This window comes from Paenibacillus caseinilyticus (assembly GCF_027533645.1).
GTDB classification, from domain to species: Bacteria; Bacillota; Bacilli; order Paenibacillales; family NBRC-103111; genus Paenibacillus_G; species Paenibacillus_G caseinilyticus.
The window spans coordinates 1-56,428 of the sequence record NZ_JAQAGY010000014.1 but is presented as its reverse complement, the minus strand read 5'-3'; the positions used below and the strand labels follow the sequence as shown (position 1 = coordinate 56,428).

Genomic DNA, 56,428 nt, shown 5'->3' with positions numbered 1-56,428 from the left:
TTCCTGTTCTAGGCGCCGCGCTCAGATGGATTCGCGGCCTTGGTCTTGAGCCGGGAGCAGGTGCTCTACCGCCTCAAGCACAAGCCGGTAGTAGGCGGGGGGATGAGGCACCAGCATCTCCGGGGTTACCGTCAGGACAGCCGGCACGAGCTTGCCCTCGCCGGACAGCACCGCCCCCTCTAGTGCCGCAGAGGTGAACGTTCCCCCGGCCAGCCTGCGGAAGAGCGGGAGCGGCATCCGGTACAATCCGGTGACCTCCTCCTCCTGGAGACGGTAAGAGCTGAGCTCCCGGCTTAGGGGCAGCAGGAACACGTGGCAGAACTCCCGGTCCATCCTTCCGCCGGGAAGCTCGTCTTCTTCCGCGAATATTCCGCAGGAAATAAGTGCATCGAAGGAGACGTCCACTCCGAGCTCCTCTTGAAGCTCGCGCACGCCGTCCTCTACCCGTTCACCGGCTGCCAGATGTCCAGCGCAGGAGATATCGAGCAGCCCGGGGAACGTATCCTTCCCGGGATGACGTTCTTGAAAGAGAATGCTCCCCTCCCCTGCCGGCACCGCCTCATCCCATATCCAGCATTGAAAGGTGCTGTGCCACAGACCCTTGGCATGAACCTCCGACCGGGAAGCCGTACCCGCCGGCTTCATATCCTTATCATAGATGTCGAATCGCTCTTCCTGTACGGTCATATCCGTATTCCTCCTGTTATGCGCTGCAGCGAACGGCCTCCTGTGCCGTTGTCAGCCCTGCAGACGTGTAGTATGATGGTGTGTAAAGTTTTCGCGCTGCGGGAGCCCCGCAGGTTCTGCGCAGCGATCTCAAAGGAGTCTGACGAACATGAGTGTCCATGAAGCCATTACAAAGCATACCCGCAAACAGAACGCCCACCTGGAGCAGTTCCTGAAGCTTGAAGAGCTGCGCGAGCAGGCCATTGCCGAGGCCGTCCGTCTCTGCTCCGAAGGCAAGCCGTTCGGGGTCGAAGGGATCAACGCCTGCACCGGCCGGATCAATGCCCATGCGACCCAAGGCATTTCGCCGACCCGCGCTTATGTTACGGCCGCGATGATCGAGGAGTTTGTCCGCCGCTCCAGGTAAGCGACTTTTCCTTGGCGGAGCCTGCCGCAGGAAGAGTCCCCGTACTCCCCTCCGTCCTTGACCGGCATGACAGCATGCCGCAGGACGCCGGGGGACTTCCTCCGGAGCTGCTGCTGCGCCTCACTCCCGCGTTATGGCCGTAGGGCCGGTCCATCGGATTCCGTCGGTGGAACCCTATGCCCGGCTTCTTTCGCATGCCTTTTGACCGGACTGCGGCTTCCATTCACTCGGGTGGAGAAATCGCAGTGCTAAGCAGCTATTTGTTTACATAATATTTACTATGTAACTTATAATCTCTTCATACGCTTAAGAACTTCGTGATATACAGGGCCTTATCCTTTAAGGAGCGGTCGCGGCGGCCCTCTCTTCCCGCAGGTATTTTTTTGCGAATCGCGAAGCTCGGATGTTATGATGAACATACCATCCCATCTCTTTCCAGGAGGTTGTTCACATGATGTATTCTAGATTCAAACCGCTATTTCAAGGGATTGTGTTCGTCCTTACCCTCCTGGGTCTATACACGATTGGCGCATCCCTCTATGATATTTTCTTTTAATTCGGCCAACGCTTCCTGTTCGCTCCTTTACAAGGAACTGCTTTTTAACCCTGTCCCCTCCGCATAGTCCAGTACCACATCTTCCCGTTCGGATATCCGAGCTTATTCACCCGGTCATGAACATGTTCGCCCTCCGCCGCATTTTCCCCTTCTTGAAGGACCGCCCGACTTACGATCTGTATAATCGGGCTTGTCCCTCCCACCCAAATGTTCATTGGTCCCAGTCACATGGCAGGATTTATGCTTACTCTGTAGAATAAAAGGGGTGAGGTGAGATGGAAATGTCCGAATCAAGGGCACTGCATACGGATACCGAACTGTTCGCCGCCTCCCTCTTCCAGCTGTGCGTTACGGTCTGGGAACGGACGGCCGATGATATTCCCGTGCGCATCGAGGATGGGGGCGTCATCGAACGGTTTACGCCGAACAGCGTCAAAATTAACGGCGCTTACTATATGCGAAGCGAATGCGAATTCCGGGTCGGTGTGGGGGATGCTCCCTCGCTGGAAGACCACTGAACGCATGATGTCTGCCTGCTGCGGGGGACGCAGATAAAAAGCAGAAGAAAGCCTGGTACGGCATCTCTTCTGCTCTTTGGCGTTCCTCTATTTAAGGGCCTTGATCAAAAAACGGGAGGCGTTGGTCCGGATGCCTTGGGCTGTCCCGTACTCCTCTACGAAGGCGTCCAGCCGGGCAAGGTCGTGCCCGCACTCGCCGAAGCCGGGAATAATCGGCGTATGCGTCAGGAGAAAGAGCAGGTCCTCGTACCGCTCGTAAGTTTCGGTCACATCGGATTCCGTACACTCGACACGAGAGAAGCCGGCCTCCTGCAGCTCTTGCACATAACGCCGCATCAGCGTGCCCTCTTCAGCCCCTTCGTGCTGGCCCCGCCCGAAGAAGGCCTTCAGATTGCTCTTATCCCGCTCGCCCACCTGCTGTGTGAGGAATACGCCTCCCGGAGCGAGCACTCTTTGGGCCTCGGAGGCCGAGAAAGGCGAATGCCGGCAGGTAATCATATCAAAGAATCCGTCCGGAAAGTGCAAAGAGCCGGCATCCATCTGCAGGAAGCGCACAGGCTTTTCCCGACACCGTGCCCCATTGCTTATGGCCGTCTCGATCATGGCCGGGGACTGGTCGATCCCGACCGCGAGCCGCGCTTGGTCCGCGAAGTTCAGCAGGGCTTCGCCTCCGCCCGTCCCGATGTCCAGGACGAGGCTGCGTTGCCCGAGCACCCCCGCGGCCTCCCGGTACAGATCCACCCCTTGCGCATCCGCCGTACACCGCACCCTGCTGAAATCCCAGCCGTTCATCGAGCCTGCTGTGTCATAGAACGATCTATCGTTTGGTTCCTGTACCATCGTCGTGAGCATCCTTTCCGTTGTGCGAAAGTCCGTAAGCCTGAAGGGCCGGTCATGCGCCGATGTGCCGATCCCCCGTACCTACAGGTACGCAGGCATCTAGAACATGCCAGGCGGCCGCCGGCTCCAGCTCCGGCTTCCGGTGAATGTACCTTCCTTCCGTTCCACATACGTCCCGGACGCTCTCAGCCACGTTCATCCTGCTCAAGGGCAGACTTCTCCCTTGATAGCCGGTACGCGTTGCTGCCGGCCCGGGAACTAGCTGCTTCGAACGGTACGGAAGATCATCCGGTTCACCCCATCCTGGAAAAGTTACCCTGATTATACAGCGGGACCTCCGGGTCGTGCAACGGATGCACGGCCCTAGAGGTCCCGCTAGATTGGATATGACGCAGTTACCTATTTGTTTTGATTGCTTATTTACTTACTCGGTTAATTATTTGCTCGCTTACTTACTCATTGAAGTAAAATCCGCTTCTGCGCTCCGGTCCGCTTGGGCAAGCGAACGGTGGTACCCTTTCATGTAATAGATGCCCGCCATGAGAATCAGGAACAGCGGCCCCACTACCAAGGCGATGCGTGTCTCCGGGAAGTAAGCCATGAGGCATACGACGACGAAGAGGAACGCCAGGCACACATACGAAGCGACCGGGAACAGTGGCATCCGGTATGACAGGCCGGCCAGCTCCTGCTGCGGCAGCCTCTTGCGGAAGCGGATCTGCGCGACGAGAATCATCGCCCAAGTCCAGATGGCACCGAAGGTGGAGATGCTCGTAACCCAGACGAATACTTTCTCCGGCACAATATAATTGAGCACGACGCCGATGACCAGGGCCACGGCGGAAGCGAGGATTGCGAAGCCCGGCACGCCGCTCTTGGTCAGCTGCCCGAAGCGGGGTGCCGCTTCCCCTTGGCGAGAGAGGTTGAAGAGCATGCGGCCGGTGCTGAAGATGCCGCTGTTGCAGGAAGACAAGGCCGCGGTCAATACCACGAAGTTAATGATGCCGGCAGCCGCACCGATGCCGAGCTTCTCGAACATGAGCACGAACGGGCTGCCCTGTTGGCCGATCTCGTTCCACGGATAGATCGACATGATGACGAACAAGGCCCCGACGTAGAAGATCAAGATGCGCCAGAAGACGGTGTCGATCGCCCTGGCGAGCGTCTTGCGCGGATTCTGCACCTCGCCGGCCGTCACGCCGATCATCTCGATGCCGAGGTAAGCGAAGAAGACCATCTGCAGCGACATCAGCACCCCTTGGATGCCGTTCGGGAAGAAGCCCCCGTGCTGCCACAGATTGCTGATGCCGATCGCCACGCCTCCGTTGCCGAAGCCGAAGAGGATCAGCGCGAAGCCCATGACGATCATGAACAGAATCGTGACGATCTTGATGAGCGCGAACCAGAATTCGAACTCGCCGTACGCCTTCACTGCGACGAGATTGACCGCTGACATGAGGATAAGGGCGCCCAGTGCCCACAGCCAGCGCGGCGTGCCGGGGAACCAGTATTCCATATAGATCCCTACGGCCGTAATCTCGGCCATGCAGGTGACGATCCACAGGAACCAGTAGTTCCAACCGGTGAGATAACCGAAGACCGGTGAGATGTAGTTCCGCGCGTATCGGGAGAACGACCCGGCAACCGGCTGGTGGATCGCCATCTCCCCGAGCGCCCTCATAATGAAGAACATGACCAGCCCCGCAAGGCCGTAGGCCAAGAGGATACCGGGACCCGCCAGCTTGATGGCCGAGGCGGAGCCAAGGAACAGGCCCACCCCGATGGCCGCTCCGAGGGACATCAGCGTGATGTGCCGCTCCTCGAGGCCGCGGTGCAATTCAGTTGTCGTTTCCTTTTTCATAGAACCTTCCTCCCTGATATCGGTGCGCTATGTACTTTTGTAAGCGGTTACTACCTTGATGTAATGCATATTACCACAGCCGAACGCACTCCACTTTGTTGCTTACCCCAAACTTGGGACAGCCTATTTGTGAATAATCACGAATCCTGCCGAATAAAAGATGTGCATGCGCCCGAAATACTCTATAATACTTAAGTGAATTCCAGACAAATTATACATACAAAGGTGCTTAAATCCGTATGACCCTATCTTCTGACGAACGCTGGTTTCAGCGGAGCTTCGACTCCCTGGAAGAGCTTGCGGATGCGATCAGCGAAGTGCTGCGCTGCCCGGTCACGATCGAAGACCCAGGCTTCCGTCTGCTCGCTTACAGTTCGCATACCCCAAGTACCGATTCCGCCCGCATCGCCACGATCATCTCGCGCAAAGTGCCGGATCACGTCATCGCTTCCCTATGGAAGGAAGGCGTCATTACGCGGCTCATGGAGAGCGACGATCCGGTGCGCATTCCCGCCATCGCCGAAGTGGGCCTCGGCCCCCGCGTGGCCGTCTCGATCCGCAAGAACGGTATCGTACTCGGCCACATCTGGGTGATCGAAGAGAACCGGTCGCTCAGCGAGGACGATCTCCAGCAGCTGCTCAAAGGCGTCGGTGCCGCCCGGACGAAGCTGCTGCAGCACCAGACCCAGCGACGCAAGGAGCAGATGAGCCACCAGGACTTCTTCTGGCAGCTTCTGACGGGACACTTGCGCTCGCATGAAGCCGCCGCGGAGAAGGCTGCCCGGCTGCAGGTTTCGCTGCCCCCGTCGTTCATGACGGCGATCCTGCAGTTCGAGCGCGAGCTGCCCGAGAAGCTCGGCAGCGAGATCCCTTACCTCCTCTCCGCTGCCGGACGGGCCCGCTTCCCCTTGTTCGCTGTGCACAGGCACCAGCTGATTCTCTTAGCGGAGTGCCGGGATGCCCGGTCGCTGCTCGACCTCGAAGAGTCGCTCTCCCAGCTCGGGCGGCTGCTGCAGGAGCGCAGCCCGCTCGGCACGCCGGCCTGCGGCTGCAGCCTGGCCTACGCCGACTATGCCCGGATCGAGCAGAGCTACCGGGAAGCGCAGATGGTGCTCGGCATCAAATCGCGGTTCCCGGAGGAGACCTCGCAGATTCTTTTTTATAGAGAGCTGGGCTTCTACCGGTGGCTCCCGCTTTTCCACGAGCATAACGGGGCCAACCGGTATACGAACCCGTCTCTCGAGAAGCTGCGGGCTTACGACCGGGAGCATCACGGCTCCCTGATCGAGACGCTGGAGGCCTATCTGTCCTGCGACAGTAATATGAAGGAAGCGGCCGAGCGGCTACACATCCATGCGAATTCCCTGGCCTACCGGCTCAAGCGGATTGCCGATATCGGCGGTATTGACCTCGGCAGCATGGACCAGAAGGTGACGCTATACCTGGACCTCAAGACCGAGAAGCTCATGCCGGACAAGCCATGAAAGCGTTTGTGTAAAAAACACAAAGCCGTCCTCCGATTTTCTCCGTTCTTCACAATGCGGCGGCTGCGGTTCCCCTCTATACTGACCTTAGGTCAGAACGAACCCTTAAGGAGGCCGCAAGCCATGATTATCGGAGTACCCAAAGAAATTAAAAATAACGAAAACCGCGTCGCCATTACACCCGCAGGGGTGCTCGCCTTCGTGAAAGCCGGACATGCCGTCCTCGTCGAACAGGGCGCCGGACTCGGCAGCTCCTTCACGGACGCCGATTATACGGCAGCAGGTGCGGAGATCGTCCCCGCCGCCGCCGATGCCTGGAACCGCGCCGACATGGTCATGAAGGTCAAAGAACCGCTGGCCCAGGAGTACGTTCACTTCCGTGAAGGCCTCGTTCTCTTCACCTACCTTCACCTCGCGGCCGAACCGGAGCTGGCCCGTGCGCTGACGGAGAAGAAAGTGACCGCCATCGCCTACGAGACGGTCGAAGTGAACCGCACGCTTCCTCTTCTGACGCCGATGAGCGAAGTGGCGGGCCGCATGTCCGCCCAGATCGGCGCCCAGTTTCTCGAGAAGTCGAAGGGCGGCCAAGGCATTCTGCTCGGCGGCGTGCCTGGCGTGAAGCCAGCTAAGGTCACGATCATCGGCGGCGGAGTCGTCGGCACCAATGCAGCCAAAATCGCCAGCGGCCTCGGCGCCGACGTCACGATCATGGACCTCAGCCCCGAGCGGCTGCGCCAGCTCAGCGATATTTTCGGCTCATCCGTGAAGACGCTCGTATCGAATCCGTACACGATCGCCGAAGAAGTCGCGGCAAGCGACCTGGTCATCGGCGCGGTGCTGATCCCGGGTGCGCGCGCTCCGAAGCTCGTCACCGAAGAGATGGTGAAGACGATGAAGGCGGGCTCGGTCATCGTGGACGTCGCGATCGACCAAGGAGGCATCGTCGAGACAGCCGACCGCATCACGACGCATGACGCTCCGACGTATGTGAAGCACGGCGTGCTCCACTACGCGGTCGCCAACATGCCGGGCGCCGTGCCCCGCACCTCGACGATCGCCCTGACGAACGTAACCGTGCCATATGCTCTCCAGATTGCGAAGCAGGGCGTGTTCGGGGCGATCAAGAACAACCGGACGCTGCTCCTCGGCGTCAACACCGCCGCAGGCAGCGTCACGTACGAAGCTGTAGCGAAGGATCTCGGATACACTTATGTGCCGGTAGAGAAAGCGCTGGAGCGCGAGCTCGCCACCGTTTGACCATTGGATAAATAATAACACGAATCCGTAAGCACCGGTAGGAACCCAAAGTCCCCCAGTCGGCAGGCCTGGGGGACTTTGGGTTCGATGCCGCGAAGGAGGCAGGAACATCATGACGCTAGGGTATCGGGACACTTGGGCCGAGATTTCGCTCGATGCGATCGAACACAACACCCGGATGACGAAGGCGGCGCTAACCCCCTCCTGCCGGTTCATGGCCGTCGTGAAGGCGGACGGGTACGGCCACGGCGCGGCGGAGACGGCACGTGCCGCCCTGCGGGGCGGGGCAGATTATCTGGCCGTCGCCTTCGTCGACGAGGGCCTGCAGCTGCGCCGCGCCGGCATCACCGCGCCCGTGCTCGTGCTGGGTTACACCCCGCCTCACGCCGTTGAAGCAGCCGTCCGGTACGGACTGACGCTGACCGTCTTCACCGATGATGTCCTGGCGGAAGCCATCGCCTGTACCGACAGGCTCGCGATGCCCCTGCCCGTCCACTTCAAAGTGGATACGGGCATGACGCGCATCGGCGTCACATCGGCCGCCGACCTCGTGCGGCTCGTCCGTACGGCCTCGGCTTCCCGCTATGTGCTGGCCGAAGGGCTCTTCACGCACTTCGCCTGTGCGGACGGGCCCGACGACGCCTACACCCGCGAGCAGTTCGCCGCCTTCGACGCCTGCCGGGACGCGCTTCGGGAGAGCGGCCTGCATGTGCCGCTGCACCACTGCTGCAATTCGGCCGCGACGCTTCGCTACCCGGAGCTGCATCTGGACATGGTCCGCTTCGGTATCTCCCTCTACGGGCTGATGCCCTCGGAGGACTGCCGCGAATACGGGCGCTATCTCATTGCAGCCATGTCGCTGCGTACGCGCATCGTCTCTCTGCGCCGCATCCCGGCAGGCCGCACGGTAAGCTATGGCGGCACTTTCACCGCGCAGCGCGAGACGCTGATCGCCACGCTGCCGGCGGGCTACGCCGACGGGCTCTCCCGGCGCCTCTCCGGCCGGGGCTGCGCCCTGCTCCGCGGGCAGCGGGCTCCCATCGCCGGGCGCGTCTGCATGGACCAGACGATGCTCGACGTCACCGATGTGCCGGGCGTGGAGCTAGGGGACGAAGTGACCCTCTTCGGCCTCGCGGGCGGCAGCGTGCTTCCCGTCGACGAAGTGGCGGAGCTCATGGAGACGATCCCATACGAGACCGTGTGCCTCATCGGCAAGCGGGTGCCTCGCGTCTATACCCGCGGCGGGCGGATCACCAGCACGTGGAACGGACTGCTGTAAGGAGCCGGTCCAACACCAGGCGGCGGCACATCTATGCCGCTGCCCTCCTCTTGCGGGGCGCCTTCGCGCCGGCCATTTGCCGAAGCGAAGGCGCCCTTGCTTTATGTGAACAGGCATCGCTTGAATTATCGGAGTGGAGTGTACCCTGCCCCTCAAGGTCCGCCGGGGCGCTATACCTTGGTGGCCGTGATCGAGATCAGGTTCATATACTTCCCGTCATCCGCATGGAGCAGCGGGATATTGCCGCGAGCATGGTCGTTGTCGCACTGAAGCCACTCGTGCCAAGCTTTCGAGAAGCAGTGCATTTCTCTTACCGATTCAACGGTAACATGCGGCGACGGCTCCCATAGTTCCCGCCACCAGCGGCAAGTATGCCAATGAATCTCTTCCGTCTCAGAGGGCAAGAACGGCTGCAGCGCCTCGGGCAGGCCTCCACTATACTCCCGCTTTAGCCCCGGTACCGCAATAGCGAGCAGGCCTCCCTCTTTGACCAGCGGTGATAGATGGCTGTCTAAGTAGTGTTCATTCCCCCCGAAATATTGGTAAGCGTCGATGCTAATGACGGCATCAAAATATGCATTCGCAAAAGGCAGACTGCGGGCATCCGCATGAATAGGCACAATTTGTCCGTCCAGACCGAACTCCCGGAATCGTTGGTAGTTGTCCGTTGCACTGATCCATAAATCAGCGGCAAATACGGTGACGCCAAACCTTTGCGCCAAAAAGATGGAGGTAAGCCCGGTCCCGCAGCCCAAATCCAGCACCCGCATCCCTTTATGCAGAGGCAGATCTGCGGTTAATTCCTCGATGATGACCAGAGAACTCGGCCCCATGAGATGGGCTCTTATGAATTCCGCGCTGCCCAGATCCCGTTGGTTCATCGCTCGTCCTCCCCTCCTTTCGCAGCCGGATAGATCCAATAAGTCAAATCTTGATCTTGCTTATCGATTTGAAATCCCAACTTCAACAAGACATGCTTGGAAGCGGTATTGTCATGTGCGCATCTTGCCGCTATGATCTTGACTTCGTCATGACGCAGAGCCCATTCGAGTAAGGTTCGAGCAGCTTCAAAGCAGTACCCCTTGCGGCGGTGGCTGTCATTCGTGGCAAACCCCATTTCGATCCTGCCGTTCTGATCGGGATTTCCTAGAAACCCGATCCCTCCAACAATTTCACGCGTTTCTTTTTCCAATATAATCCACGAATCAAATCCTCTGGTGCCGTTATGCCGGATCCATTGTTCCCGAAAGTAAGGCAATGCCTCCAAAAAATCCGGGCCCGGCCATTCGCCGTTGGTTTTGTAATCCATGGCCTCCAATGCACCGAGATCTTGCCGAGAAGCTGCGTCGATTAACTCCAGATCAAGAGTCTGTAACAGAAGCCGATTCGTTTGAAGTTTCATGCAGGGTCCGCCTCCCAGAGGTTTTCTTTCAGACTACCACAGCCCCTGCAAAATGTAAGGGAAAGAACCGTTGTAACCAAACTGCGCTGCACGTATTCATGAAATGGATTGTACCGCCCCAGATAAGAACATCATCAAAATTGACCCTCTCTAGTAGCATAAAGCGCTGGAGGTGAACAAAACGACTCTCGTCACGCCCCAAGAAGAAAAACGCCTGTCGGCGTCCTTTAAAATCTCTGCGTGCCGTCCATACGTTGGTGCAAAAAAGCGCACACTGCCAATGCAGCATGCGCTCATTCCCGTACATTTCCGTTATACCTCTGGCACTCCGCGGCCTGTACTCTGGCTTACTTGCCTCCGTCCGGCGCGCAGTATCCGTCGCCGCACGCATCGCCGCCCTCGACCACTTGCAGCAAAGACGCTTCGCCCCATGCCTTGTGCAGCGTATCCAGGAACAGGCTGCTCGGCTGGGCGCCGGAGACCGCATACTTGCGGTCGATGACGAAGAACGGCACGCCCCGGACGCCCAGTCTCGCCGCTTCCTCCTCATCTTCCCGCACATTCTGCGCATACGCTCCTCCCGCCAGCGCGGCAGCAGCTTCCTTCGCATCGAGTCCTGCTTCCGAGGCGAGCGCGACCAGCGTCTCATGATGCCCAAGGTGCTTGGAATCCGTAAAGTAAGCCCGGAACAGCCGCTCCGCCAGCTCGTTCCCCTTGCCGTTCCGCGCCGCGAAGTGCGTCAGACGGTGGGCATCGAAGGTGTTCGTCAGGATCATGTCGTCAAAGTTGAACGAGAGTCCGGCCGCCTTTGCCGTTGCCCCTACACGTTCATTGTTGGCGAGAGCCTGCTCGCGGCTCATGCCGTATTTGGCGGCCAGCATATCGTGGACGTCGAAGTCCACATCACGTTCCGCTTGGGGATCCAGCTCGAAGGAACGGAATATCACTTCGACCGATTCCTTATGGGGGAACTGCACCAGCGCCGCTTCAAAATGCCGTTTGCCGATATAGCAGAACGGGCACATAAAATCCGACCAGATTTCGACTTTCATAGTAAGCACAACCTTTCAGGAGTTCTTCCACGGGTCAGGGGACCGATGAGGTTCTTCAGGTGACCAGAGATTCTTGAGGCTTCCCCTTCGACGGCAGCCTGCGATCTGGGCGACATGCCCGCCGGCAGCAAAATAGACATAGCAGGATAACTTCCTTTCGTGTGGAGAAGTACCCGGATTGCCTCTTTACCTGTATCCATTATAGTTACACCATTATCGCTTGTCAACCTTACTCCGATGGAGGCTGTCGTACGATCTCCCCTATTTGCTTTCCCCATACCCGCCTTCTTGCTCCTCTTTGTGGATACACGGCCTTCCGGAAGTAGGATCGGCTTTTCGCTCGGCTTTGGTTCGGCCCCTTCCTCCCAAGTATTGACAAAGATTTAGACCGCATGCATAATAGTCAATGTATTGACTATTTACTTTATTTTCATCGTTCTTATGATCGACTTTTTTGCAAGGAGCGTCCTATGGATTCCAAAGTCAACTTGATTCTGAACCTGCTTCGCGCGTCGGTCCTTCTGAACCGCACAGGCCTGAAGCTCGTGGAAGGCACCGCCATCGCCAGTGTGCAGCAGTGGCAGCTGCTCGGCATCATTGCAGAGAACGAAGGCATCTGCCTCAGCAAGCTCTGCGAGGACACGCTGGTGACCAAGCAGAACATTACGGGACTGGTGGACAGAATGCGCAGGGCGGGTATGATCGAAGCCTGGAGCGATCCGGAGGACAAGCGGATGACCCGGCTCCGGCTGACACCGGACGGTGCCCGGACCCTCGAGGAGATCCGTCCCCGGGCCGAGGCGAGCAACGAGGCGATGCTGGAGGCCTTCAGCGAGGAGGAGTTAGGGCGGTTCGACGAGATGGTGCAGCGTCTCGTGCGCTCACTCCGTGCCCAGTCCGGCGCGTAGAACAGAATCACAGCCCAGAAGAAGGAGCGGATGAACCATGTCTATGAAAGGCAGAACAGCGATCATTACAGGAGCCAGCCGGGGGATCGGCGCCGCCGCGGCCCGGCTGCTTGCCGAACGCGGAGCGAACGTCATCGTGAATTATGCGAGCAGCGCCGACGCAGCGGAGCGTGTGGTGGCTGCCATCCGCAGCCAAGGCGGCAGCGCGGCTGCCATACGGGCCGATGCCCGGAATGCCGCGGAGATGGAAGCGCTCACCAGCGAAGCCGTACGCACCTTCGGGAGTGTGGACATTCTCGTCCACAATGCCGGCATGAGCTTTGCCAAGAAATCCTTCGAGGACATGGCCTGGGAGGAATTTATCCAGAAGACGGATGACGAGCTCCAGGCCGCTTTCGTCTCGACCAAGGCCGTGCTTCCCTATATGAAGGAGCGGCAGTACGGCAGGCTGGTCTATGTGTCGAGCGGGCTGAGCAACCATGCGGGGCAGAACTTCATCGCCCACGGCACGTCGAAGGGCGCCCTGAACAGCTTCGTCCGGTATATCGCCCAGGAACTGGCCGGAGCGGGCATCACGGCGAACACCGTCTCGCCGGGCCTGGTCGAGACCGATGCGACCGCCTCCATTCCTGAAGCGTTCAAGCAGCAGCAGGCCTCCTGGATTCCGCTCGGCCGCATCGGTCAGCCGGAGGATATCGCGAAGGCGATCGCCTTCTATGCCAGTGACGACAGCGCCTACATCACGGGAGCCTATCTTCCGGTCAGCGGCGGAGGCGAGATGAATTAACGGAACGGGGGAAGAGCCTGCTGCAGGAAATCTCCCGCCGCAGGGGATATCACTTCGGAGCCCGGCCCCTCACCTAGTTGTTGAGGTGCCCTGCCGTTGAAGTCCTCTCCCCCTGGCCTCCACTTCATCCGCCGCCGAGGGGTACTGATATTTCGGAATACCGGTTTTCCGGTATTTTCGCTTTCCGGGATTCCGGCATACTGAATTCCGGTACAGGCCCCATTCCGCTGCCTCGAAGGCCGCCACAGCAAATACCCGCCGGTATACTCTGTCCCGGCGGGTATTTGCTGTAAGCCAAAGCGTGCATCGGAGCTGCCGTTCCGTAGTAAGCGCATCTCCATGCTGCTGACCGGAACCTCGCTTGTACAAGAGCCGGATGCGCGGTTAGCGGCAACCTCCCGGCCAGCAGCCACCCTTGTCACTCCGCAAGCTCCTGCCCCTTCGTTTCCTTGCCAAGGAACAGCACCGCAAGCGCACCGATCACAATCGCCGCGAAGAACAGACTGAAGATCGCGGGAATGCCTACCGAGCGGGCCACGAGCATGCCGACGAGGAACGGGGCGATCACCCCGCCGACCCTGCCGAAGGAGGCGGCCAGTCCAACGCCGGTCGAGCGGACCGAGGTCGGGTAGAGCTCGGGCGTGTAGGCGTACAAGCCTCCCCAGGCGCCGAGATTGAAGAAGGAGAGGCAGAAGCCCGCGGCGAGCAGCATGCCTTCCGTCTGCGCATTGCCGAACCAGATCGCGCTGAGCGCCGTCAGGAACAGATACCCGGCAATCACGAATTTGCGGCCGAATTTCTCAATGAAATACGCGGCGGTAAAGTAGCCCGGCAGCTGCGCGATCGTCATCAGCAGCACATACTGGAAGCTCTTCACCAGGGTGAAGCCCTTCAGCATCATCACGCTCGGCAGCCAGAGGAACATGCCGTAGTAGGAGAAGACCACGGTGAACCACAGGGTCCACAGCATGATCGTCGACCGGCGGTGCTCCGGCGACCAGACCTCGGCGATCCGCTCCCGGAAGGGGGTCCGCTGCGCGCGGTTCAAGAACCGCTTCGGCTCCTCGATTGCCTGCCGCAGATAGAGCGCATACAGCGCCGGCACGGCGCCGACCGCGAAGCCCGCCTGCCAGCCGTACTTCGGAATGACGAAGTACGCGATGAGCGCCGCCGCCAGCCACCCGCCGGCCCAGAAGCTCTCGAGGAGCACGACGGCCCGCCCTCTCTCCCGGGCCGGCACCGACTCCGATACGAGCGTGGAGGCTACAGGCAGCTCACCGCCTAAGCCTACGCCGGCAATGAAGCGCAGGACGCACAGCACCGCGAAGCCGGTGGCCAGGGCCGACAGTCCAGTCGCAGCCGAGAAGAGCAGCAGCGTCCAGAGCAGGATGGCCTTGCGCCCGTACCGGTCGGCCAGAAGCCCGGCTAGGGCGGCCCCGACCACCATCCCGACCGAGTTGATGCTCGTGAACAGGCCGACCTGCTGGGGGGTCAGGTGCCACTGCACGGCAAGCGCCGCAGCGATGAAAGAGATCAGACCGATATCCATTGCGTCGAATAACCAGCTCAGTCCTGCCGAGAACAGCAGCTTGCGCTGTTTGGGATCTTGCCATACCTCCAAGCGGTTCATGGTCTTCACTCCTTCTCTTATTCCTTATGCATAACCAACACGGAGGAAGTTTAACCATGCTTCGCCCCAAGCCATCTCCCCTTATTCACTCCCCTCTCCCAAACCGTTCCATACGCCCTCCGCAATCGGCTGCCAGACCGTACCCTATGTCCTCTGCCTGCTTCACAAGAATCAAGCACCTGTATACGGATGAGGAAGGAGCCGCCCCCATTCTACCACTCTATCTCAAGGGCAGGTAAAGTCAAGTAGAAGGCCGTCCCTTGACCAAGCTCGCTCTCCGCCCAGATCCGCCCGCCGTGCCGGGTGACCAGCTCCCTGCAGATGGACAGGCCCAGACCGCTGCCCGTGGAATCTTCCCCGCGATAAGCGCGTTCGAAGATACGGGCCAAATCCCGCGGCGCAATCCCTACCCCATCGTCACGGACGCTGTAGCAAGCTTCCCGGGTATCCGCCAAATAAACGGCCGACACCTGTATCCGGGTGCCGGGCGGGTTGTGCCGGATCGCGTTCGTAAACAAATTGCCCAGCACCTGCTCCATCCGCCCGGGATCTGCCATCACATAGTAGCCGGGATCCGCGGGCAGCTCCACAGTCAGAAGGCCGCTGAAGCCCGCATGCCGCAGGTCCGTCTCGTACTGCACGTACAGCCGCTTGATCAGAGCATCCGCCGCAATGGGCTCGGGAGAGAAGGAGAGTGCTTCCTCATCCCTTGTACTCAGCTGCACGAGATCGGCCATCAGCCGTCGCAGGCCGGCAACTTTGGCATGGATCACCTGCAGTACCTGCCGCTGCTCGGCCGCTCCTTTCATCGTGCCGTCGAGCAGGGCCGACACGTAGCCCTGGATCGTCGTCATCGGCGTGCCGAGATCATGGGAGATGCCCTGGAGGAGGTGCCTTCGGGCCATTTCCATCCGGGAGAGGTCGCGCGTCCGCTCTTCCACCTGCCGCTCCAGCTCCTCAACCATGCGGGATTGGGCCATCGAGATCGCGGCCTGGGCGGAGAGCATTTCGATCGTATGGAGGCGGCCGGACGTAAAGACATGCGGCGTCTTGCGGTTCTCGAGATAGAGTACGGCCAGCATACGGCCCTGCTGCCGGATCGGCATGCACAGCACCGACCGGGGGCGGACGCCCTGCAGGTACGCATCGCGCCCAAAAGCCGCCTCGAGCGTTCCGCTGTCCCCTGGCACACGCTGCTGCGTGCGGATCGTGTAGCGGAGGAGAGACACCGGAAGGCCAAGCTCGGGATCGCCGGCCGGGACGGCCTCCAAGGGGGTCGAGCCGAGCCGGATGTGCACACGCAGGCTCGGAGCCTCATGTTCGGAGCGTGCTGCCGCTGACCCTGCAGCCGGCTCTCCTGCCCCCCGTCCCACAGGAACACCGCTCCAAGCAGGCAGGACAGCAGCACTCCCGCCTCTCTCCTTGTCCGCTTCCGTATACCCCGGCGCCCTGCTGCCCGCACTTTCCGGACCGGTATCCCTCACGTCATCCTTCCAGCCGGACCGTCCAAGTGCGCTCTTCCCTTGGTCTTGATCTCGATCACGATTCCGATCACGATTTCTATCTCGATTTCTATCACGATCTCTATCACGATTTCGATCACGATCACCATCGCAATCTCCTAATGCCCCGTCCGCCCAGACCTCCCATTGCCCTTCCGTGCCGGACTCTACACCTCCGGCGGCAGGCCCGCCATCACCGGAGCCTCCCACAGTCCCCAGCGCCTCGATACTCCAGCCCTGCACACCAGGCAGCAGGAGGGCCCCCCGGTCCGCTCCCGATACCGTGAGCATCAGTCGCATCAACTGCTCCAGCAGAGGCGGCAGGGAGACCTCGCTCGAGAGCAGGCGGGAGGCATGCAGCACGGCGGACAGATCTAGTGCATCAGCCAGGCCTGCGGTCAAGGGCGCACCTTCCGGCCCAGTGCCGAAGGCGGTAGAGCCTGAATCCTCCTCCGGGCTCTCCAGGAACTCGGCACGGAAGAGCGACTGCAGGTGCACAGCCTTGGCCTCGGCGCCCCACCGCTGGTAGGCCCGGACCGTCCGCCGGGCGAACATGGCCGCCGCCGTGCCAAGCCCCTGCTCCGCCAGATAGAGCGCCGTCCGCTCGAGAATCAGCGCTTCGTGCCGGAGCAGCCCGCTCCCGGCAGCAGCCTCCAAGGAGGCTTGGTACAATCGGAGCGCTTCCCGTACGCGTCCGCCCGCACGCTCACGCTCTGCCTGCAGCAGCAGGCAAGCATGCCCGAAGTTGGCTTCATTCTGCTCTGCATACCGCCGCAGGCGCCCGAGGCAGGAATGCAGCTGGCGCTTCAGCCGGCGGCGTGTGCGTATCCTTGCAGCTCCCGCACGTGTCCATTCCGCCGCCGCAGCCAAACCGCACAGCAGGTAATAATCCGCGGTGGTGTAATGGCCGGAGGCGTAGCGGAGCCACTTGCCGGCCTGTGCACCGTACTTCAGCGCCTCCGCGTAATCATGGAACAAGCAGGCATGCCACATCTGCCTGCTGTAATACTCGTATAGAAGAAGCATCTTGCCCTGCTTCTCCCATGTACGGATAGTCCGTTGTTCCTCATCCGGGCGGATCCCGAGCAGGCAGGAGCCCGGCTCCTTCCCCCGGAGCCGCATGGCGGTGCTCCGCATGAGCCCGAGCATCAGCTCCACATCCCCATTCTGCAGACGCCGCACGGCCTCCAGATCGCACTCTATCCGCCCGAGCAGTTCCGGCAGCGGCAGGCCGGCGTATTCCTCCATCGTATGGAGCGCCAGCAGCGCGTAGGCCGCGAACAGCGCATCGCCTTCTTCCATCGCTTGGCGGTATAGCTGCTGCAGCGGCGCGATCGATGCCGTGAGCGGCTCGTACCATGGACGGACATAGACCTGCTCCGTGAGTTCGCTCCTGGCCCGGAAGGACTGGTGCACGGACGGCTCTAGCGCAGCCGCAGCCGCAGCCTCGGCCGCCACGCCGCCCAGCCGGAAGTCCCCCCATTTGCCGATCAGCATTCCCGCCAGGTTGATAAGGCCGTACCGGGACACCGAGGAATTCCCGTGCTGAAGCGTATAGCCCGCCAGCTTGATGGAGTTGAGCGCGCCCAGCTTGCGGTTCACGAAGAAGGTGGGCACGACCAGCGCAGCATGCAGCTGGACCGTAAGAACGGCTTCGTCGCCGGACAGCCACGGCAGCCGGAGCCGGCCGCCGGCAGATCGTGCGGCGAACCGCCGGCGCAGAGAATAGGCCTCTATCAGCATGACCGCATCGCGCGGTTCTTCCGCCAGCACCGTGCCGAGCAGCCGCAGCCCCCGGACCGCAGTGCGGATCGCCTCCGTATACAGCCCCTTCTGCGTCTGCAGCACGGCCAGCGTATAACACACCTGCGCCTGCTGCACCAGTGTCCGGGCCTCCTGCCCCATGCGGCGCAGCACGCTCTCCGCTTCGCCGACGCTGCCGAGCATGTATAAGGCACCTGCGTAGTCCAGCTCCAGCTCGAAGCGCTGCCCGTGAGGCAATCTCCCGGCCTCAGCGGGATATTCGTGCAGAGCCAGCGACAGATGCCGCAGCGCCAGATCGAAGGCCCCGCACCGTGCAGCCTCCCTGCCGGCTCTTGCGCTCAGCTCCACGCACCGGCGGATCTCCTCGGGATCCGTCCACAACCTGCGGCTCTCGCCCAGGTGATGGGCCAGGCGGAACAGCTCTGCCCCCTCCGCCAGTTCTCCCGTCTGCCTGTACAGGCACCGGGCAATCGCTTGGTGCGTCCGTTCGCGCTCGGCTTCCCCCGTCTGCGCGTAGAAATAATCCGCGATCTCCTGATGGCTGAACCGGCACCGGCTGTCCACAGCCCCCTCTGCCGCAGGTGACCCGGAAGCACGGCGTGATCCCATATCCCGATGGGTACCCATATCCCCGTGCGACCCCATATCCCGATGGGTACCCATATCCCCGTGCGACCCCATATCCCGATGGGTACCCATATCACGATGTGACTCCATATCACGATGTGACCCCATATCACGAAGGATCCAGCCGCTCTCCAGCGCCTGCTGCATCATCGCCTCCCAGTCCGGCACCGGCACCTCTGCGCTGCCGAGCAGTGAGACCGCCAAGCGAAAGTCGAAGTTCTCCCCCCAGCAGGCGGCTATCCGCAGAGCGGTGACCAGCGGGCCGGGCAGGCGCTGCTGCCGGATGCGCAGCAGATCCGGCAGCAGACCCTCACCCATCTCCCGCCGGATCCGCTCTTCGCTCCAGCTCCATCCGCTCCCCGCCTCATGCCTCAAGTGGCCGGCCGCATACAGCGTCTGCAGATACTGGTGTACATGCAGCGGGAAGCCGCCGGTCTTGTCCCATACCGCTCCGGCGAGCGAGACCGTCTCATGCTCCTCCCGGCCGGTCACCTCTGCAAGCATCTCGTTCACATGATCGACCCGGAGCGGCAGGATCTGCACCTCCGACAGCTCCTGCCGCTCCCGCAGCACTTCTAGTAGAGAGGGCACCGTCCCCTCGCCGGCTCCAGTACGGACCGTGCCTACGAGCAGCAGTCCGGGCTGATCTCCCCAAGCCCCCTCTTCCAGCCACCGCAGCGAACCCGAGTCGGCCCACTGCAGGTCCTCGAGGCACAGCAGGAGGGCCTGTCCGGGTTCCGCTGCGATCCGCAGCCACCCGCGGATCGCATAATGCAGCCGCTGCTGCCGGTCCTGATGCGGCAGCAGCGGCTCATAGGGCTGCGCTCCGGTGATCCATTCCAGCTCGGGGACGAGCTCGAGGATCAGCCCGAGGCTGCCGCCCATGCCGGAGAACAGGCGCTCCTTCCAGCGGAGGATCTCGCCGCCCTCCAGGGTGAGAATGCGCCGGACCCAGCCTGCGATCGCCTGGCGGATGCCCCCGTAGGGCACCCCGGCCCTCATTTTGTCCCAGGATCCGCTCAGAATGACGGCCTCCGGATGGGTATGCAGGACCTCTTCGCAGAATGCGCGGAGCACGGAGGACTTGCCGACCCCCGCCGCTCCGGACAGCAGCACGAAGCGGGAGCCGGATACCGATCCTTCCGTCTGCCGGAGAAGCCCCAGCAGGTACTGCAGCTCTGCCGAGCGTCCGAGGCACTGCGGCAGGGTGAGCACCGGCGGAGCATCCGATGCCCCGAGTGGAAAGGCAGGGATATCCCCCGCCGTCCGCAGGTGCTCCAGGCAGCGGTGCAGATCTCGCGCAAGTCCTCCGGCGCTCGCATACCGGGCTGCCGGGTCCTTCGCCAGACACTTCATCACCACACCGGACAGCGGGGCCGGAGTATCCGCCCGCAGCGTCTCGGGGCGCCGGGGCGTCAAGGCCACATGGGCATAGAGCAGTCCCGCCGCATCTTCCGCCAGGAAGGGCGGCCGGCCCGTCAGCGCTTCGTAGAACAACGCGCCGAGTGAATAGACATTGCTGGGCGGACCGATCCCGTGGTCCATTCGCCCGGTCTGCTCCGGCGAGAGATAGAGCAGGGAATCGCCGGTCTCCTCGTCCGGACCCGCCGCCGGCAGCTGCGCATCCAAGGTGCGGATTCCGGGATCGGCCAGTTCCGCCGTATGAGCTTCCGGATGTATCCGAAAGGACGCAGGGCACAGACACCAGAGCATCCGCCCCGACCGGTGAATCTCCTCTACGGCCTGGGCTGCAGAGACGGCAAAAGATAGAACGTCTTCGAGCGGGCTATAAAGAAAGCGCTTACCATATGCGGTTTCGGCATCCCCGGTCGGCCGGTCCCCCGGAACGGCCGCTCCATACTCCAGGAGGCCCGGTCGGGTCAGCGATGACAGCTCCGGCCCCGCCGTCCTCTCCCGATGCGGCGTCCCTGCTCCTGCCGTCTGCCGCAGGAAGCCCTGCTCCGTGAGGCTGGCCGCCTCTCTCACTGCCGCTGCCTCCAGGCCCTCGGGACCGGCGCTCCCGGCGTCCCCCTGGCCGCCCTCAGGGCAGCATTCTCCCCTATGCCGCTGTGCTCCGCCGCCGGGCGTCGCATCGGCCTGTCCCTTCCTCCGCATCCTCGTCCCCCTCCCCGGTTATATCCAGCTCTTCCAGTCGCTGTTCCACGGCAATCCTTGCTCGTACCGCTGCCGGTCCTCCTCCTGCAGCTTGCCCAGTACGGGGAATCCGAATATCTCGTACTCGTACATAGGCCAAATGCGGCAGTGCTTCGAGGTGGAACCGGACCTGGCCAGTATCGCATTCACCGCTCGCCGTGCCGCTTCGTTCGCCCCTTCCATCGTGGCCAGGTCCGTATTGGTCCGCACGTAATCGGAGGCAAGCAGCAGATTCGGGATCTTCGTCCCGGCCTCCGGACGCAGCTCCCACGAGCCGACCGCATTGATCAGCAGCGGCTCCAGATTCACCTCCCGGTGCGGGGAAGTGTCCATGACGTCGCTGTCCATATGCCAGCCGATGAGGATTTCGTCGCTCAGAATCTCTTCGTCCACGTTGAGACATTTTTGGAGCTGGGCCCATACTTCCTCCTTGATCTGCTGGGGATTGCACTGCTTCGCCGTCAGCTCCGGGTGGACGATGCCCCGTGCTTCCCAATTGGAGATATCCACGGAGAGGATGCCCTTCACCGTACCGTCGCCGTACTTCTTCCAGTCCACCCCGCGCCAGAACTGCCGCTGGGAGACGGAGGTCAGACCCCATGGCGCATCCATATGCGACACATGGCCGTGGATGATCGGCACGTCCTCGCTCAGGTAGAACTGGATGCCGTTCATCCAGTCGACATACTCCTTCAGCCGTGTGATATTCCCGAGCACCGGGTCCGCCTCCGTCAGCGCGGGGTCGATCAGCCCCGCCATGACTTCGACCGGCAGCGCCGCAATATAGTAATCCCCGTGGACCTCCCGCTCCAGGCCGCCGCTCTCCGTCACCGTCACACCGTCGATCTGCCCTTCCCTGCAGTGCAGCCGGGTCACCGCCGTCTGGTTGTGATAGACGAGCCCCTTATCGATGAGGAATTCCATCCACGGGTTGATCCAGACCTCGTTTGTCGGCCCGTCGAGCAGCGACACGTAGCTGTGCCGCCCCGGCGAGATGAGGTCGAGGGACAATTGGGCCTGGACCGATCCGACCGTTTTGGCATTGGCTTTCTTCGGGTCGCAGGCGATCAGCGCCTTGACCACACCGGCGAACCCGTTCTGGTAGGCCCGCGACCGATCTTCCGCCTCGATGAAATCCCACCAGTCCATCAGCTGGTATTCCCCGTCCCAGCGTTCCCTGCAGCTCGTCATGATCTGCCAGAGCTTCCCCATGAAGAACTTCGTATCCTCTTCCGTGATGCTGACCCCGTAGGGGGCGTGATGATCCTGGAAGCTTGTCCGGTTAATTATAAAATCCTTGAGCGACAGGCTCATCTTGGCCGACAGCTGAAAGAGCGGTGCCTTGGATGTGGCAAAGCCCAGCCGCGACACGGGGACAAGGTGGTCGTAGACGGTGTCCTTCTTCGGGTCTCCGGACGGGATGCGCTGCATGGTGTCAATGACGTGGCGGTAGAAGCGCGGAAAAATCCGGAAGCCGTGCTCCCCCGGCAAATTCTTCAGCCCGCTCCCCCCGGCGGCCTCTGCCGCATAGCTTCTTGCTTTGCCGCCGAAGATCCCCCGCTTCTCGTACAGCTCCACCGCAAACCCACGCTCGAGCAGCTCGTGCGCTGCCGTCAATCCGGCCACGCCGCCTCCGAGGATGACGACTTTCCTTCTCTCTTCCATGCAGGATTCCCCCTTGATATCTAAGTAGGATTCAAGATTCATTGCCAAGCCGCAGGCCGGACGATGCGGAATCGGCCCTTCGCTCCGGCACGCCGGATTGAAACTTGTAGCCGATTCCGCGAATATTGACGATATACCGGGGGTGGGCCGGATCGTCCTCGATTTTCTTGCGCAGATTGCTCATATGTACCATGACCGTGCGGTAATCGCCCCAGTGCTCCTCTCCCCAGACCGCGGTGTAGAGCTGTTCGTATTCAAAAATCCGGTTCGGATGGCAGGCGAGCTTCAGCAGGAGGTCGAACTCCGTAGCCGACAGCGCGACGGCTCCGCCCCTTACCTGTACTTCCCTTGTACCCGGCAGAATGAGCAAGTCGCCGCATATGATCTCCTTCGGCTCCGGCGCTTCCTCTGAAAGCCCGGCGGGACGGACCGCAGCCCGCCGAAGCAGCGCCCGGACGCGGGCGAGGAACTCCTGCGGATCGAACGGCTTCGTCATATAGTCGTCGCCGCCTACGCCAAGACCCAGCACCTTATCCGCCACTTCTTCTTTGCAGGTGACGAACAGCACCGGAATTTCGGTGAAGGCGCGCAGTTTGCGGCACAGTTCGAACCCGTCCGTCCCCGGAATCCGGACATCGAGCACGATGAGATCCGGCTGGCGTTCCTTCACCCATTGCAGCACGCCATCCCCATGCCCCACCGCCTCCGTAACGAAGCCTTCCTTATGCAGATACAGCCGCATGAATTCGCATATGTCCCGGTCGTCCTCCACAATGAACACCGTTTCTCCAGCCATGGAATCCATCCTCCTCGTTGGTTTGCCGCTTCGGCTGCCTCCGTTGAACGCAGGATACACTCCGTATCAACTTATTCCCTATTATAGCAATAAGTGGTTTGGCTGGAATAGTCATTTGTTCACACGCGCAGGTTCTCTCTCTTCTCGCCAAAAAGAAAAGCCGAATGTATTCCGAGGCTTCTTGACTGCCAGCCCGCAGAATACATTCGGTTGTTTGCCTGAGATAAAAATAAAAAGCCAGAGGGCGCCCTGTGATAAGCATCCCGCTGGCGGTATGATTGCGCTTTACTTCCCCTCTTCATTCTCCCATTCCAATACCTTGGCCTCGATGATCCGAATGGTCGCGGTCCGCAGGACAACCCCCTCGTTGTACCACAGATCCTTCGTTGCGCCGCTATTGTTGCCTCCGCTGTGGATGGCTGCAATTTGGTTGCTGTCCGTCAGCAGGGCCGAACCGCTCTGTCCGGCTGAAGCGTCGATCCGGTACCGGATCACGTCTTGGGGATGGCCGGGGTCGAAGGCGACGGTCCCCTTCGCCACCCACATCGTCGACTCCTCGTTAACGGGATACCCCGCAATGCTGATCGACAGCTGGCCCGCGTGCGGATCCTGGTAAGGGTCAGCCATGGCGCACACCCCATTGTCCGCTGGTACAGGATTCGTCAGCTCCACAAGCGCATAATCTAAGCGCACAGCCTCCGGATCGTTCTCGCCCTTCTCGTTCACAATCCGCTGGTAGTCGGCCGGAATCCAGTATTGTTTGATTTCGTACCCGTCGTCTTCGAAGTCTCCGCCGTTGATGGCAGGCGCAAAACTTGAATTCTCCAGATTGATGAATTCCCGTTCCTTAGCATTGTACATATTGTGTGCCGCAGTGAGGACGATATTGGACTTGATCAAGGTACCTGTTCCCCAGGCTGTCATATAGCTGCTGCTAGTCTTGAACACCAGCTTGAACTGTCCAATGGCGCTGTAAGGGAATACCGTGGTGTCAGGAACCTGGGTCTGGTTTTCGTTGATTATAACGCTGACTTTAGGATTCATGGGCTCCCCCCGCATGTTATTGATAAGCAACGGTTACATACCGGACGATTCCGCTGAGCTCGTTGTTGATATTGCGTGTGGTGGCAGCCAGCCAGTACACGTCGACCGTCAGGCCGTCGTCAAAATTAAAGGTTTTCACAAACGGGGTCCACGAAAGGCTTTCTTCCTGGAACCGCTCATGGAACAAATCCGAGATATTGCTCGACAGCTCATGGTAATCGGCCGTGGAGATTTCGTCTTTGAACACATCCTGCAGATGTTTGTTGATATCGTTCAAGCCATGACCCGACGCGCTGTACATGATGATCTCTTCATTGAAAGCCTTCACTTGTTTGCCGGCAGGCACTTTCGAGCGGCGCCCCGCGTAATCGTAGCCGAACTGATCATAGTATTTCGAGGTGATGTATTCGCTGCACTGCTCGGCAATTTCCTCCATCTTATCCTGATCGGTGTCGCCAGACCTGAGCAGCCTCGCTGCGGCTTCTTCCGTATTGAGCTTACGGGCTTCATTCAGCAGCGCATCGAGCACAATGGGCAACACATACTTGACAACCGTTACAACCGTACTAGCCATGATCGGATTCCTCCCAAAATTGTAAATTGGTTTTACGACTGCAGCCTTAATCAAACCGTAAAGAAGACAAAGTACGAGCACGGCAAGTTACCCTTTCCATCATGTAGAGAAAGCCGCCGAGTGAGGCCCCCCGCCTCCCCATCCTACGGGGCGAACAGCTCGGGAGCGGCGGTCACTCTACACCGCCTTCTGTTCCCTTGCCCTGAACCCTATACTACAGCTGCCCGCTAAAGATCTGCCGAAGAAACGCCTAAGCAGCGCTTAAAAAACGTTTAAGATTCGATAAAGAGCCGGGGGCCTTGCCGCTCAAGGAATAGATAGGGGGATATTCCCCCAAAAAAAGAGACAATGGCTCCCCGTGTCCTCCGGGAACCATCGCCTCTTGGTCTTCTACATGAATCATTGCCTGCTGGTGCTGTTATGTCTGCGCTTGTCCAAGCCGGTTTGGGCCGATACGGTCCATCCCCACGGGGCAGGAGTTCCTTGTTCGTTCTAGGTCCCCGATCCCCGGCACTCTTCCGCCAGCCGGTCGGCATAGATCAGGGACATCGACAGCCGCCGGCCGATATCCTCGACGCTCTCGACATCGCTCTCGTCAAGCTTCCCGCTCGTCGTCATCCGGATGCGGCACGCTCCCGCATCTTCGTTCTCTGCCCCCGGCTCTCCGCCGTCCCAGGGCAGGATGAGCTCCGCTTTCATCGTGAACGCATGCTCCCACAGCTCGGCGAGGTAAGCTTCCAGCTCCGCCCGCCTTCCCGAGACGCTCAGCGGTAGGTCCAGCTGAAGCAGCACCCGCGCGCCCGGGGCGTCCCCGGCCAAGTGCATCTTCCTCAGCTCGCCGGCGAAGTCGGCCAGAGTGCTGACGAGCGATACGGCTCCCCGGCACGCCCCGCCCTGCCGGCGCACCTCCAGCCGGAAGGTGCGCGAGTAGGAGGCGAGGTCCACAAGATCCTCGCGGCCTGTAATCAGGAATGCCCCTTCGGCATCGAGATCGTAGAAGGCGCCCTCGAGCACGACTTTGAGATTATCATAGATGGTTGGATCGAACACGGACGGCACGTTCCTTTCATGGGTACCTGCTTGATTGGAGCTATTCTTTGGAATCCGAGCAGGATAATCGTTATGCATGGTAATCGTTATGCATGGTAATCGATATGCATGGTAATCGATATGCAGAGTATTCGCAATGCATGGAAAATACCGCTGGTGGAAATCTTATGAAGCGTAATCCTAGGTAGCGTAATCTTATGTAACAACATGTTATGCAACAAAATCTTAGGTAGCGAGCCTTGCCGTATGAACCGTACCCATCAGCCCGGAAGGAGAACACATATGCACCCTCTTCGCAGCTTGATCCGGCCTTTCCTGTTCGTTCTATGCCTCTTCCCCGCCGCCGCGCTGCATGCCGAGCCGGCATCACCGCATAGGACCCCTGCATCCATTGTCGTGCCCAAAGAAACGGCAGCCACAGCGGACGAGCTCGCCGCCAAAGCCGACCTGATCGTCTACGGCTCGCTCGCCGAGGAAGCAAAGCCTTACCCTACCGGACGCAAGGTAGACGGCCGCCTCCTCATCAATTATGTACAGAAATTCAAGGTCAAACGCATTCTCCGCGGCACAGTGGACGCAAACGGAACACTTGCGATCCTGACCGACGGGTTCGACCCGCTCCCGCTGCCCCAGGACCCGCTCAATCTGACCTACACCGGACCTCTCGTGCAGGGCGAGTACGTCTGTTTTCTCCACCGGGTCCCGCAATCCGCGGAATATACGATAACCGGGGGCTGGCAGGGCTTATATCCGCTGCAGGGCGGCAAGCTCGTCGCGCTGCAGAAGCAAGGCGGGTTCGCCGCATACGGCGGCATGACTGTAGAACAGCTCCAGGACAGGCTCCGCAGGCCTTAGACCCTCTCCTTCCGTTAGGCCTTCCACCGCCTCAGGGGGAAGGCATATGCCGGATATCCACGATATCCCCCTGCCCCATGCTGCCGCTCTTCAGCCAGGCCGCGAGACGCCGCGCCGCTTCCTCCGGCGTATAGAGGCCGCCGGTCTCCTTCAGCCCTACGAAGCGGCCCGCTTCGGGGAAGCGCCGGGGATCCTCCGCCCGGATCTGCTCCTGCATGGCGGTATCCACGACGCCTGGGGCTACAGCGGCAATCTTCACTGCCCCGGGGCCTTCGCCTTGTTCGAGCGCGATGCAGCGGGTCATCATGTCTAGGCCCGCCTTCGCGCTGCAGTAGGCCGACCAGCCGGCATAAGGCTTGCGCCCCGCGCCCGAGGAGATATTCACCACCTGCTTCCGGGTGGTGAGCGGCCAGCCTTCCGCAGCACGCAGGAAGGCGGAGGTGAGCAGCAGCGGAGCGGCGAGATTCACGAGCAGATGCGCCTGCTGGGCTGCCGGATCCGCCTCCCCGGCGGGCCCCATCGGCTCCAGCACGCCGGCGTTGTTGATCAGCGTGATCTCCTCCGCTTCCCGCAGCCATCCGGCCTCGTTCAAGAACGCTTCGAAGGCGGCCGCGGCTGCGAGCGGCTCCGCCAGATCGCAGGCAGTCTCTTCATAGCGACTGCCTGCGGCATCCGCCGCTTCCCGCAGTCCCGGATTCGCCGTCCGGTTCAACCCGACGACGGCTCCCCCCTCGCCAAGGAGCTGAAGCGCGAGCGCCTCACCGAGCCCCCTGGATGTGCCAGTAATCAGATACACTCCCAATCCTCTCATCTCCTTCATCCATTTTTCCCTAACGCCATGTTTGTCGCCGTGTCCATATCCCCTCACTCCGCCCGGAGGAACCCCTCTATCAAAAAAATCCCCTTGCGGGGATCCTTCCGGTCTGCAGCATTATGGGGTCATCCAATCGTCCGCGGATATGCCCTGCTCCACGGCAAACTCAAAATCATACACATCGTACACTTGAACGGGAACTTCGGATTGGATAATTTTCTCCATCAGTTCCACCTGATCGGTAACGATCGGGGCCTGCTCCCGCATCGAGGCGAGAATAACCTCCGTCTCGATCGGATCGAAGCCTTCGCCGTACTGGGCATTCTCCATCGCATTCACGATCAGGAACGTCACATGCTCATTGATCGGCAGCGGCGGCGATAACCGCCATGGAGCGGCCAGCGAACGTTCCAGCTTTTTCTTATTGAACGGATCGTCGAAGAACGAGATCAACTCGCCGATCTTCGCCTTGACGTGAGCGTCATCTTCCGGATCCGGCATCACCGGCTCCTTGCTGTCTTTCATCTCGTATAGTTCCATAATGGTAGAATACGGAATAAGGTACTCCACAGGCTGGCTTGGAACCATGAGCTCCCCATAGATAGCTACCAGCACCGCTTCAATCACAAAACGCCGGGACAAATTCATTCCCCCTATTCGATCTCTTCCGGTCTTGGTTGTCCGGCCTCTCTATTACATAACACAATTGCCGCTAAAAGTCTACCTTTGCCTGCTGGCAGCAGACGTCAGGGAAAATGTCATTCCTGTTATTTTACCCCATGAATGATCCATGCCGCAAACTAAATCTGCAGGCCGTCTGCCGCTACTACTTATCATTGGTTGCCCGTCCGTCCGCCGTGATCGGAATGGCTTCGCCAAGACACTTCGGCTTCGCATGGAGAACGTGTACGCCCCAAAAATCCTTGCTCCGCGCCAACACTTCCCGCGCTTCATACTGCACGATCTTCCTGTAGTTCCTGTGGTCCGACGCCACGCCGTACGTGTCGATGCCGAGCTCCCGCCCCAGATAGACCGCACGCTTCACGTGATAATCCTGCGTGACGACGATCGCCTTCCGTACGAGGAATACGTCCCGGGCCCGGTACATGCTGTCATACGTATCGAATCCCGCATGGTCCATGAAAATATCCGCTTCCGGCACGCCCGCCTTCAGCAGGTAATTCTTCATCGTATTGACCTCGTCATAGTCCTTCCGGCCGTGATCGCCGCTCACGAGGATCTTGGGCGCCCTTCCTAGGCGGTACAGCTCCACTCCCGTATCGAGCCGGTCTTTCACGATATCCGACACCCGGCCGTCCGGATAGACACGGGCCCCGAGCACGAGGATTGCTTCCGCAGGAGGCACCTCCTCGGCGCGGAATAAGTACGGAGCCGCCGCAGCCCGCACATGCCTGTCGATGAGCCCGACAGACAATCCGCCGAGCAGCAGCAAGGCAGAGAGCAGCAGAAGCGCTTTAGTCTTCATGCCCGTTCGCATGGCTCGCATTCACTCCTCCCTCCTATTCTCGCATGACCTTTCTTCAGCTTCAAGCAAGCGGCGCGCTTTCCTATTCTCTAAAGGTATAGTTAAGCACATTGACGGTCGCCGCAGAATCTTTTACCATGGATAGGTAGGAAAGATCTTACATACATCATAATAAGTTCCATAACTTCTGTGAAGGAGCAGGAATATCCATGTTGAACGAAAATAAGGAATGGATTGTCCGGACCCCCTCCGCCAAGCAGCCGGCACTGAGATTGTTTGCCCTGCCCTACGCCGGAGGCGCGGCGTCGATCTACCGTGAATGGGCGAAGATGCTGCCGCAGGGCGTCGAGCTCTGTGCTATACAGCTGCCAGGCCGGGAGTCCCGGCTGTTCGATACCCCCTATACGTCGATCCATCCGCTGACGGACAAGCTCTGCGAGGTGATCCAGCCCCTGTTGGATGTTCCGTACGCATTGTTCGGACACAGCATGGGCGCCTTGATCGCCTTCGAAGCGGCACGGAAGCTGCAGGCGGCAGGCAAGCCTCCGCTCCATCTGTTCGTCTCGGCGCAGTCGGCGCCGCACCGGCGCCAAGTGCCGGAGGAGCCCCGCCATCTGCTTCCGGATGACCGCTTTATCGACAAGCTGCGCACCATGGAGTATACACCGGAGGAAGTGCTGCGCAATCACGAGCTGATGCAGCTGCTGCTCCCGATGCTGCGGGCGGATTTTGGCGTGTGCGACACGTATGCCTATACCCCCGGCGAGAAGCTGCGCTGCCCGGTGAGCGCTTATGGAGGGCTCGAGGACAAAGGAGTCGGACAGGAGCTCGTGGCGGCTTGGGGCGAATGCACCGAAGGCCTCTTCACGATGCGGATGGTGCCCGGCGGCCACTTCTTCATCCATCCCGAGCGGGAGCTGCTCACGGCAGACATTGCAGCTACGCTGCAGCTCGCCGTACGCGGTCTGATGGCCGGCCAGCCCGGCTAACCCTAATCCCATGCACCCAAGCAGCACATGAAGGACGTCCCGCCCGGTCGATGACCGGCGGAGACGTCCTTCTTCCGTGATCCGGGCTGGCTTCCCGGAAGTTTTGAGATATAGATTCCTATATTTGAACAAGCGACCCTCCCTGGATCGGGATGATCCTCCTGCAGCCTCCCTCTCACTATCGAAGGGCCAGGCTGCCACCATGCTCCGCTTCCGGTGCCGCGGGCGGGTTAGCACTCCAGCAGCTCCTCCAGGCATCCCTCTTGCGGCAGCAGCAGACGCATCGGCACGCGTCCCCCCTCAAGCAGCGCCGCACGCGTCCGCTCCGGGAGGAACGCAGCGGTCATCCCGTACAGACGGAGATACCTTCCGAGCGCTTTCCCATCGCGGAGGAGCCCCCGCTCCAGCAGGTGCACATCCGCGCCGGCAAGCAGGTAAGGCAGGACGCTGCCGAGGAAGGACAAGCTGCCTTCCCCCGCGCCCCAGGCGGCGCTGTCCGATGAGGTAATGCCGCACGCGCTTCTCGTCCGCTCGCAGTACGCGGAGAGTTCGCCATGCGAAATCTGTACCGGCGCAGAGCCGGGGGCAGCCGAGGGATAATGGATCAGGGCCGGATCTTCCGCCCGGCTCCCGCTGAAGACTTCGCCGGCGTCGCCGTGCTCCAGCAGTCCTTCATCCAGGACGATCCACTGCCGTCCGCTCTCCGCTGCTCCTCCGCCATATGCAGGCTTATCAGACGGCGAACCGAGCCCAAGGACCGCTCCGCTGTAGCCCGGCAGCGAGCTTAAGCCGGCGGACCCGATGTCCGATATCAGGCAGGCCGCGCCGGACTTCCAGATGCCGAGCAGCCCGGCCAGCATATCCGCGGAGGGTTCCGCAGCGAGCAAGACAGCTTGCCCTCGCTGCACGCCCTCCTCCAGAAGCCGCAGGGCCACCCGGTTCGCCCGGGCATTCAGCTCCCGGTAGCGCAGCTCCCTGCCAGCCTCCACGACAGCCGTGAACAGCGGTACGGCCTCCGCGCGATCTTCGAAACAGCGGTGGACGGTTCGGCGGGCAGGCTGCCAAGCTGCATCGCCGGCAGGTGATTCGTCCCTGCAGACGGCGGTTCTGTCCCTGTCATTCCTGGCTTCGATACTCGTTATCATCCTTTCACCTCGATTCATACAATTGTTTCGTAGCGTTCTTATGAGAACCGTCAGGCCAGCCTCAGCAGGCCCGGCTCCGGACCTGCAGCAGCTGCAGCCGCTTCGCGTCCAAGGTTCACGGTCACTGAAGGATACGATACCGTTCGGGAAGCGAAGGCGAGCGGCTGGCCGTTCAAGGCTTGGCGGTATCCCCGCAGAAAATCCCCTGCAAGCGTCTCCCTGGTCACACCGTCCGCAGCTAGCCATGGCACGCTGAGCAGGAGCCGGTCCCCGGCCTCCATGCGAAGGATGAGGGCGAACAGTCCGGGAATGGACTTCATCGCCGCACCGAGCCGCTCCGCTTCCTCCAACCGCTGCGCATGGCGCTCTTCCGCCCCCGTCCCGTCCAGGATTCCGAATCCGAAGCGGGCATCCTCTCTGCTTCTGCGGAGCAGGCGCACCCTGCTCTCCGTCACTTCCCATTCGAGCCGCAGCGCGTCATGATGCTGGGCCATGCCCAGCAGTACCCGGCATGCCAGGGCATCGCAGAACCTGGCCCTGCTCTGCAGCATGACCGCCGCCCGCTCTTCGAGCGGCAGCAGGCGGAGGAGATCTTGCAGCGCTCCGCCTCCTGCCCCGGAGCCCGCCCCGGCATGGAGCAGGTCCGGATCGGCTGCGGAAGCTGTGGTCATCGCGGGTCCGGCCGTATCGTACATGATCTCATCTCTCCCATCCTTCGGGTGCGGCCTTCGGGTGCGGCCTTCGGGTGCGGCGATCGTCTATCCCACCTGCAGGACGCGTGATCCCTTGGCGCTGCCTTCCACCTCATTCCTTCTTTGTCCGATCATACCTCTTCCGTGTGAACCCAGTATCAACCCAGTATGAAAGAAAGGTAAATTTTTCCACGCTTCTTTACAAGATCTTCATAACGCCTTGTGAAGCTCCGGCAGGTCCCGGGTGAGCTCCCAACGCCCCCAGGGGAACGGGGAGGCCGGCCTCCCCTGGCCCGGAACGCGCCAAACAGCCCCCCCCCTGGAAGTGGGCCGGCTCTTTCCATATCTATGCACAGGTGCGCTTCTGCGGACCCGGGCACTCGGAGCCGGTCCGGCAGTGCCCGGGTCCGCAGAAGCGCACTCCAGCGGTCCGGACGGCTTCAGAAGATAACCTCCGTCCCGCCCGCACCGGAAGGGTAGAGGCCCTGCGCCCCTTCCCCGCTGAGGACACCAGCCGGGCGAGCTCACGGACGGCCTGGTCGCATACTGCGGCCAGGCTCAGCCCCATCCGGATTCCCAGCTGGACTCGGAGGAGCGCAGGAGATTCACCGAACGGCCGAGGCATACTCCGCCAGCCAGGACGAAGCTTCCACGCACTGCAGCGGATCCGCTGCCGGCGGTTCCTCGGAGCAGACGGCAAGCGGATGCTCGTCGTCAAGCCTCCAGCGGTAGATCCGGCAGGGCTGTATCCCGCCGTTCCACCGGATCTCCGAGTCCCCGTGGAGATCGGTCACCGTTATGGTAAGCGGATCCGTGCTCAGCCCGGTGCCGAGCTGCTTGACGAAGCTCTCTTTGGCGGTCCAGCAGCGGTAGAAGATACCGATCCGGTCTTCTTCGCTCGCTTCGTCGAAGATCCGGCGTTCCGCCTCCGTCATCACGACGGAGGGCAAGGAGGCGTCAAAAGGGGATTCCCGCTCCACATCCACGCCTAGGGCAGCGCTGCCGGCCGCACAGACCACCCAGCTGCCCGCATGCGTTACATTAAAATGAAAGGCCGGAAATGCCGCGAGATACGGCTTGCCGTACGCGTTCGTCTGCAGCACGACGCTGCTGCGCGGAATGCCCAGCGCCTCCGCTGCCATCGAACGGACCAGCAGCTCCCCGGTCAGGCTGCGCAGGGCATCCTGGCGGCTGCGGAAGCGCTGCAGCTTGTCCTGCTTGGCTTTCGGAACGAAAGCAAGCAGCCTTCTGTAAAGCTCGTTCCCTTCCGGAGTCTCATCCGGGGTCGGCCCAAGACGGGCCGCCATCATACGAAACGCCATACTGCGTCATCCCCCTTGCCGATTCCATACCCGCTATTTTAATATACTATATCAAAAAATGCGGGCTGACAGGCTTATATTTACAATATTATTACATAGTTGGCCTCATTTTTCCTTACTAAAATAAAAGGGTGATGCCGCTGGGGCAAAGTGCTATAATAAACCGATGTAACTTGACCGGCCGTGTCACCTATTCGCTATCTTGACTTCTATATCTCATTCTCAAGTGAAACGGAGCGGATGCTTCTTGGCCTGGAAGCCGCTGCAATCTCCCATCCTGCTGCTCATAGCAGCCACCTGCCTGTGGGGAGGCAACTTCGTGGTCGGCCGGGCGATCGTCCCGTACGTGCCTCCCCTGCTCTTAGCCGAGCTGCGCTGGACGCTCGCCCTGCTCGTCACCCTCCCCTTCTGGGGAGGCGAGTTCTGGCAGCACCGCCGCCGGCTCCTGCAGCGCTGGCGTCCCCTCCTGCTGCTGTCGCTGACCGGTATAGCGGGCTTCAACACCCTGCTCTACGTCGCGGTGCAGTATACGAGCCCCATCAATGCCGCACTGATGAACTCGGCGACGCCGATCCTCATCGTGCTCGTCACGCCCCTGATGCTCGGCGGCCGCATCCGCTGGGGAGCCCTGCCCGCCATGGGCATCTCGGTGACCGGCGTGCTCTGGATCGTCACCCGGGGCAGCTGGGAGGCGCTTCTCGGGCTGACGTTCAACCAGGGCGACCTGTGGATGTTCCTCGCTGTGGCTTGCTGGGCCGTGTATACCGTCGGCATGAAGAAGTATGCCGGCATCCTGCCGCCCCGCGCCCTGTTCGTCACCACCGTACTGGCCGGATCGGTGATCCTGCTGCCGTTCGCCGCAGGGGAATGGATCGTGCGGCAGCCGGTCATCGCTTGGAGCCCGGGCATCCTCGCCGGCATCCTGTATATCGGGATTCTCGCCTCTGTTGCGGCGCTGACCGCCTGGAATGCGGCCGTAGCGGCTGTCGGCCCTTCGCGGTGCTCGGGCTTTCTGAACCTCATTCCGCTGTTCAGCGCGGTATTCGCCATCCTGTTCACCGGGGAAGTGCTGCATGCGTACCATCTGATCGGGGCGCTGCTCATCCTGACCGGTGTCTATCTCATGAACCGCAAGCCGGCCTCCGTGCCGCGAATCACACCGATAGGAGAATCCGCACCATGACTACCGAGACGCGTCCGCGCGTTCCCTTATCGCTGCTGCTGCTCGTCGGCATCGTAGCGATTTCTTTTTCGTCAATTTTCGTCCGGTGGTCAACTGCGCCCGTATCAGTCATTGCCATGTACCGGCTGCTGCTTACGACCCTGCTCATGCTGCCCTTCCTGCTGAAGTACCGCAGCTTCCTGGCCTCTCTATCCGTTCGCGAGTGGAACGGCCTCTTCTGGTCGGGCTTCGCCCTCGGCGTCCACTTCCTGTTCTGGATGGGCTCGCTGCGCCTGACGACCGTCGCCTCCTCGACCGCCATCATCGCCCTCGAGCCGGTATTCGTCCTGCTCGGCGCGGTGCTGTTCCTCCGCCAGAAGACGAACGGGCTGGCCGTGCTCAGCATGCTGACTGCCATCGCCGGCGCGGTCCTGATCGGCTGGGGCGACTGGGGCACGACCAGCGAAGCGCTGCTCGGCGACCTGCTCTCGCTGCTCGGCACGATTGCCGTGGCCGTCCATATGATTATGGGCAAAAAACTCGTCGCCCGCATTCCATCGTTCGTCTACAGCTTCTTCGTCTTCCTATTCGCCGCCCTGGTCCTCGCCGTCTATAACGTGAGCCAGGGGCACCCATTCGGCGGGTACCCGGCATGGGAGTGGGGCAACTTCCTGCTGCTTGCGGTCGTCCCGACCCTCTTCGGCCATTATCTCTTCAATTGGCTGCTGAGGTACATGCGGCCCGAATCCGTGTCGATGAGCGTCCTCGGCGAGCCGCTCGGCTCCACCCTGCTCGCCTACCTGCTGCTGGGCGAGTCGCTGACCTGGCTGCAGGCAGCCGCCGGAGCCGTGCTGCTCACCGGCGTATGGATGTTCCTGCGGTCCAACGAGAAGCCGAAGCCCAAGCCCGCGGCCCTGCCTGAAGTGCAGAGCGCTTAAGGTGTGCCACGGACGGATTTGGCAAGGCAGAACGTAAGGAAGCGCCTTCCCCTTGGGGGGAGGCGCTTTTTGGCATTCTAGAGCACTCCGTCTGCTGAATGCCCCCATGGAACCTTTTTCCCGAACCGCCTGCGCCGCCGCCCGCCGATCTACGTGTAGCTGACGACGATCCCGCCTTGGCCTGCGTACGTGCCGATGACCGGCCCGACTTCGGTGACGACCACCTCGCGGAACGGATTCTTCTCGAGAATGCGGGCGAGCAGGCCGCGCACTTCTTCCTCCGTCGTGCTGTGCGCAATGCCGAGCACCTTGTCCGCCGCCGAGCTTCCGAGCTCATCGACCTTAGCGACCAGTTTTGCAAGAGCATTCTTTTTGCCGCGGACTTTCTCCACCACTTCCACGGTCCCCTCCGGGCTCGCATGCATGAAGAGTTTGATGTTGAGCACGGAGGCGATGGCCCCCTTGGCGCGGTCGAGCCGTCCGCCCTTCACCACGTTCTCCAGCGTATCGAGATAGATCAGCGTCCGGGTTCCTTCGGCGTAAGCCTGAGCCGCCGCAGCGACTTCGCTGAACGGCTTACCTGCCGCAATCTCCTGCGAGGCGCGGTAAGCGATCAGCCCCTGGCCGATCGATGCGTTGCGGGTGTCAATCACCTCGATGCGCCGCGTGCTCCCTCCCTCCTCTGCCATTTCTTTGGCGAGAAGGGCATGCTGGTATGTGCTGCTAAGGCCGGAAGACAACCCGATGACCAGGATATCGTCCTCCGGATATCGTTCATAGGCTTCCACAAAATCCTGCGGACTCGGACTGGCTGTTTTGGGAAGAACTGAATTCGTTTTCATCTTGGAATAAAAGGATGTCATCCCTTGGCGAATATCGAATGCCTCGTCTCCAAAGGTTACATGAAGCGGCACGATATGAAAGCCGTGTTCCCGGGCGATCTTCTCAGGAAAGTCGGCTCCGCCGTCCGTAATGATTCTGATGGTCAACCTCATCACTCATTTCTTAGATGTAGAGGGCGAGCTCCCTGCGGCGCAGAAGAGGCAAGTACCCTGCTTCGATTATGACATGGTCCTAAGAACCCTACAAGATGTATTTGGCGGCAAATGGCGGCGGTAAGCGGCTTCTTAACAGGTCTGTCAAAATCTTGCCAAGTTCTTCATGAAAGAAGAATGAAAATACGGTACAATGGGGGGGCTCGACATTATACGAAAGAAGGAATCCACATGTTTCAATCCCTGACCTACACCGGCACCCGGGAAGAACAGTATGCCGCCCTCTGCTCGCAGCTCGGTGCGCTGACGGCGGACGAGAGCTCCCGGATCGCGAACCTCGCCAATGCCTCCGCGCTGCTGAACCAGTTCCTGGGCCGCGTCAACTGGGTGGGCTTTTATCTCATAGAGAATGGCGAGCTCGTGCTCGGCCCGTTCCAAGGCCTGCCGGCCTGCGTGCGGATTCCCGTCGGCAAAGGCGTATGCGGACGCTCCGCAGCCCTGCGGGAAACCGTCCGGGTCGCCGATGTCCACGAGTTCCCGGGGCACATCGCCTGCGACGCGGCATCCCGCTCGGAGATCGTCGTGCCGGTCCTGAAGAACGGCGAGCTGCTCGGCGTGCTTGATATCGACAGCCCGGAGCTGGACCGGTTCACTGAAGAAGATCAAGCTGGACTGGAAGCGTTCGTCCGCACCTTGGCGGCTGCGCTGTAGCCCTTTTCTGAAAATTTTCAGAAAATATGTCTAAAACCGTATTGTCAGGTCGGCTTACCTGTGTTAATATTCCCTTTAACTGAATATGAACCTTCGGGGCAGGGTGCAATTCCCTACCGGCGGTGATGATACGTTCGTGTATCTCAGCCCGCGACTCCCGCTTTTCCGGCTCTGGCCGGGAGACGGGACTGACTTGGTGCAATCCCAAGGCCGACGGTGAAAGTCCGGATGGGAGAAGGTGAAGAATAGCTTTTTCAAAAGAATCCTTTTGAAAAAGTTTATTCGTCGATGCCCCCGCTGTGTTGTTTGCAGTGGGGGCATTTACTTTCGAAAGGAAGGTTCAATTCAAACACCACGATACTTTGGGAGGTTTTTGAATTGGAAAATGCTGTAGGTACAATGAACAAAGGTTTATCCTGGAGCCGCGCCCGCGGTTCGGCCGGAATCTGGTACGTCGCTCTTGGAGCGGTGCTGTGGGGTCTTGATCCCCTGTTCCGGATCCTGCTCCTCGAGAGCTTCACTTCCTCGCAGATCGTATTCATCGAGCACGTGCTGCTCGCTTTCGTCGCCGTCCCGCTGCTCATCAAGCACCGCAAAGCGATCCCGGGCAAGTGGAGCTGGGGCATCCTCGGCGCGCTGCTCTTCATCTCTTGGGGCGGGTCGGCCATTGCCACCGTGCTCTTCACGGCCGCATTCTCGCACGGCAACGCGAATGCCATCCTGCTGCTGCAGAAGCTTCAGCCCTTATTCGCCATCATCCTGGCCCGCGTGCTGCTGAAGGAAGCCCTGCCGTCACGCTTTTTCCTGTTCCTGGGCTTGGCTCTCGCCGGCACTTATCTGCTCACCTTCGGCTTCGGCTCCCCGATGCTCGGGTGGACGGATCTCGGCACGGCCGCCTGCCTCTTCTCGATTCTGGCTGCGGGCCTGTGGGGTGGATCGACGGTCATGGGCAAGTACCTGCTCGGCAAAAACCTGGACTTCCCGGTCGTCACCTCCCTGCGCTTCCTGCTGGCGCTTCCGCTGCTCTCCGTCCTGCTGTGGGTGAACCATGACGCCTGGCAAGTAACCGGCAGCTCCGGCGCCTTGGCCGTGATCGGCATCAACCTGCTGTTCCAGGCGTTCTTCCCGGGACTGCTCAGCCTGCTGCTCTACTACAAAGGCTTGTCCACGACGAAGGCGTCTTACGCCACACTCGCCGAGCTGGCCTTCCCGGCCGTCGGCGTCCTGGTCAACTGGCTCGTGTTCCACCAGCCGCTGACTGCCGGACAGCTCATTGGCTTCCTCCTGATCTGGTCGACCCTGTGGTTCATGACCCGTACGCAGGGACAGACCGAACCGGCTCCGGGAACTGCAGCCGTATAACAGTCTCTGGTATGGCGAACGCTTCTCCAGCTTCGGCCTAGAGAGTCATAGAAGGCAATCAAGCAGCGTACGATGAAGGAGGACCCGATCCCCTCGTCGTACGCTGCTTTTCGTTTCACTCCTATTCACCTTCACTCCCTTCAACTGTACCTGTCACAAACCCGCTGCTTGCCCCGCGGAGTGTATTCATTTCCCGCAATCCGTAAGAAGCGCTTCTCCATAAGAGTGAGCTACAATGTAGAGAGAGATATCGCACAGCAGCGATACAACTGACCTTAAAGGAGATACGAACCGATGAACGGCAAAATGAAAACCATCGCTTACTGGGTCACGACGATCCTGGGCCCCGCGAGCTTCGTCATGGGCGGTTACCTGCATGTCATCCGGGATGCCCAGGTGATGGGCGCGCTCAGCCACCTCGGCTATCCGGCTTACTTCGCGACGATTCTCGGCATCGGGAAGCTCCTCGGCGTAGTCGCCGTCTTGGTCCCCGGCTTCCCCCGGGTGAAAGAATGGGCCTACGCCGGATTCTTCATCCTGCTGACCAGCGCGGCGGCATCCCATGCCTTCGCCGGAGATGGTCCGGCCCAGCTCGCCGGACCGCTGATCTTCCTCGCGCTGGTTATCGCCTCGTATCTGCTGCGTCCGGACTGCCGGAAGCTGCCGAGCCGTTAATTTTGTAGTTCCCGGATTGGCCCTATCCCATGGCACAAAGAACGACCGCTGAGTAATCCTCAGCGGTCGTTCTTGTGCAGGAGTACCCTGCTCTCCTGCCCGTCCCCCTGCGAGACGATCAGGGTTTCCACTTTTTGCAGGCGGAGAAATTCATTCTGCTTCAGATCCGTACGGAAGTAGGCGTACATATAGGCGGCATCCATGAAGGCCATGCCGGGATAGCAGACGAGGTCCGTGTTCGTGAACGGGTTGTCGAGGAGGATCTGCCACTCGCCGTCCCTGCCCTCTTCGGGAATAGAATTGAGCACGGCGCTCTTGTACGCCACGATCCCGTCGAATTCGTCCCAGACTTGCGCCCACGAAGGGCTGAACGAACGCGGCTCGGGGAACAGTCTCTTCGCCGTCTCCATCAAGGATCGCACCCCCTGGGTATCCTCATCCCCGAACGACTTCAACCGCTCCCGGAACCCTTCCAGGAACAAGCGGAAAGGCGTGAACCCGCCCATCTCCATCTCCAGCCGGAACCTCTGCAGCGCTTCTTCCGCGCCTAATGCACTTACATAGACCGCAAAAGGATTCTCGTCCATATCTCGAATCTACTCCGTTCTCTCGGATTTCGTCGTCTGCTTCGGGACTACATGCGCCACTACAGTCAAGCCGCCTTCCGCATCCATGTACAGCAGCCGCTCCGGATCGTTCTTCAGCTTCACATTCATCAGCTTGACCCGCTCTTCGCGGAGGGACAGCACTTCCCATAAGTCCGCTGCCCCAAAGCCTTCCGCTTCAAGATAAACAGCCATCTCCCCGGCCGCTTCTTGCTCGGCAGGCCAATGCTTCACGCCATAGTATGCCAGATCATAATGGTTTTTTTGCAGGCTGGCGGCAATTTCACCGGACTCCTTATGCCTTAGTACACACGGCATCCCGATCCCTCCTTCCTTCCATCCTATATGCAAAAAGGCGCAAGCCCCCGCGATCCCGGTGCTTGCGCCATAAGGTGCCTTAGGGTCCTAGAGATAAGGATTCTCATGCTTAGCCTTCAGGCGGCTCCAGCGGCGCTCCACCTCGTTCTCGAAGGACTGCAGCGCTTCGGCGTACTCAGGCTTCGTCATATGCTTCGTCTTGCCCATGTTCTTCAACCACTCGCCGACCGGAATCCGCTTGCTCTTGTCTTCCGGGTTGTAGGTAATGGAAGTGACGCCGTTCTCCACCTCGTACAGCGGGAAGAAGCAGGAGTTCACCGCTTCGTCGATCAGCGTCTGGCCGATCTGCTCCTCGGAGAGCCAGTTCAGTGGGCACGTAATGAGAATCTTGCCGTAGACAAGCCCCTCGTTCTGCGCGTAATACTGGGCCTTGGCCGCTTTCTTCAGCAGGTCCTGCGGGCTCGCTTCGGATCCCGTGAACACATAAGGAATGTTCGTCGCCGCCATGATCTGCGGCGTGTCCTTGTGATGGAACAGCTTGCCGCCCTGATGCTTGCCGACGTTCGACGTCGAGGTCCGGTGGCCGAGCGGGGTCGAGTAGGACAGCTGCGCGCCCGTATTCATGTAGCCCTCGTTATCGTACTCAAGGATGATCATCTTGTGGTTCCGCAGAGCGGCCCCGATAGCGGGCCCCATCCCGATATCCATCCCGCCGTCGCCGGTGATCATCACGAACGTGAAGTCGTCCGGCAGGTTCAGATGCTCGAGCTCCCCGCGGCGTTTGCGCTCCCAGAACATCTCCACGACGCCGGACAGCGTCGCCGCCCCGCTCTGGAACAGGTTGTGGATATACGTCGCCTTGTGCGAGGAGTACGGGTAGCCGGTCGTGACGACCATCGCGCAGCCCGTATGGAAGAGCGCCACGATGTCGCCTTCGATGCCCTTGAAGAAGAGCTCGAGCCCGGAGAAAATGCCGCAGCCCGGACAGGCGCCGTGCCCCGGTGCAAGCCGCTTCGGCTTCTTCGTGAGGCTGCGGATCGGCGGGACCTTGACCTTGAGCTGGCCGGTGGCCTCATCCTTGTTCACGGTGATCAGGCCGGTCTTCAGGTCTTCGTAGCGCATCGGCTCGGTAACACGCTCGGGCCGCTTCGACGGATCGCCGGGAACATGCCCGTAATAGTCGAACGGCACGGCAACACTGCCCGCGTTCGCCGCTTCAATGGCGAGCTCGAAGAAGGCATGCCCGTCTTCCGCGTAGAAGTCCTTGCCGCCGAGGCCGTATACGCGCGAGACCACCTGCGTATCCCGGTTGCCTTCGGTGAACAGCGCCGCTTTGATCTCGAGCGTCATATTGCCGCCATGGGCGCCGTAAGAATCCGCGCGGTCGCCGATCGTCACGGCCTTGACGTTCTTCAGGGCCTCGGCGATTTCCTTCGCCGGGAACGGGCGGATCATGTTCGGCGCGATCGATCCCGCCTTGATGCCTTGGGCGCGCAGCTGGTCGACGACGTCCTTGATGATCTCCGAAGCGGAGTTCATCAGGAACACGGCCACCTCTGCATCTTCCATCCGGTACAGATCGAGGATCGGATAGTCGCGGCCGGTGAGCACCTTGTACTCCTGCTGGATGCGGTCGAACACCTCGCCCGCCTTATACATCGCCTGGGACTGCTGGTAACAGTTATTAATATAGTCGGGTTCGTTCATGTAAGGGCCGACAGTGATCGGATTGTTGCGGTCGAGCACATGCGGGAAAGGCTTCGGCTGCTCACCGACGAACGCATGCACGTCCGATTTGTGCGCGAATGTCTGCACCCGGCGTTTCTGGTGGGATGTGAAGTACCCGTCCGAAGCCACGATGACCGGCAGGCGCACCTCCGGATCTTCCGCGAGCTTGATCGCCATGATGTTCATGTCATAGACGGCCTGCGGATCGCGGCACATCAGGATCGGCCAGCCGGTGTTGAGGGCATAGTACAGGTCGGAGTGGTCGCCGTGAATGTTGAGCGGACCGGATACCGAGCGGCAGACGAGGTTCATGACCATAGGGAACCGGGTGCCGGACTGCACCGGCATCTGCTCGAGCATATACAGGTATCCGTTCGCGGATGTGGCATTGAACACGCGTCCACCAGCGGTAGACGCGCCGTAGCAGATCCCCGCTGAGCCATGTTCCCCGTCTGCGGGAATCAGCTTGATATCATGCTGGCCGTTCGCTTTCATCAGGTCGAGGAACTGCGCCACCTCGGTCGAAGGGGATATGGGAAAATACCCCATGACGTGGTAGTTGATCTGGTGTGCCGCATAAGCCGCCATCTCGTTGCCGGACTCGTACACCATCCGCTGTTCGACCGTGCCTGCGCTGACTTCTTTATTGATCTCGATTGCCATCGCTTCTCTTCACCTCTCCCGGATCTTCTTCTTACTGTGCAGCCAGGCGGAACCGGTGCGGTACCCGGTTCGCTTCCCCGTACCCGTCCGTCTCGCGGTTCGATGTAAGCGCTTCAGTCGGACAGGCCACGACACACTTCAGACAGCCCTTGCAGTACTGGTAGTCAATGCCCTGCAGGAACATCTGCGGACGGCCCTTCTTGTCGGCAGCCTCGTCCCACACGAAGCAGAAGTCCGGACAGGCCGTGTCACAGGCCGCGCAGTGGATGCATTTGTCCTCATCGAAGTGGGGCATCATCCCGCTGCGCGAGATGCTGAGGTCCTTCAGGATGGAGTTGCCGGGATTGGTGACCATCCCGCCGAGCGGCTGGGTCTCGTACCCGTAGACGGGGATATCCCATCGCTTGGGCTGCGGCATGTGGAGGCCTTCGGGAAGCGCGAAGGTCTGGAATTTCACTTCATCGTACCCGCGTTGGAATGTCCTCAGGGCCGGCTCTACGGCACCGGGGTATTTTTTCTCCAGAGACTTGCGGATGATGCCTTTCATATGTTCAAAATCGAGGAACTCACAAAGTCGGAACAACCCGCCGAGCATCGCCATATTGACGCGGTTCTTCTCTTCGAGCGCGATGCCCGTCGCATCGACTACGGCGATCGTACCGCCGACCAGCTTCAGCTTCTCCTTCAGCTCCTCCGGGCTTTTGGACGAATTGACGAGTGCCAGGCTGTCTTCGTACATCCCGCTAATGACATTGACGGTCTTCGACAAATTCTCGTGAAAGACGCCCACGACATGCGGCCGCTCCACCGGTGTCGTGTCGCGGATATTGGTCTGCATATCACAAAAACGGATGTGCGCCTTGACCGGCGAACCCTTCTTCTCGGACCCGTAGGAAGAGAAGCTGACACCGTTAAACCCGCTTCCGACGACGCCCGCCTCCGCCAGCATTTTGCCTGCCAGGTTGGCGCCCAGGCCGCCGATGGATTCGAGCCGGATTTCGAAGAAGCCGAGGTCGTTCGTTTTCGGTAGGACCCTCATGAGTTCAACTCCCCTCAATATGTTGGAAAAAGATGACTTTCCTTCGACCTCAGTATATCAGCAAAAAAACGGTACGCATAGAACAAATTATACGAAAATATGCCATTTGTAACCCTTTTCAAGGGAGCAATATATTATAAAAATGCGGATAAAACGATATTTATCAGGTTTGTCCCTGGACCTCCGCTTTACTATTATATGATTGGGGCCCGGCGGGATGTCTTATGCAATACAAAGCCTTCCCGCGAGGGTACGGCAGCATTGTATACGGGATGTATCCTCTTCCCCGGGAGGAAGCGAAAATTCACTGCCCTTTGTATATATATGCCGTAAGTGTGACGGCATGTCCCCTATTTTGGGGCGGCGGGAGGCCTTGATCCTTCCTTGTGACCATGTTGTTTGAAGATGACAAGGGTGGACAAGCGGATGGGTTTGTGCGTTGATCCAAAGTAAACGGCAGGATTGGGAACAATGGATAGTCGTGAAAACAAGTATATTGATTTCAATATTATATTCTTCAGTTTTCTTTTGCCGAAGCGGCACTGTGTGTTCGGACCGAAGCCACGGGGAGTGCTGGACCATTTTTGAAGATGTGTGGTGAGAGCAGTATCCGCTGATCTTCAAGAGCAGGCAGCCCCATGAAGTGACTGGTGGAGGCGTTCCTTATTGCAAGACTGGACATAGCGAGCTATCCCTCTACGCTGGGCGCAAGGGTGTTCAGATTCATTCCGAAAGATACACTCAGGCTTTCTCGACTTCTTGTCCTTCTATTTCTGAGGAGAAACAAAGGCACTTAGTGAGGCATGGAGGTTACCCCAGCCCTGCTAAGTGCCTTTGTTGATCCCACACCTTGATCTCTCGGCCGCCTTTAACTTTGTACATGCGGATTTTGAGAGGACAGTCCTCGCATCCTGCTGCATTCACTTTCTCCAAATGAAGCTGAAGATACCGGATATCCGTTAGACGCTGGTGTAAGCTGCGCCCGATTAGCTGCTATAATCGTCACTATACTCTTCACTATAATCATCACTATAATCGTCACTATAATCATCACTATAATTGTCACTAAAATCGTTCCCAAAATCATTCCCAAAATCGTTACCAATATCGCTCCAGGCAAATATGCCGAGGCTAAAGATAAGAACAAGTATAAGAATATAAAGTACCATGAAGATAGACGCCATGATCAAACTTGCTCTAGCATAGTTCTTTTTGTTGATATTCGTATTATCTCCGAATGCCCATACGAACAGCATAACGATATTTACGATAGGTATCGCCATAAGTACAATAGCAAGCATCCAGTTCTTCACTGTCATAGGCTTGTCTTTAGGGTCGGAATAAACCCAATTACCATTACCTTGTGGTACCATGTTATTTCCGTACGCTTGGTTAGTTTCGTATCCACCGTTCATTAAGCCGTCATTCCTCCAAGGTTATCTAGTAGTCATACGCTCTTTCGAGTTTCATCGAACGAATCCTTAAACAACAAAAAAAGCCCCCTCCTATTCTTGATGTCTCGCACGTCTGCTTGGTTGCCTTATAACTGCATTTTGATATAATATCGAACAAATATTCCTATTACAAGGGACTTTTTTACCAATTATTTAACAAAGAAGGGATGTAATGCATTGTCCGATTCGAGGAAATGGATAGTCAACGCCCAGAAGAAGTCTCTGGTCTCGAGCATCGACTTGGGACCATTGCAGTGACGGCGGTAATAACGATGGAATAATTTAATCCAAGGCGACGCCAGGTTTCGGTTGTCTTCGGCCGGATGCCGATCCATGGTTCAGGCAGGATGGTACCGTCCCGCTTCTTCAAGTTCAAGTAGGTTAAGCCTTCTCTGCCAGTCAGACCATGCACAATTCGTGCTTGCTTGCCCTTATCCTGCGGAATACTCGATTGAATGCCTCCTATCAAGTGAACTAGCTTTTGGCTCGCTTCTAGTTCCTGCTCGATGTAGTTGACAAGCTGTGGAATATGACTTTCATCGGTCACAAAAATCTTCATCAGCAGTTCGCATTACGGACTCCCCGGGTGTCTGGGCTAGCCAAGAATCCAGCTGCCCACAGCCTTTCTCGGTCACGCCATACACGATTTTGCGCCTGCCCGTCTCGTTCTCCTCCACGATCGCCACAGCTCCTTCTTGTTCCAACTGCTGCGTGCTCTTATGGATATGGCCATTGGGTTTGCTTTTTGAAAAATCGGGGCACCTTCGATCTAGCTTGTCGGTCCCCTTCCCAGGAACATAGTACCCCCCTAAGCCCAACCCTCCCCCTGCTACTTGGCTGCCGTTTCGGATCACTAGAAAAGACTCCCCCTTTAAGCGTTCTTGTCGCTTCTAAGGAGCGGGGCGCGCAGGATCATGCTCGGAGATGCAAAGTAACGCTGAAGCAGCGGACATTTAATGCATGCAAACAAGTTTATTGATAACAAGTTTTGGTTTCATATTATTCGGCACGCTACAGGTCAACTTAAATTTTGTTTACATATTATTTATTATGTAATCAATATTTCTGCAAACATTCTGCTTGGCCCTCTCTTCCAACACTGACTCCCTGTTGTCAGCAGCAGGGATATACAATAGAGGTATAACTACACTCAAGAACCGAATTCGAGGAGGAAAAAGAAATGACGGGCAATAGCTCTCTGTTACGCGGTCTCAGTACGATCAGTTTTTGGGCGGAAGATCTGGCGGCCGCGAAGAAGTGGTACACCGATCTCCTCGGCATCCCCCCATACTTCGAACGCCCGGGATATGCCGAGTTTCGTCTGGGGGACTACCAGCACGAGCTGGGTCTGATCGACAGCCGGTACGCCCCGGCCCGTTCGGCTGCCGGTCCGGGCGGTGCCATCGTGTACTGGCATGTCGACGATACCGCTGCCGCTTACGCAAGGCTGCTATCCTTGGGGGCAGCAGAGTACGAACCCCCGACTGAACGCGGCGGTGGATTCGTCACGGCTTCCGTGACCGATCCCTTCGGGAACATTCTGGGAGTCATGTACAATCCACACTATGTGGAGATGCTGGGGGTGTCCCGCAGGGAGTGAACAGTGCCTTACGGGCATGCTGCTCCTGCGCTCACTACCGACCGTATATCCAAAACCGGAACACAACCATTCGAGGGATGGATCTGCAGGCCAGAAGCGTCACACGGACCACAATCCCATATTCGGGGCGCCCCCTATCCGTTCATGCGGGTGTATCGAACGGACAGGGGGCCATCCCATACTCACCCCCTGCCCGCTTTGTCGTACTCCATGGACTTTGCCCCCCGTATCCCTTCGCCTATCCCAGCGAACCCCAAAGAGGCTCTGCCTTCCACCGGAGATTCCGGCGGAAGGCAGAGCCCCTTATCGTGAACAGCCCCTCCAAAGGAGCCGTATGGACCAACGCGGCCGCATCCGCCTCATCCCCGAAGGAAGAAGGCGCCGATGCCGAGGGCAATGAGGATACCCCAGACCGCATTCAGCTGCAGATACTGGACCAGGATGAAGAAGCCCGCCGCAATGACGAACGGCAGGAAGGACACCGGTCCGGCCGTCGATTGGAACGCCTATTTGGCGAAGTCATAGGCGAGCATCGCCATCATAACGAAGATGACCGGCTGGATCCCGCGGATCATGCCCCTGATATACGGATTGCCCTCGAGCTTTAGCATCACGCCGGCGAGCGCGATCATGAGCAGCGCCGTAGGAAGGACGACCGCCGCCAGCGCGACGGCCCCGCCCGGCCAGCCGGCGACCTTGTAGCCGATATACGCGGCGAGTTTCGTAGCGATAGGCCCGGGAAGCGCATTGCCGAACGCCAGTGCTCGGCCGAACTCCGTCGTGTCCATCCACTGGTTGCGGCTCACCACCTGGTCTTCGTACAGCGGGATAATCGAAGGCCCGCCGCCATATCCCAACAGCGTAGCCGTACCGAAGGAGAAAAACAATTTCCAAAGCGTTGCCAACATGAAAAGTACCGTCCTTTGCTCTTAGTTGCGCGAATCCTGCTGTCGGACGGATACGCTACCATCCAATCGCCGCACCGTCTCCGCGAGGATCCGCCGCTCCAGTCCGCAGACCGCCAGGATCGATCCGGATTCCCTGCGCCTGACCCATGATCCCGTCCCAGGCCGGGAAGAGCTGGACCTGGTGGCCCCAAGCCTGGAGCCGCTCCGCAGCGGCGCCGAGTCCCCGGTCTTCGATGCGCAGCATATCGCTGTCCTCCCCCCAGGTCCGCCCGTATACCCAGCGCGGCAGATCTACCGCTTCCTGGATCGTACAGCCGTAATCGACGACGCCCGTGATAAGGGAAAGCGTGGTCTGGGGCTGTCCTTCTCCCCCCTGGGTACCCATGAGCAGCGCCGGGACGCCGTCCTTCAGCATCATACCCGGCATCAGCGTGTGGAAGGTCCGCTTGCCCGGCTGCAGCGCGTTCACATGCGTCTCCTCGAGCGAGAAGAACGAGCCCCGGTTCTGCAGAATGATCCCCGTGCCTTGGGGCATATACGCCGAACCAAAGTCAAAATACAAGCTTTGGATAAATGATACCGCATTGCCTGCTTCATCCACAACTGCCGCATAGGCAGTGTCCTGTCCGGAAGCCGGCGAGAGGTACGGCGCGGCCGCCGGCGGATCCAGATCTGCGGCCAGCATCCGCGCATACTCCTTGCTGAGCAGCCGTTCGAGCGGGATCGCCGAGAACGCCGGATCCGTGAGGTACCGGTCGCGGTCGCGGAATGCCCGCTTCACGACCTCCGCGGCGAGATGGTAGAACTCGGCCGTGTTCCGGGAGATGCCGGACAGCCCGATAGCCTCGAGCATGTTCAGCATCATCAGCACCGAGAAGCCCTGCGAATTCGGCGGCATCTGCAGCACGTCGTAGCCCCGGTAGGTGGTCCTCACCGGCTCGACCCAGGTGCTCCGATGGGCGGCAAAATCTTCGGGCACGAGCAGCCCGCCGTCCCTCTGCAATCCTTCGGTCATCCCCTTCATGAGGGAACCGGTATAGAAAGCATCCCTCCCTTCCGTCTGCAGCGTGCGCAGAGCGGCGGCCAGGTCCGGCTGGACGAGCCGTTCCCCTTCGCGCAGCAGCCGGCCTTGGTGCAAGAACAGGGAGCACAGTCCCGCATCCTGCCGCAGCCAGCTTTCGTCGCGCACCATCCAACGGTGGAGATCCCGCGATACCGGGAACCCCTCCTCGGCATAGCGGCGGGCGGGCTCCAGCACGGCGGCCCAAGGAAGTCGTCCGCCGCGCTGCCACACCTCCCACCAGGCGTCGGCCATGCCCGGTACGGTGACGGCGCTGAGCGGGCCGCGGTGCGGTATGGAGAACAGCCCGCGGCGCGAGTAGGCGTCAATCGAGGCTTCCCGTCCCGCCCGGCCGCTGCCGTTCAAACCCTCTACCTTGCCGGAGGCGGCGTCAAAGATCAGGAAGAAGGCGTCTCCGCCGAGTCCTGTCATATGCGGGTAGACGACGCCGAGAGCGGCGCTTACCGCAACCGACGCATCGTAAGCGCTGCCGCCCTGCTCCAGGATCGACGAGCCGACGGAGGAAGCCAAATAATGCGGCGATGTCACCATGGCGCGGTAGCCTGCCGGCATTGCATTACGCATAAGACGCCTCCTTCCGGTATACGTCGAGGGCGGCCTGCACGCCTTCACCGCGGGCTACGCTTACGCCGTGTCGGATCAGTACGGCCTCGAGCGCGCCCAGCACATGCAGCACGTTCTTCTGCCGGGCGGAGAAGCCCATTGTGCCGATTCTCCATATTTTCCCTTTCAAGGGGCCGAACGAGGAGGCGATCTCGATCCCGAAATCCTCGAGCAGCATGGACCGGACCGATTCGCCGTTCACGCCGTCCGGCACAGGAATGCAGGTGACGACAGGCAGCTTGCAGGCCGGATTGCCGTACAAGGGAAGTCCCATCGCCCGGACACCGGCGATCAGCGCCTGTTCGTTGCGGCGGTGCCGCTCGAACCGGGCCTCCAGCCCTTCCTCGAGCAGAATGCGCAGTCCTTCCCGGAGCGCATACAGCATCGAGGTCGCCTCCGTGTGATGGTTCAGCCGGGCCGGCCCCCAGTAATCCTGCAGCTGCGCTAAGTCAAAATAATTGCTGCGGATGACATGTCCGGCAGGCTCCTCGGAGGGGGCCGCGGCCAGGCCCGGATCGCGAAGGCCGCGTTCGATGCGCTTGCGGCGCTGGACCTTCTCCTCCACCCGCCCGTTGTAGGTGATCGGCGCAAGTCCCGAGGGCACCGAGAGGCACTTCTGCGTACCGCCCATCACGGCGTCGAGCTTCCACTCGTCCGTCTCCACCGGCGTCCCACCGATGGTCGCTACCGCATCGACGACGAGCAGGATATCGAGCTCCCGGCATGCCTCCCCGATCTCCTTCAGCGGCTGCATGCACCCGGTCGAGGTTTCGCCGTGCACCAGGGCCACGATGCGCGGCCGGTGCTGGCGCAGGTGAGCGATGACTTCTTCGGGATCGAAGACGCTTCCCCACTCTTTCTCGAGGAACGATACCTCCGCCCCGCACCGCTCGGCAATCTCCATGAGCAGGTAGCCGAAGCGGCCGTACACCGGCACGAATACCGTATCGCCGGGCTCGATGAGACTCGTCAGCACCGCCTCGATCCCCGAGCGGGAGGTGCCGTCCACCGGGAAGGCCCACGGGTTGCCTGTAGCGAACAGGCTCCGCAGCATTTCCATCGTTTCGTTCATGAGACCGGTGAATTCGGGATCGAACTGGCCGAGAATCGGATAAGACATCGCCCGCAGCACGCGGGGATCGACTTCGACGGGACCAGGCGTCATGATGGTGCGGAGCGAGGGTGACAGGTCACCGTACGTTTTCATGGGAATCCCCCTTCTCTTCGTATGCGAGCGAATACAGCATATTACACAGCACAGCCGCTCCGCGCGCAAGCTCATCTGCCGAGGTGTACTCCTCGGGCGAATGCGAGATGCCGTCCCTGCACGGGACGAACACCATCGCTGCGGGACAACTCCCGCTGAATACCTGGGCATCGTGGCCCGCGCCGCTGTACATCCGGCGGCTCCGCAGCCCAAGACCCCTCGCCTCTTCCTCGATAGAGACGCATAAGGCGCCGTCCATCGGCGCAGGCGGGACGTTCATCCACTGCCTGCCGGCGAACTCCAGTCCTCTCGCCCCGGCAATCTCCCGAAACACGGCAACCACTTCGTCGCAGAACGCCTGCAGCGTATCCCCATCTGGATGCCGCGCATCCAGTGTGAACTCCGCCGTTCCCGGGATCACGTTCGAGAGCCCCGGATCCGCGCTGATCGAGCCGGCTGTAGCCACCATCCCTTCCCCGTAAGCGAGGGCCATCCGCTCCGCCGCGCCGATCATCTCGCAGGCGCCCGCCAGCGCATCCCGTCGCAGCCGCATCGGCGTGGTGCCGGCATGATTCGCTTCCCCTTTCACTATGAACGTCCAGCGCTGCTGACCGGCAATACCGAGCACGACGCCGAGGTCGAGACGCTCCTTCTCCAGCACGGCGCCCTGCTCGATATGCAGCTCCACGAAGGCGCCGATGTCGCTCCGCCGGGCGCTACGGTGCGTGCCCGGCCCGAATCCGGCGGCGTTCATCGCCTCGCCCAGCGTGACCCCCTCCCGGTCGGCTGCCGGGGGCGGGGCATCCGCGGCATAGCGGCCGGTAATGCAGCCCGAGCCCCAATAGGTCAGCGGGAACCGGCTGCCCTCCTCTTCGCACAGCGAGACGGCTTCGAGCGTGCGCTTCGGCTGCCCGCAGCGGCGCTGCAGCAGCTCTAGGGCCGCAATGGCGGCGGCAATCCCCGCCGCACCGTCATACAGGCCGCCGCTGGCGACCGTATCGATATGCGAGCCAGTCAGGATCACCTTCGCCTCCGGCCCCTCCCCGGAACCTTGCAGACGACCATAGAGGCTGCCGGTCTCGTCGTAATACGCCGACAGGCCAGCCCCTTCCATCTCCCTGCAGACCGCAGACTGGGCCTGCTGCCAAGCATCGCTGTACAAATAACGCGTATACCCTCCATGCGGATCCGCCCCGCACTGCCCGAAAGCTGCGAGCAGGCCGCCGATCCGCACAGCCAGTTCCTTCATCTGCTGAGGTCCGGCAGGCCGCCAAGCTCGGGCTCCCGTCTCCGCTTCCGGCTGAAATTGGACCATAGTCTGTCCCTCCCGCCCTGGTTGTGGTTGATATGTCCATCCTATCGCATTGCCTTCCGGAAGGGAATGGGATTCAGGCAATCTTATCTGCACTAGGCCGTCTCCCCGGCGCTGAGGTCACGGGCAGCAGCCGTTTCGGCAGCCCCCGGCTGGCCGGAAGGCTGCACCGGCCTGCTTCGTACACCACGGTCCCCCGCACGAGCGTAGCCGCTACCCGGCAGCCGAACGTTCTCCCCGCATAAGGACTCTGGCGGTGGCGGTCTAGGAGCAGCTCTTCCGTCAGCGTATAGCCGCGCCCAAGCTCGAGCAGGACCAGATCGGCATCCAGCCCAGCGGATATCCTCCCTTTGCGGGCATGAAGTCCGAAGCGGCGGGCCGGGCCCTCCGAGAGCACGCCGGCGATCCGCTCCAGCGGGATGCCCCGCTTCAGATGGCCTTCGTCGACCAGCAGCTCGAGCGAGCTCTGCGCCCCGGAGATGCCGCCCCATACCTCGAACCAGTTCGTAGACCGTTTCATCTCCGGCGGGCAGGGGGAATGATCGGAGGCGACCAGGTCGATCGCACCGTCCTCCAGCGCCTTCCATAACCCCTCCCGTTCGGCCGGCCCCCGCAGCGGGGGAGCGCACTTCGCCGTCTTGCCGATCGCCTCCATCTCCTCTGCTCCGAGCACCAAGTAATGAGGACACGTCTCTGCCGTCACATCCAACCCCCGGTGCTTGGCGTCTCTGATCAGCGAGAGCGCTTCAGGCGACGAGATGTGGACAAAATGCAGCGCGCATCCCGTCTCCCCTGCATAGAACAAGGCTCTTGCGACTGCCTCCGTCTCGGCCACGACCGGGCGCGACTGCGCATAATCCAGCGCTCCCGTCCTGCCCTCGCCGATCGCTCTGGCGGCGAGGACCGAGACGATATTCTCGCTCTCCGCATGCAGCGCCAGCACGCCGCCGAGCGCCGCGATCTCGCGCATGCCCTCCAGCAGGGTGAGATCGTCCGCTCGCGCGAAGACCTCCTCCCCTTCGCCTCCCGGCTCCGACATGAACGCCTTGAAGCCGATGCATCCGGCCTCCTGCAGTTCCCTAAGCCTCGGAAGGCTGCCCGGGACCAGGCCGCCCCACAGCGCGTAATCCGTATAAGACCGGCCTTCGGCTGCCGTCAGCTTGGCGTGCAGCGCCTCCAAGCTGACCGTCGGCGGCACGCCGTTCAGCGGCATGTCGATATAGGCGGTACAGCCCCCGGCCGCCAGCGCCGCCGAGCCGGTCGCGAACCCTTCCCAAGCCCCGAGCCCCGGCTCGTTCAGATGCACGTGGGCATCAATCATGCCGGGCAGGACCACCCTGCCGGCGGCCTCCAGCCGGCTCGCAGCCTCCGCATTCTCCAGGCTGTCCGCGATAACCGCGATCCGCCCGTTCTTCACGCCGATATCCGCGCGTCTCACTCCATCCGCTAACACCACCTGACCGCCCTCGACGATCAGATCCAAGTCCATCCGATCCAAGTCCTTCAGATGCAGCTTCCCGCCCATTGAATCCCCCCATATCCCCGGCCCCGCCAGGGGTCCTCAGATCCGCATCCGCATGACTACTTAGAGTGCGTTAGGCAAGTGCGGCGGCCCGGTCCCGGCAGGACACCAGCCGCCCCTTCCTCAGCCCTGGCTAACTGCCCCGGTACGTACTGTATCCCCCGGGAGCGGCCAGCAGCGGCACATGGTAGTGCGACTGCGGATCCTCGATGCCGAAGCGGATCGGCACCTCATCCAGGAACGGAAACTCTGCGTCGGAGCGGGTCTGCCCCTGACGCCGGAAGTAGGCGCCGGCATGGAACAGCAGCTCGTACTGCCCTGTCTGCAGCGCCCCGCCGGCCAGCAGCGGCGCATCCAGTCTCCCGTCCCCGTTGGTCTCGGCGGCTTGGAGAAACTCCCAGGAACCGTCCTCCCTCTGCCGTCTCAGCTCCACCTTCATCCCCCCGGCAGGCCGCCCGCAGGAGACGTCGAGCACGTGGGTCGTCAGCTTCCCGCCGCTCATGATGCGGAAGTTCCCGCAGGGTCAGCTTCCGGCATCTCCTGCCCTACTGCCGCTTCCCCGCCGGCCGGGCCTGCGGCGGCCAAGTCCGCCCGGGTCATCGAGAAGCCCTGGAAGCCGTACGGCGGTCGCGGCTCGGTATAGACGCGGGCATCGGAGCCTGCGATGGATTCCACCACCGTCTCCCATGTGCGGTTATTGGATTCAAAGCGCACCTCGGCGAGCTGCGGAAACCGCTGAAGGATCCGCAGGCCGATCCTGTAGATGAGATGCTGGATCGACGGGGAGTTCGCTTCATGAAACACCGTGTGTGCCATATCCCGGATCTGTTCCGAGGCGGCATACCGGCCGTTCTTCGGATCAATGGCATCCATTGCATCGGCATAGGTCCAGCCGATATTCAGCCAGATGAAGAGCGGGCGGTCGCTCGTCTCGGGCAGCGTCGTATATTCATCGCGGATGAACCCGGCGAAGGCGCTGCCTTTGACCTTGATGAGCTGCAGGCCGGTCAGCATGCTCTCCTGCTCTACGACGCTAGCGGTGCCGTCCTTCCCCCGTTCCACGACCAGGGCTGCGGAGGCGTGGTCATTGTGGGACCGGCGGAATACAAGGCCGCTCTCCCTCCAGCCCCCGTCCGGCGACGCTACGTTGACACCGTCGAACGGCAGGCGGTCCGCTTCCATCTCCACCGTGGTGATGTGGGCATACTGATTCAGGAAGATTCCGGCAATATGGTGAAGGAACCCTTCTACCGTGCTTCCCTCGAAGTCGGCGGCATGCCGCTGGATCAGATTCTTCATTGAATCGGTGGCCACGACCATCGAATTATCCCCTTCGGTGAACGAGGCGAGGAACGCCTCCCCCTTGACCGCAATGCGGACGTTCATCGCGAGGATGACATTGCCGTCTCCGCCAAAAGGCGATTCAGGAATCGGCGTGACCTCCGTGAGCGGTTCGGCGAATGTACGGTAGACGAGCACGTCCCCTTTTCCGTAATACATCGTGCGGCTGCCGGTACTTGGCTTCTTCATTGCTGTTCCTCCTCTTGGCCTCCAGGGACCTGTCCCTATATGTCTTCAGCAGCCCGGCCCTACTCCGGGACTCCGGCCTCCCGCTCCGTATCCTCAATCGTATCCAGAAGCCGGAAGCGGGCGATCCGCGCCACTTCCCGCAGTGCCGTCTCGAGCTCATCTTCCGGCCCATTCCCTTGCCGCTCCTTCATGGACGACAGAATGGACTGCTTGTTATGCCCCCGGACAGCAAGGATGAACGGAAAGCCGAACCGGCGCGTATATGCGGTATTGCATGCGGTGAACTCCGCATACTCTTGCGCAGTCAGCTCGGTAAGCCCCGCCCCCTGCTGCTCCCGAACGGATGAATCCGTCATCTGCAGCCGCCCAGCAAGATCGGGGTGCGCCCTCAGCAGCTCCAGCTGCTCCTCCCGGGAAGCCCGCTGGACCACACCGGCCATACAGCGATGCAGTCCCTCTACCGAGGCGAACGGAGCAGAACCATAGGCTCGGACCGCCACCCAGGGCGAATGCTCGAATACCCATCCGATGCTCTGCACGAAGTCATCGAGAGACATTTCATTGATCTCCGGCAGCGTGTACGCCTTCGTCATTCCCGCATTCCCTCCTTTCGTGCCGGCCGGTTCTCTGCGGGATTCCGCTCCCGTCCCCGGCTGCCAGCTGTCCTATCGTTCCATACAGGGTTGCCATACCTATTCCCCGGAACATCATGATCCCACCGTCCTCGCTTGACTCGCGGCCCCTGTCTGCCCCGGATCTAAAAAGCCGGTGTGAACCGCGGCCATATCGAAGCTCCGCAACTCCAGAAGCGCCTCGGCGGGACGAATTCCGCCACGCTCCAGCATCACGCGCCTTCTCTCCGCGAAGTCGGCCGAATGGCCGAGCTCTTCGAATGCACCCGTCAAGAAAGCTTCCCCGATCAGCGTATCGGCTAGCGTATTCCGTCAGGTGCGGACTTGGCCCTTCCACAGCCCCGACCGGGAGAACGACGAGCGCCTCCTCCTTGGGAATAGCCTCCACCTCCACCCTGGGAGCAGGGGGGCAGGAAAAAGGGAATCCCAAGTGGGGACTGCCTTTCTGCCCAATGGCACGCGCTATCGCCTCCAGTTGTTCCCATTGTAGGGAACCGCGTCCCCTGGGTCTATAGAATCAGCGGTGTTTTGTAAAGTTATATAACATGGCATGCCCCTTTTGTGCTCCGTGCACTTATTGAAACCGGGCCATGTATAAACCGCGAAATTCGTTCCATAATATGCAAGTGATGAAAGAGGCACCTTCCAACAAATATGGAAGCAGCGCCTGACTCGAACTCCCGGGGGTGCAGACAATTGGCAAAGATTTTGGTAGTGGACGACGCGGCTTTCATGCGTATGACATTGAAGGACATTTTGACAAAGGGCGGCCATGAAGTCATAGGGGAAGCGGAGAACGGTGCGATCGCGATCGATAAATTCGACGAGCTCAAGCCTGACCTGGTAACAATGGATATTACAATGCCGATCATGGAAGGCATCGACGCGCTGAAAGGCATCAAAGCAAAGCATCCCGCCGCGAAAGTCATCATGTGCTCCGCGATGGGCCAGCAGCATATGGTCGTTCAAGCCGTTTCGGCAGGGGCGAAGGATTTTATCGTCAAGCCGTTCAATCCCGAGCGCGTGCTGGAAGCTGTGAACAAAGCGGTAACCTAAGCAAGGACCCAGTCAAAAGCAAGGGACGAACCGCACAGAACAGAAGAGGCCGGAAGCAGCGAGGCCACTGAAAAAGTCCGTCCTATAAAAAAGCACAGCACTTCAAGAAAATTGAAGTGGCTGTGCTTTTTTTGACGTATAATTGAGTCATCACGAAAAGTGGGTGAGACGGATGATCCAA

At 60.4% G+C, this 56,428-nt stretch carries 55 protein-coding genes and 1 riboswitch (1 of these 56 cut by a window edge); of the genes, 18 read left to right on the top strand and 37 right to left on the bottom strand.

Annotated elements, in window-relative coordinates:
• Nucleotides 1-12, top strand: partial view of a DUF445 domain-containing protein gene (locus tag O9H32_RS20030; RefSeq protein ID WP_269867906.1) — the 3' end only. The gene continues 1,242 nt to the left of window position 1, outside the view; the window shows 12 of its 1,254 coding nt (coding positions 1,243-1,254); the start codon falls outside the window, past its left edge; the stop codon is at nt 10-12.
• A 9-nt stretch (nt 13-21) separates the two neighbouring features.
• Here the strand turns inward: O9H32_RS20030 and O9H32_RS20025 are convergent, their stop codons facing one another.
• On the bottom strand, nt 22-687 hold the full coding sequence (locus O9H32_RS20025; RefSeq protein WP_269867905.1) for an NUDIX hydrolase: 666 nt from the start codon (nt 685-687) through the stop codon (nt 22-24).
• A gap of 148 nt (nt 688-835) precedes the next feature.
• Here O9H32_RS20025 and O9H32_RS20020 point away from each other — a divergent pair, with 148 nt between their 5' ends.
• Nucleotides 836-1,093: a YpbS family protein gene (locus O9H32_RS20020; RefSeq protein ID WP_269867904.1), complete on the top strand. Its 258-nt coding sequence runs from the start codon at nt 836-838 to the stop codon at nt 1,091-1,093.
• Between the two features lie 837 nt (nt 1,094-1,930).
• Entirely contained in the window at nt 1,931-2,167 is a 237-nt protein-coding gene (locus tag O9H32_RS20015) for a hypothetical protein (RefSeq protein ID WP_269867903.1), read from the top strand.
• A gap of 87 nt (nt 2,168-2,254) precedes the next feature.
• Here the strand turns inward: O9H32_RS20015 and O9H32_RS20010 are convergent, their stop codons facing one another.
• From O9H32_RS20010 to O9H32_RS20000, 3 genes are all read right to left on the bottom strand, one after another.
• Complete coding sequence (locus O9H32_RS20010; RefSeq protein WP_269867902.1) at nt 2,255-3,007, bottom strand: class I SAM-dependent methyltransferase; 753 nt, start codon at nt 3,005-3,007, stop codon at nt 2,255-2,257.
• 52 nt (nt 3,008-3,059) lie between these two features.
• Nucleotides 3,060-3,215 carry a hypothetical protein gene (locus tag O9H32_RS20005; protein WP_269867901.1) on the bottom strand — a complete coding sequence of 52 codons (156 nt, stop codon included), beginning with the start codon at nt 3,213-3,215 and terminating at the stop codon, nt 3,060-3,062.
• A gap of 240 nt (nt 3,216-3,455) precedes the next feature.
• Nucleotides 3,456-4,868: an amino acid permease gene (locus tag O9H32_RS20000; RefSeq protein WP_269867900.1), complete on the bottom strand. Its 1,413-nt coding sequence runs from the start codon at nt 4,866-4,868 to the stop codon at nt 3,456-3,458.
• Nucleotides 4,869-5,107: 239 nt separating this feature from the next.
• Between O9H32_RS20000 and O9H32_RS19995 the strand changes: the two genes are divergently transcribed.
• The 3 genes from O9H32_RS19995 (at nt 5,108) to alr (ending at nt 8,888) form a co-directional block, all read left to right on the top strand.
• Nucleotides 5,108-6,352, top strand: a complete 1,245-nt coding sequence (locus O9H32_RS19995) for a PucR family transcriptional regulator (protein WP_269867899.1) — start codon at nt 5,108-5,110, stop codon at nt 6,350-6,352.
• A 123-nt stretch (nt 6,353-6,475) separates the two neighbouring features.
• Nucleotides 6,476-7,609 carry an alanine dehydrogenase gene (ald, locus tag O9H32_RS19990; RefSeq protein WP_269867898.1) on the top strand — a complete coding sequence of 378 codons (1,134 nt, stop codon included), beginning with the start codon at nt 6,476-6,478 and terminating at the stop codon, nt 7,607-7,609.
• A gap of 112 nt (nt 7,610-7,721) precedes the next feature.
• Nucleotides 7,722-8,888 (top strand): alanine racemase, encoded by a 1,167-nt coding sequence (gene alr, locus O9H32_RS19985; protein ID WP_269867897.1) that lies wholly within the window; start codon nt 7,722-7,724, stop codon nt 8,886-8,888.
• 170 nt (nt 8,889-9,058) lie between these two features.
• On the opposite strand, the gene O9H32_RS19980 is transcribed toward alr, so the two are convergent.
• The 3 genes from O9H32_RS19980 to O9H32_RS19970 all read right to left on the bottom strand — a co-directional run bounded on the left by O9H32_RS19980 (nt 9,059) and on the right by O9H32_RS19970 (nt 11,342).
• Nucleotides 9,059-9,769, bottom strand: a complete 711-nt coding sequence (locus O9H32_RS19980) for an SAM-dependent methyltransferase (protein WP_269867896.1) — start codon at nt 9,767-9,769, stop codon at nt 9,059-9,061.
• Nucleotides 9,766-10,290: a GNAT family N-acetyltransferase gene (locus tag O9H32_RS19975; RefSeq protein WP_269867895.1), complete on the bottom strand. Its 525-nt coding sequence runs from the start codon at nt 10,288-10,290 to the stop codon at nt 9,766-9,768. Before O9H32_RS19975 ends, O9H32_RS19980 begins: the two co-directional genes overlap by 4 nt.
• Before the next feature lie 347 nt (nt 10,291-10,637).
• Nucleotides 10,638-11,342: a DsbA family oxidoreductase gene (locus O9H32_RS19970; RefSeq protein ID WP_269867894.1), complete on the bottom strand. Its 705-nt coding sequence runs from the start codon at nt 11,340-11,342 to the stop codon at nt 10,638-10,640.
• 470 nt (nt 11,343-11,812) lie between these two features.
• On the opposite strand from O9H32_RS19970, the gene O9H32_RS19965 reads away from it, so the two are divergent.
• On the top strand, nt 11,813-12,250 hold the full coding sequence (locus O9H32_RS19965) for a MarR family winged helix-turn-helix transcriptional regulator (RefSeq protein ID WP_269867893.1): 438 nt from the start codon (nt 11,813-11,815) through the stop codon (nt 12,248-12,250).
• 37 nt (nt 12,251-12,287) lie between these two features.
• Complete coding sequence (locus O9H32_RS19960) at nt 12,288-13,037, top strand: SDR family NAD(P)-dependent oxidoreductase (RefSeq protein WP_269867892.1); 750 nt, start codon at nt 12,288-12,290, stop codon at nt 13,035-13,037.
• A gap of 418 nt (nt 13,038-13,455) precedes the next feature.
• On the opposite strand, the gene O9H32_RS19955 is transcribed toward O9H32_RS19960, so the two are convergent.
• The 7 genes from O9H32_RS19955 to O9H32_RS19925 all read right to left on the bottom strand — a co-directional run bounded on the left by O9H32_RS19955 (nt 13,456) and on the right by O9H32_RS19925 (nt 25,843).
• A complete protein-coding gene (locus O9H32_RS19955; protein ID WP_269867891.1) occupies nt 13,456-14,667 on the bottom strand; it encodes an MFS transporter in 1,212 nt (403 codons plus the stop codon).
• 212 nt (nt 14,668-14,879) lie between these two features.
• Nucleotides 14,880-20,675: an ATP-binding protein gene (locus tag O9H32_RS19950; protein WP_269867890.1), complete on the bottom strand. Its 5,796-nt coding sequence runs from the start codon at nt 20,673-20,675 to the stop codon at nt 14,880-14,882.
• A gap of 18 nt (nt 20,676-20,693) precedes the next feature.
• Nucleotides 20,694-22,379: a hydroxysqualene dehydroxylase gene (locus O9H32_RS19945; protein WP_269867889.1), complete on the bottom strand. Its 1,686-nt coding sequence runs from the start codon at nt 22,377-22,379 to the stop codon at nt 20,694-20,696.
• A gap of 31 nt (nt 22,380-22,410) precedes the next feature.
• Complete coding sequence (locus O9H32_RS19940) at nt 22,411-23,175, bottom strand: response regulator transcription factor (RefSeq protein ID WP_269867888.1); 765 nt, start codon at nt 23,173-23,175, stop codon at nt 22,411-22,413.
• Between the two features lie 285 nt (nt 23,176-23,460).
• A complete protein-coding gene (locus O9H32_RS19935; protein WP_269867887.1) occupies nt 23,461-24,219 on the bottom strand; it encodes a trypsin-like serine peptidase in 759 nt (252 codons plus the stop codon).
• A 16-nt stretch (nt 24,220-24,235) separates the two neighbouring features.
• Nucleotides 24,236-24,793 carry a hypothetical protein gene (locus O9H32_RS19930; RefSeq protein ID WP_269867886.1) on the bottom strand — a complete coding sequence of 186 codons (558 nt, stop codon included), beginning with the start codon at nt 24,791-24,793 and terminating at the stop codon, nt 24,236-24,238.
• A 492-nt stretch (nt 24,794-25,285) separates the two neighbouring features.
• A complete protein-coding gene (locus O9H32_RS19925; protein WP_269867885.1) occupies nt 25,286-25,843 on the bottom strand; it encodes a hypothetical protein in 558 nt (185 codons plus the stop codon).
• Between the two features lie 282 nt (nt 25,844-26,125).
• Here O9H32_RS19925 and O9H32_RS19920 point away from each other — a divergent pair, with 282 nt between their 5' ends.
• Nucleotides 26,126-26,698 carry a hypothetical protein gene (locus O9H32_RS19920; RefSeq protein ID WP_269867884.1) on the top strand — a complete coding sequence of 191 codons (573 nt, stop codon included), beginning with the start codon at nt 26,126-26,128 and terminating at the stop codon, nt 26,696-26,698.
• 31 nt (nt 26,699-26,729) lie between these two features.
• Here the strand turns inward: O9H32_RS19920 and O9H32_RS19915 are convergent, their stop codons facing one another.
• The 3 genes from O9H32_RS19915 to O9H32_RS19905 form a co-directional block, all read right to left on the bottom strand.
• Entirely contained in the window at nt 26,730-27,509 is a 780-nt protein-coding gene (locus tag O9H32_RS19915) for an SDR family NAD(P)-dependent oxidoreductase (protein ID WP_269867883.1), read from the bottom strand.
• 120 nt (nt 27,510-27,629) lie between these two features.
• Nucleotides 27,630-28,154 (bottom strand): ADP-heptose synthase, encoded by a 525-nt coding sequence (locus O9H32_RS19910; RefSeq protein WP_269867882.1) that lies wholly within the window; start codon nt 28,152-28,154, stop codon nt 27,630-27,632.
• Nucleotides 28,155-28,338: 184 nt separating this feature from the next.
• A complete protein-coding gene (locus O9H32_RS19905; RefSeq protein WP_269867881.1) occupies nt 28,339-29,019 on the bottom strand; it encodes a SanA/YdcF family protein in 681 nt (226 codons plus the stop codon).
• 188 nt (nt 29,020-29,207) lie between these two features.
• Here O9H32_RS19905 and O9H32_RS19900 point away from each other — a divergent pair, with 188 nt between their 5' ends.
• A complete protein-coding gene (locus tag O9H32_RS19900; RefSeq protein WP_269867880.1) occupies nt 29,208-29,987 on the top strand; it encodes a thioesterase II family protein in 780 nt (259 codons plus the stop codon).
• Nucleotides 29,988-30,217: 230 nt separating this feature from the next.
• On the opposite strand, the gene O9H32_RS19895 is transcribed toward O9H32_RS19900, so the two are convergent.
• From O9H32_RS19895 to O9H32_RS19885, 3 genes are all read right to left on the bottom strand, one after another.
• Entirely contained in the window at nt 30,218-31,132 is a 915-nt protein-coding gene (locus tag O9H32_RS19895; RefSeq protein WP_269867879.1) for an AMP-binding protein, read from the bottom strand.
• Nucleotides 31,133-31,182: 50 nt separating this feature from the next.
• On the bottom strand, nt 31,183-31,827 hold the full coding sequence (locus O9H32_RS19890) for a condensation domain-containing protein (protein ID WP_269867878.1): 645 nt from the start codon (nt 31,825-31,827) through the stop codon (nt 31,183-31,185).
• A gap of 602 nt (nt 31,828-32,429) precedes the next feature.
• Entirely contained in the window at nt 32,430-33,146 is a 717-nt protein-coding gene (locus O9H32_RS19885) for a 4'-phosphopantetheinyl transferase family protein (protein ID WP_269867877.1), read from the bottom strand.
• 247 nt (nt 33,147-33,393) lie between these two features.
• On the opposite strand from O9H32_RS19885, the gene O9H32_RS19880 reads away from it, so the two are divergent.
• A complete protein-coding gene (locus O9H32_RS19880) occupies nt 33,394-34,329 on the top strand; it encodes a DMT family transporter (protein WP_269867876.1) in 936 nt (311 codons plus the stop codon).
• Nucleotides 34,326-35,246 carry a DMT family transporter gene (locus O9H32_RS19875; RefSeq protein ID WP_269867875.1) on the top strand — a complete coding sequence of 307 codons (921 nt, stop codon included), beginning with the start codon at nt 34,326-34,328 and terminating at the stop codon, nt 35,244-35,246. Before O9H32_RS19880 ends, O9H32_RS19875 begins: the two co-directional genes overlap by 4 nt.
• A gap of 149 nt (nt 35,247-35,395) precedes the next feature.
• Here the strand turns inward: O9H32_RS19875 and O9H32_RS19870 are convergent, their stop codons facing one another.
• Nucleotides 35,396-36,241, bottom strand: coding sequence for a DegV family protein (locus O9H32_RS19870; protein ID WP_269867874.1), 846 nt, complete (start codon nt 36,239-36,241; stop codon nt 35,396-35,398).
• Between the two features lie 231 nt (nt 36,242-36,472).
• Between O9H32_RS19870 and O9H32_RS19865 the strand changes: the two genes are divergently transcribed.
• The 3 genes from O9H32_RS19865 (at nt 36,473) to O9H32_RS19855 (ending at nt 38,989) form a co-directional block, all read left to right on the top strand.
• A complete protein-coding gene (locus O9H32_RS19865; protein ID WP_269867873.1) occupies nt 36,473-36,952 on the top strand; it encodes a GAF domain-containing protein in 480 nt (159 codons plus the stop codon).
• Nucleotides 36,953-37,037: 85 nt separating this feature from the next.
• A riboswitch (FMN riboswitch) is annotated at nt 37,038-37,196 on the top strand.
• Between the two features lie 134 nt (nt 37,197-37,330).
• Nucleotides 37,331-38,314, top strand: coding sequence for a DMT family transporter (locus O9H32_RS19860; RefSeq protein WP_269867872.1), 984 nt, complete (start codon nt 37,331-37,333; stop codon nt 38,312-38,314).
• Between the two features lie 294 nt (nt 38,315-38,608).
• Nucleotides 38,609-38,989: a DoxX family protein gene (locus O9H32_RS19855; protein ID WP_269867871.1), complete on the top strand. Its 381-nt coding sequence runs from the start codon at nt 38,609-38,611 to the stop codon at nt 38,987-38,989.
• 59 nt (nt 38,990-39,048) lie between these two features.
• Here the strand turns inward: O9H32_RS19855 and O9H32_RS19850 are convergent, their stop codons facing one another.
• The 6 genes from O9H32_RS19850 to O9H32_RS19825 form a co-directional block, all read right to left on the bottom strand.
• The gene (locus tag O9H32_RS19850) at nt 39,049-39,576 is read right to left on the bottom strand and encodes a hypothetical protein (protein WP_269867870.1); all 528 of its coding nucleotides are present in this window, start codon (nt 39,574-39,576) and stop codon (nt 39,049-39,051) included.
• A 9-nt stretch (nt 39,577-39,585) separates the two neighbouring features.
• The gene (locus O9H32_RS19845) at nt 39,586-39,912 is read right to left on the bottom strand and encodes a hypothetical protein (RefSeq protein WP_269867869.1); all 327 of its coding nucleotides are present in this window, start codon (nt 39,910-39,912) and stop codon (nt 39,586-39,588) included.
• Between the two features lie 87 nt (nt 39,913-39,999).
• Nucleotides 40,000-42,303 (bottom strand): thiamine pyrophosphate-dependent enzyme, encoded by a 2,304-nt coding sequence (locus O9H32_RS19840; RefSeq protein ID WP_269867868.1) that lies wholly within the window; start codon nt 42,301-42,303, stop codon nt 40,000-40,002.
• 31 nt (nt 42,304-42,334) lie between these two features.
• Entirely contained in the window at nt 42,335-43,342 is a 1,008-nt protein-coding gene (locus O9H32_RS19835) for a 2-oxoacid:acceptor oxidoreductase family protein (RefSeq protein ID WP_269867867.1), read from the bottom strand.
• 986 nt (nt 43,343-44,328) lie between these two features.
• Nucleotides 44,329-44,757, bottom strand: coding sequence for a hypothetical protein (locus O9H32_RS19830; protein ID WP_269867866.1), 429 nt, complete (start codon nt 44,755-44,757; stop codon nt 44,329-44,331).
• Nucleotides 44,758-44,998: 241 nt separating this feature from the next.
• On the bottom strand, nt 44,999-45,355 hold the full coding sequence (locus O9H32_RS19825) for a hypothetical protein (RefSeq protein WP_269867865.1): 357 nt from the start codon (nt 45,353-45,355) through the stop codon (nt 44,999-45,001).
• A gap of 621 nt (nt 45,356-45,976) precedes the next feature.
• On the opposite strand from O9H32_RS19825, the gene O9H32_RS19820 reads away from it, so the two are divergent.
• The gene (locus O9H32_RS19820; protein WP_269867864.1) at nt 45,977-46,396 is read left to right on the top strand and encodes a VOC family protein; all 420 of its coding nucleotides are present in this window, start codon (nt 45,977-45,979) and stop codon (nt 46,394-46,396) included.
• A 359-nt stretch (nt 46,397-46,755) separates the two neighbouring features.
• Here the strand turns inward: O9H32_RS19820 and O9H32_RS19815 are convergent, their stop codons facing one another.
• The 9 genes from O9H32_RS19815 to uraD all read right to left on the bottom strand — a co-directional run bounded on the left by O9H32_RS19815 (nt 46,756) and on the right by uraD (nt 55,152).
• Nucleotides 46,756-46,878 (bottom strand): hypothetical protein, encoded by a 123-nt coding sequence (locus O9H32_RS19815; RefSeq protein ID WP_269867863.1) that lies wholly within the window; start codon nt 46,876-46,878, stop codon nt 46,756-46,758.
• Between the two features lie 24 nt (nt 46,879-46,902).
• On the bottom strand, nt 46,903-47,304 hold the full coding sequence (locus tag O9H32_RS19810; protein ID WP_269867862.1) for a chromate transporter: 402 nt from the start codon (nt 47,302-47,304) through the stop codon (nt 46,903-46,905).
• Nucleotides 47,305-47,359: 55 nt separating this feature from the next.
• Nucleotides 47,360-48,949, bottom strand: a complete 1,590-nt coding sequence (gene ggt, locus O9H32_RS19805; protein ID WP_269867861.1) for a gamma-glutamyltransferase — start codon at nt 48,947-48,949, stop codon at nt 47,360-47,362.
• Nucleotides 48,942-50,195, bottom strand: coding sequence for a pyridoxal-phosphate-dependent aminotransferase family protein (locus O9H32_RS19800; RefSeq protein WP_269867860.1), 1,254 nt, complete (start codon nt 50,193-50,195; stop codon nt 48,942-48,944). Before O9H32_RS19800 ends, ggt begins: the two co-directional genes overlap by 8 nt.
• Nucleotides 50,179-51,510: a Zn-dependent hydrolase gene (locus tag O9H32_RS19795; RefSeq protein WP_269867859.1), complete on the bottom strand. Its 1,332-nt coding sequence runs from the start codon at nt 51,508-51,510 to the stop codon at nt 50,179-50,181. Before O9H32_RS19795 ends, O9H32_RS19800 begins: the two co-directional genes overlap by 17 nt.
• Before the next feature lie 73 nt (nt 51,511-51,583).
• Nucleotides 51,584-53,032, bottom strand: coding sequence for an allantoinase (locus O9H32_RS19790; protein ID WP_269867858.1), 1,449 nt, complete (start codon nt 53,030-53,032; stop codon nt 51,584-51,586).
• Between the two features lie 130 nt (nt 53,033-53,162).
• Entirely contained in the window at nt 53,163-53,531 is a 369-nt protein-coding gene (gene uraH, locus O9H32_RS19785) for a hydroxyisourate hydrolase (protein WP_269867857.1), read from the bottom strand.
• Nucleotides 53,528-54,559: a factor-independent urate hydroxylase gene (gene pucL / locus O9H32_RS19780; RefSeq protein WP_269867856.1), complete on the bottom strand. Its 1,032-nt coding sequence runs from the start codon at nt 54,557-54,559 to the stop codon at nt 53,528-53,530. The genes uraH and pucL overlap by 4 nt, the downstream gene beginning before the upstream one ends.
• A 59-nt stretch (nt 54,560-54,618) precedes the next feature.
• Nucleotides 54,619-55,152, bottom strand: a complete 534-nt coding sequence (uraD, locus tag O9H32_RS19775) for a 2-oxo-4-hydroxy-4-carboxy-5-ureidoimidazoline decarboxylase (RefSeq protein ID WP_269867855.1) — start codon at nt 55,150-55,152, stop codon at nt 54,619-54,621.
• Between the two features lie 177 nt (nt 55,153-55,329).
• On the opposite strand from uraD, the gene O9H32_RS19770 reads away from it, so the two are divergent.
• Both O9H32_RS19770 and O9H32_RS19765 read left to right on the top strand, forming a co-directional pair.
• Complete coding sequence (locus tag O9H32_RS19770) at nt 55,330-55,494, top strand: hypothetical protein (RefSeq protein WP_269867854.1); 165 nt, start codon at nt 55,330-55,332, stop codon at nt 55,492-55,494.
• Between the two features lie 393 nt (nt 55,495-55,887).
• Nucleotides 55,888-56,247: a response regulator gene (locus tag O9H32_RS19765; protein WP_269867853.1), complete on the top strand. Its 360-nt coding sequence runs from the start codon at nt 55,888-55,890 to the stop codon at nt 56,245-56,247.
• On the opposite strand, the gene O9H32_RS19760 is transcribed toward O9H32_RS19765, so the two are convergent.
• On the bottom strand, nt 56,244-56,428 hold a 185-nt coding region (locus O9H32_RS19760; protein ID WP_269867852.1), incomplete at its 5' end, for a hypothetical protein. The two genes, O9H32_RS19765 and O9H32_RS19760, sit on opposite strands and share 4 nt — an antisense overlap.

Excerpts from the sequence above, each read along its gene's own strand:
- O9H32_RS20025 (WP_269867905.1), bottom strand. The coding sequence starts at position 687 with ATGACCGTACAGGAAGAGCGATTCGACATCTATGATAAGGATATGAAG.
- O9H32_RS20020 (WP_269867904.1), top strand. The coding sequence starts at position 836 with ATGAGTGTCCATGAAGCCATTACAAAGCATACCCGCAAACAGAACGCC.
- O9H32_RS20015 (WP_269867903.1), top strand. The coding sequence starts at position 1,931 with ATGTCCGAATCAAGGGCACTGCATACGGATACCGAACTGTTCGCCGCC.
- O9H32_RS20010 (WP_269867902.1), bottom strand. The coding sequence starts at position 3,007 with ATGGTACAGGAACCAAACGATAGATCGTTCTATGACACAGCAGGCTCG.
- O9H32_RS20000 (WP_269867900.1), bottom strand. The coding sequence starts at position 4,868 with ATGAAAAAGGAAACGACAACTGAATTGCACCGCGGCCTCGAGGAGCGG.
- O9H32_RS19995 (WP_269867899.1), top strand. The coding sequence starts at position 5,108 with ATGACCCTATCTTCTGACGAACGCTGGTTTCAGCGGAGCTTCGACTCC.
- ald (WP_269867898.1), top strand. The coding sequence starts at position 6,476 with ATGATTATCGGAGTACCCAAAGAAATTAAAAATAACGAAAACCGCGTC.
- alr (WP_269867897.1), top strand. The coding sequence starts at position 7,722 with ATGACGCTAGGGTATCGGGACACTTGGGCCGAGATTTCGCTCGATGCG.
- O9H32_RS19980 (WP_269867896.1), bottom strand. The coding sequence starts at position 9,769 with ATGAACCAACGGGATCTGGGCAGCGCGGAATTCATAAGAGCCCATCTC.
- O9H32_RS19975 (WP_269867895.1), bottom strand. The coding sequence starts at position 10,290 with ATGAAACTTCAAACGAATCGGCTTCTGTTACAGACTCTTGATCTGGAG.
- O9H32_RS19970 (WP_269867894.1), bottom strand. The coding sequence starts at position 11,342 with ATGAAAGTCGAAATCTGGTCGGATTTTATGTGCCCGTTCTGCTATATC.
- O9H32_RS19965 (WP_269867893.1), top strand. The coding sequence starts at position 11,813 with ATGGATTCCAAAGTCAACTTGATTCTGAACCTGCTTCGCGCGTCGGTC.
- O9H32_RS19960 (WP_269867892.1), top strand. The coding sequence starts at position 12,288 with ATGTCTATGAAAGGCAGAACAGCGATCATTACAGGAGCCAGCCGGGGG.
- O9H32_RS19955 (WP_269867891.1), bottom strand. The coding sequence starts at position 14,667 with ATGAACCGCTTGGAGGTATGGCAAGATCCCAAACAGCGCAAGCTGCTG.
- O9H32_RS19950 (WP_269867890.1), bottom strand. The coding sequence starts at position 20,675 with ATGCGGAGGAAGGGACAGGCCGATGCGACGCCCGGCGGCGGAGCACAG.
- O9H32_RS19945 (WP_269867889.1), bottom strand. The coding sequence starts at position 22,379 with ATGGAAGAGAGAAGGAAAGTCGTCATCCTCGGAGGCGGCGTGGCCGGA.
- O9H32_RS19940 (WP_269867888.1), bottom strand. The coding sequence starts at position 23,175 with ATGGCTGGAGAAACGGTGTTCATTGTGGAGGACGACCGGGACATATGC.
- O9H32_RS19935 (WP_269867887.1), bottom strand. The coding sequence starts at position 24,219 with ATGAATCCTAAAGTCAGCGTTATAATCAACGAAAACCAGACCCAGGTT.
- O9H32_RS19930 (WP_269867886.1), bottom strand. The coding sequence starts at position 24,793 with ATGGCTAGTACGGTTGTAACGGTTGTCAAGTATGTGTTGCCCATTGTG.
- O9H32_RS19920 (WP_269867884.1), top strand. The coding sequence starts at position 26,126 with ATGCACCCTCTTCGCAGCTTGATCCGGCCTTTCCTGTTCGTTCTATGC.
- O9H32_RS19915 (WP_269867883.1), bottom strand. The coding sequence starts at position 27,509 with ATGAGAGGATTGGGAGTGTATCTGATTACTGGCACATCCAGGGGGCTC.
- O9H32_RS19905 (WP_269867881.1), bottom strand. The coding sequence starts at position 29,019 with ATGCGAGCCATGCGAACGGGCATGAAGACTAAAGCGCTTCTGCTGCTC.
- O9H32_RS19900 (WP_269867880.1), top strand. The coding sequence starts at position 29,208 with ATGTTGAACGAAAATAAGGAATGGATTGTCCGGACCCCCTCCGCCAAG.
- O9H32_RS19895 (WP_269867879.1), bottom strand. The coding sequence starts at position 31,132 with ATGATAACGAGTATCGAAGCCAGGAATGACAGGGACAGAACCGCCGTC.
- O9H32_RS19890 (WP_269867878.1), bottom strand. The coding sequence starts at position 31,827 with ATGTACGATACGGCCGGACCCGCGATGACCACAGCTTCCGCAGCCGAT.
- O9H32_RS19885 (WP_269867877.1), bottom strand. The coding sequence starts at position 33,146 with ATGGCGTTTCGTATGATGGCGGCCCGTCTTGGGCCGACCCCGGATGAG.
- O9H32_RS19875 (WP_269867875.1), top strand. The coding sequence starts at position 34,326 with ATGACTACCGAGACGCGTCCGCGCGTTCCCTTATCGCTGCTGCTGCTC.
- O9H32_RS19870 (WP_269867874.1), bottom strand. The coding sequence starts at position 36,241 with ATGAGGTTGACCATCAGAATCATTACGGACGGCGGAGCCGACTTTCCT.
- O9H32_RS19865 (WP_269867873.1), top strand. The coding sequence starts at position 36,473 with ATGTTTCAATCCCTGACCTACACCGGCACCCGGGAAGAACAGTATGCC.
- O9H32_RS19855 (WP_269867871.1), top strand. The coding sequence starts at position 38,609 with ATGAACGGCAAAATGAAAACCATCGCTTACTGGGTCACGACGATCCTG.
- O9H32_RS19850 (WP_269867870.1), bottom strand. The coding sequence starts at position 39,576 with ATGGACGAGAATCCTTTTGCGGTCTATGTAAGTGCATTAGGCGCGGAA.
- O9H32_RS19845 (WP_269867869.1), bottom strand. The coding sequence starts at position 39,912 with ATGCCGTGTGTACTAAGGCATAAGGAGTCCGGTGAAATTGCCGCCAGC.
- O9H32_RS19840 (WP_269867868.1), bottom strand. The coding sequence starts at position 42,303 with ATGGCAATCGAGATCAATAAAGAAGTCAGCGCAGGCACGGTCGAACAG.
- O9H32_RS19835 (WP_269867867.1), bottom strand. The coding sequence starts at position 43,342 with ATGAGGGTCCTACCGAAAACGAACGACCTCGGCTTCTTCGAAATCCGG.
- O9H32_RS19830 (WP_269867866.1), bottom strand. The coding sequence starts at position 44,757 with ATGAACGGTGGATACGAAACTAACCAAGCGTACGGAAATAACATGGTA.
- O9H32_RS19825 (WP_269867865.1), bottom strand. The coding sequence starts at position 45,355 with ATGAAGATTTTTGTGACCGATGAAAGTCATATTCCACAGCTTGTCAAC.
- O9H32_RS19820 (WP_269867864.1), top strand. The coding sequence starts at position 45,977 with ATGACGGGCAATAGCTCTCTGTTACGCGGTCTCAGTACGATCAGTTTT.
- O9H32_RS19810 (WP_269867862.1), bottom strand. The coding sequence starts at position 47,304 with ATGTTGGCAACGCTTTGGAAATTGTTTTTCTCCTTCGGTACGGCTACG.
- ggt (WP_269867861.1), bottom strand. The coding sequence starts at position 48,949 with ATGCGTAATGCAATGCCGGCAGGCTACCGCGCCATGGTGACATCGCCG.
- O9H32_RS19800 (WP_269867860.1), bottom strand. The coding sequence starts at position 50,195 with ATGAAAACGTACGGTGACCTGTCACCCTCGCTCCGCACCATCATGACG.
- O9H32_RS19795 (WP_269867859.1), bottom strand. The coding sequence starts at position 51,510 with ATGGTCCAATTTCAGCCGGAAGCGGAGACGGGAGCCCGAGCTTGGCGG.
- O9H32_RS19790 (WP_269867858.1), bottom strand. The coding sequence starts at position 53,032 with ATGGGCGGGAAGCTGCATCTGAAGGACTTGGATCGGATGGACTTGGAT.
- uraH (WP_269867857.1), bottom strand. The coding sequence starts at position 53,531 with ATGAGCGGCGGGAAGCTGACGACCCACGTGCTCGACGTCTCCTGCGGG.
- pucL (WP_269867856.1), bottom strand. The coding sequence starts at position 54,559 with ATGAAGAAGCCAAGTACCGGCAGCCGCACGATGTATTACGGAAAAGGG.
- uraD (WP_269867855.1), bottom strand. The coding sequence starts at position 55,152 with ATGACGAAGGCGTACACGCTGCCGGAGATCAATGAAATGTCTCTCGAT.